This window comes from Pseudomonas sp. MWU12-2037, from assembly GCF_023242345.1.
Lineage (GTDB): Bacteria > Pseudomonadota > Gammaproteobacteria > Pseudomonadales > Pseudomonadaceae > Aquipseudomonas > Aquipseudomonas gingeri_D.
In genome coordinates, this window is the sequence record NZ_JALLIZ010000009.1 from 1 (window position 1) to 57,137 (window position 57,137).

At 61.4% G+C, this 57,137-nt stretch carries 51 protein-coding genes and 1 tRNA gene; 27 read left to right on the forward strand and 25 right to left on the reverse strand.

What is annotated here, in order from left to right; all coding sequences use genetic code 11:
* Positions 1–75: 75 nt before the first annotated feature.
* A complete protein-coding gene (gene tyrS, locus M5B42_RS17500) occupies positions 76–1,275 on the reverse strand; it encodes a tyrosine--tRNA ligase (RefSeq protein ID WP_103495745.1) in 1,200 nt (399 codons plus the stop codon).
* Between the two features lie 209 nt (positions 1,276–1,484).
* On the opposite strand from tyrS, the gene M5B42_RS17505 reads away from it, so the two are divergent.
* Together M5B42_RS17505 and M5B42_RS17510 are read left to right on the forward strand one after the other, a co-directional pair.
* The gene (locus tag M5B42_RS17505; RefSeq protein WP_248746561.1) at positions 1,485–2,897 is read left to right on the forward strand and encodes a peptidoglycan DD-metalloendopeptidase family protein; all 1,413 of its coding nucleotides are present in this window, start codon (positions 1,485–1,487) and stop codon (positions 2,895–2,897) included.
* A gap of 6 nt (positions 2,898–2,903) precedes the next feature.
* A complete protein-coding gene (locus tag M5B42_RS17510) occupies positions 2,904–3,992 on the forward strand; it encodes an anhydro-N-acetylmuramic acid kinase (protein ID WP_248746562.1) in 1,089 nt (362 codons plus the stop codon).
* A 55-nt stretch (positions 3,993–4,047) separates the two neighbouring features.
* On the opposite strand, the gene erpA is transcribed toward M5B42_RS17510, so the two are convergent.
* Both erpA and argC read right to left on the reverse strand, forming a co-directional pair.
* Positions 4,048–4,398 (reverse strand): iron-sulfur cluster insertion protein ErpA, encoded by a 351-nt coding sequence (erpA, locus tag M5B42_RS17515; RefSeq protein WP_007906865.1) that lies wholly within the window; start codon positions 4,396–4,398, stop codon positions 4,048–4,050.
* Positions 4,399–4,567: 169 nt separating this feature from the next.
* Entirely contained in the window at positions 4,568–5,602 is a 1,035-nt protein-coding gene (gene argC / locus M5B42_RS17520) for an N-acetyl-gamma-glutamyl-phosphate reductase (protein ID WP_103495742.1), read from the reverse strand.
* A 134-nt stretch (positions 5,603–5,736) separates the two neighbouring features.
* On the opposite strand from argC, the gene hemJ reads away from it, so the two are divergent.
* The 6 genes from hemJ to coq7 all read left to right on the forward strand — a co-directional run bounded on the left by hemJ (position 5,737) and on the right by coq7 (position 10,296).
* Entirely contained in the window at positions 5,737–6,165 is a 429-nt protein-coding gene (gene hemJ / locus M5B42_RS17525) for a protoporphyrinogen oxidase HemJ (protein WP_103495741.1), read from the forward strand.
* 35 nt (positions 6,166–6,200) lie between these two features.
* Entirely contained in the window at positions 6,201–7,172 is a 972-nt protein-coding gene (locus tag M5B42_RS17530; protein WP_103495740.1) for a nitronate monooxygenase family protein, read from the forward strand.
* 57 nt (positions 7,173–7,229) lie between these two features.
* Positions 7,230–8,180 (forward strand): DUF805 domain-containing protein, encoded by a 951-nt coding sequence (locus tag M5B42_RS17535; RefSeq protein WP_177103784.1) that lies wholly within the window; start codon positions 7,230–7,232, stop codon positions 8,178–8,180.
* A 60-nt stretch (positions 8,181–8,240) separates the two neighbouring features.
* Positions 8,241–9,029 (forward strand): SDR family oxidoreductase, encoded by a 789-nt coding sequence (locus tag M5B42_RS17540; RefSeq protein ID WP_103495738.1) that lies wholly within the window; start codon positions 8,241–8,243, stop codon positions 9,027–9,029.
* A 63-nt stretch (positions 9,030–9,092) separates the two neighbouring features.
* A complete protein-coding gene (locus M5B42_RS17545) occupies positions 9,093–9,431 on the forward strand; it encodes a histidine triad nucleotide-binding protein (protein ID WP_007947975.1) in 339 nt (112 codons plus the stop codon).
* A 217-nt stretch (positions 9,432–9,648) separates the two neighbouring features.
* Positions 9,649–10,296: a 2-polyprenyl-3-methyl-6-methoxy-1,4-benzoquinone monooxygenase gene (coq7, locus tag M5B42_RS17550; protein ID WP_248746563.1), complete on the forward strand. Its 648-nt coding sequence runs from the start codon at positions 9,649–9,651 to the stop codon at positions 10,294–10,296.
* A gap of 75 nt (positions 10,297–10,371) precedes the next feature.
* Here the strand turns inward: coq7 and speD are convergent, their stop codons facing one another.
* A complete protein-coding gene (speD, locus tag M5B42_RS17555; RefSeq protein ID WP_103495736.1) occupies positions 10,372–11,166 on the reverse strand; it encodes an adenosylmethionine decarboxylase in 795 nt (264 codons plus the stop codon).
* Positions 11,167–11,407: 241 nt separating this feature from the next.
* Positions 11,408–11,830 (reverse strand): OsmC family protein, encoded by a 423-nt coding sequence (locus M5B42_RS17560; RefSeq protein WP_103495735.1) that lies wholly within the window; start codon positions 11,828–11,830, stop codon positions 11,408–11,410.
* 221 nt (positions 11,831–12,051) lie between these two features.
* On the opposite strand from M5B42_RS17560, the gene crp reads away from it, so the two are divergent.
* Positions 12,052–12,702 (forward strand): cAMP-activated global transcriptional regulator CRP, encoded by a 651-nt coding sequence (gene crp, locus M5B42_RS17565; RefSeq protein ID WP_103495734.1) that lies wholly within the window; start codon positions 12,052–12,054, stop codon positions 12,700–12,702.
* Here crp and M5B42_RS17570 read toward each other — a convergent pair.
* The 14 genes from M5B42_RS17570 to M5B42_RS17635 all read right to left on the reverse strand — a co-directional run bounded on the left by M5B42_RS17570 (position 12,699) and on the right by M5B42_RS17635 (position 28,177).
* The gene (locus M5B42_RS17570) at positions 12,699–13,400 is read right to left on the reverse strand and encodes a lipoate--protein ligase family protein (protein WP_248746564.1); all 702 of its coding nucleotides are present in this window, start codon (positions 13,398–13,400) and stop codon (positions 12,699–12,701) included. The genes crp and M5B42_RS17570 overlap by 4 nt on opposite strands.
* A 27-nt stretch (positions 13,401–13,427) precedes the next feature.
* The gene (gene trpC, locus M5B42_RS17575; protein ID WP_248746565.1) at positions 13,428–14,267 is read right to left on the reverse strand and encodes an indole-3-glycerol phosphate synthase TrpC; all 840 of its coding nucleotides are present in this window, start codon (positions 14,265–14,267) and stop codon (positions 13,428–13,430) included.
* Positions 14,264–15,313, reverse strand: coding sequence for an anthranilate phosphoribosyltransferase (gene trpD / locus M5B42_RS17580; protein WP_103495731.1), 1,050 nt, complete (start codon positions 15,311–15,313; stop codon positions 14,264–14,266). The genes trpC and trpD overlap by 4 nt, the downstream gene beginning before the upstream one ends.
* Positions 15,314–15,322: 9 nt before the next feature.
* A complete protein-coding gene (locus M5B42_RS17585) occupies positions 15,323–15,916 on the reverse strand; it encodes an aminodeoxychorismate/anthranilate synthase component II (RefSeq protein WP_103495730.1) in 594 nt (197 codons plus the stop codon).
* A gap of 13 nt (positions 15,917–15,929) precedes the next feature.
* The gene (gene trpE, locus M5B42_RS17590; RefSeq protein ID WP_248746566.1) at positions 15,930–17,417 is read right to left on the reverse strand and encodes an anthranilate synthase component I; all 1,488 of its coding nucleotides are present in this window, start codon (positions 17,415–17,417) and stop codon (positions 15,930–15,932) included.
* A 73-nt stretch (positions 17,418–17,490) separates the two neighbouring features.
* On the reverse strand, positions 17,491–18,309 hold the full coding sequence (locus M5B42_RS17595; RefSeq protein ID WP_152741036.1) for a phosphoglycolate phosphatase: 819 nt from the start codon (positions 18,307–18,309) through the stop codon (positions 17,491–17,493).
* Positions 18,306–18,980: a ribulose-phosphate 3-epimerase gene (rpe, locus tag M5B42_RS17600; RefSeq protein WP_248746567.1), complete on the reverse strand. Its 675-nt coding sequence runs from the start codon at positions 18,978–18,980 to the stop codon at positions 18,306–18,308. The genes M5B42_RS17595 and rpe overlap by 4 nt, the downstream gene beginning before the upstream one ends.
* A 117-nt stretch (positions 18,981–19,097) precedes the next feature.
* Complete coding sequence (locus M5B42_RS17605; RefSeq protein ID WP_248746568.1) at positions 19,098–20,246, reverse strand: iron-containing alcohol dehydrogenase; 1,149 nt, start codon at positions 20,244–20,246, stop codon at positions 19,098–19,100.
* A gap of 110 nt (positions 20,247–20,356) precedes the next feature.
* Entirely contained in the window at positions 20,357–21,181 is an 825-nt protein-coding gene (locus tag M5B42_RS17610; RefSeq protein WP_100940514.1) for an ABC transporter permease, read from the reverse strand.
* 12 nt (positions 21,182–21,193) lie between these two features.
* Complete coding sequence (locus M5B42_RS17615) at positions 21,194–22,441, reverse strand: ABC transporter permease (RefSeq protein ID WP_103495724.1); 1,248 nt, start codon at positions 22,439–22,441, stop codon at positions 21,194–21,196.
* Between the two features lie 83 nt (positions 22,442–22,524).
* Entirely contained in the window at positions 22,525–23,565 is a 1,041-nt protein-coding gene (locus M5B42_RS17620; protein ID WP_248746569.1) for an ABC transporter substrate-binding protein, read from the reverse strand.
* Between the two features lie 69 nt (positions 23,566–23,634).
* The gene (locus tag M5B42_RS17625; RefSeq protein ID WP_103495722.1) at positions 23,635–24,759 is read right to left on the reverse strand and encodes an ABC transporter ATP-binding protein; all 1,125 of its coding nucleotides are present in this window, start codon (positions 24,757–24,759) and stop codon (positions 23,635–23,637) included.
* 354 nt (positions 24,760–25,113) lie between these two features.
* Positions 25,114–25,743 (reverse strand): response regulator transcription factor, encoded by a 630-nt coding sequence (locus M5B42_RS17630; RefSeq protein ID WP_100940518.1) that lies wholly within the window; start codon positions 25,741–25,743, stop codon positions 25,114–25,116.
* A gap of 40 nt (positions 25,744–25,783) precedes the next feature.
* Entirely contained in the window at positions 25,784–28,177 is a 2,394-nt protein-coding gene (locus tag M5B42_RS17635; RefSeq protein ID WP_248746570.1) for a sensor histidine kinase, read from the reverse strand.
* A gap of 72 nt (positions 28,178–28,249) precedes the next feature.
* Here M5B42_RS17635 and M5B42_RS17640 point away from each other — a divergent pair, with 72 nt between their 5' ends.
* Positions 28,250–29,239: an alpha/beta hydrolase family protein gene (locus tag M5B42_RS17640; RefSeq protein WP_152741042.1), complete on the forward strand. Its 990-nt coding sequence runs from the start codon at positions 28,250–28,252 to the stop codon at positions 29,237–29,239.
* A gap of 10 nt (positions 29,240–29,249) precedes the next feature.
* On the opposite strand, the gene M5B42_RS17645 is transcribed toward M5B42_RS17640, so the two are convergent.
* The 3 genes from M5B42_RS17645 to M5B42_RS17655 are packed head-to-tail and all read right to left on the reverse strand — an operon-like array spanning position 29,250 to position 31,716.
* Entirely contained in the window at positions 29,250–30,017 is a 768-nt protein-coding gene (locus M5B42_RS17645; protein ID WP_152741043.1) for a TerB family tellurite resistance protein, read from the reverse strand.
* 2 nt (positions 30,018–30,019) lie between these two features.
* Complete coding sequence (gene murU / locus M5B42_RS17650) at positions 30,020–30,694, reverse strand: N-acetylmuramate alpha-1-phosphate uridylyltransferase MurU (RefSeq protein ID WP_103495717.1); 675 nt, start codon at positions 30,692–30,694, stop codon at positions 30,020–30,022.
* Entirely contained in the window at positions 30,691–31,716 is a 1,026-nt protein-coding gene (locus tag M5B42_RS17655) for a phosphotransferase (RefSeq protein WP_248746571.1), read from the reverse strand. The genes murU and M5B42_RS17655 overlap by 4 nt, the downstream gene beginning before the upstream one ends.
* Positions 31,717–31,846: 130 nt before the next feature.
* On the opposite strand from M5B42_RS17655, the gene M5B42_RS17660 reads away from it, so the two are divergent.
* The 11 genes from M5B42_RS17660 to M5B42_RS17710 all read left to right on the forward strand — a co-directional run bounded on the left by M5B42_RS17660 (position 31,847) and on the right by M5B42_RS17710 (position 45,965).
* Positions 31,847–34,642 carry an LPS-assembly protein LptD gene (locus M5B42_RS17660; protein ID WP_248746572.1) on the forward strand — a complete coding sequence of 932 codons (2,796 nt, stop codon included), beginning with the start codon at positions 31,847–31,849 and terminating at the stop codon, positions 34,640–34,642.
* On the forward strand, positions 34,623–35,939 hold the full coding sequence (locus M5B42_RS17665) for a peptidylprolyl isomerase (protein ID WP_177103796.1): 1,317 nt from the start codon (positions 34,623–34,625) through the stop codon (positions 35,937–35,939). Before M5B42_RS17660 ends, M5B42_RS17665 begins: the two co-directional genes overlap by 20 nt.
* A complete protein-coding gene (gene pdxA, locus M5B42_RS17670; protein ID WP_248746573.1) occupies positions 35,936–36,925 on the forward strand; it encodes a 4-hydroxythreonine-4-phosphate dehydrogenase PdxA in 990 nt (329 codons plus the stop codon). Before M5B42_RS17665 ends, pdxA begins: the two co-directional genes overlap by 4 nt.
* Entirely contained in the window at positions 36,922–37,740 is an 819-nt protein-coding gene (rsmA, locus tag M5B42_RS17675; protein ID WP_152741047.1) for a 16S rRNA (adenine(1518)-N(6)/adenine(1519)-N(6))-dimethyltransferase RsmA, read from the forward strand. The genes pdxA and rsmA overlap by 4 nt, the downstream gene beginning before the upstream one ends.
* Before the next feature lie 107 nt (positions 37,741–37,847).
* Positions 37,848–38,228: a Co2+/Mg2+ efflux protein ApaG gene (gene apaG / locus M5B42_RS17680; protein WP_103495712.1), complete on the forward strand. Its 381-nt coding sequence runs from the start codon at positions 37,848–37,850 to the stop codon at positions 38,226–38,228.
* On the forward strand, positions 38,228–39,103 hold the full coding sequence (locus M5B42_RS17685; RefSeq protein ID WP_248746574.1) for a symmetrical bis(5'-nucleosyl)-tetraphosphatase: 876 nt from the start codon (positions 38,228–38,230) through the stop codon (positions 39,101–39,103). Before apaG ends, M5B42_RS17685 begins: the two co-directional genes overlap by 1 nt.
* A gap of 35 nt (positions 39,104–39,138) precedes the next feature.
* A complete protein-coding gene (gene glpE, locus M5B42_RS17690; RefSeq protein WP_103495710.1) occupies positions 39,139–39,468 on the forward strand; it encodes a thiosulfate sulfurtransferase GlpE in 330 nt (109 codons plus the stop codon).
* Positions 39,469–39,769: 301 nt separating this feature from the next.
* A complete protein-coding gene (locus tag M5B42_RS17695; protein ID WP_017128689.1) occupies positions 39,770–41,692 on the forward strand; it encodes a PrkA family serine protein kinase in 1,923 nt (640 codons plus the stop codon).
* Between the two features lie 140 nt (positions 41,693–41,832).
* Positions 41,833–43,104, forward strand: a complete 1,272-nt coding sequence (locus M5B42_RS17700; protein ID WP_103495709.1) for a YeaH/YhbH family protein — start codon at positions 41,833–41,835, stop codon at positions 43,102–43,104.
* A complete protein-coding gene (locus M5B42_RS17705) occupies positions 43,101–44,672 on the forward strand; it encodes a SpoVR family protein (protein WP_152741049.1) in 1,572 nt (523 codons plus the stop codon). Before M5B42_RS17700 ends, M5B42_RS17705 begins: the two co-directional genes overlap by 4 nt.
* A 63-nt stretch (positions 44,673–44,735) precedes the next feature.
* Positions 44,736–45,965 (forward strand): multifunctional CCA addition/repair protein, encoded by a 1,230-nt coding sequence (locus M5B42_RS17710; RefSeq protein WP_248746575.1) that lies wholly within the window; start codon positions 44,736–44,738, stop codon positions 45,963–45,965.
* Here the strand turns inward: M5B42_RS17710 and folK are convergent.
* Both folK and folB read right to left on the reverse strand, forming a co-directional pair.
* A complete protein-coding gene (gene folK / locus M5B42_RS17715; protein ID WP_103495706.1) occupies positions 45,962–46,486 on the reverse strand; it encodes a 2-amino-4-hydroxy-6-hydroxymethyldihydropteridine diphosphokinase in 525 nt (174 codons plus the stop codon). The genes M5B42_RS17710 and folK overlap by 4 nt on opposite strands.
* Positions 46,477–46,830, reverse strand: coding sequence for a dihydroneopterin aldolase (gene folB, locus M5B42_RS17720; RefSeq protein ID WP_100938508.1), 354 nt, complete (start codon positions 46,828–46,830; stop codon positions 46,477–46,479). The genes folK and folB overlap by 10 nt, the downstream gene beginning before the upstream one ends.
* A gap of 74 nt (positions 46,831–46,904) precedes the next feature.
* Between folB and plsY the strand changes: the two genes are divergently transcribed.
* Positions 46,905–47,474 (forward strand): glycerol-3-phosphate 1-O-acyltransferase PlsY, encoded by a 570-nt coding sequence (gene plsY / locus M5B42_RS17725; RefSeq protein WP_100938509.1) that lies wholly within the window; start codon positions 46,905–46,907, stop codon positions 47,472–47,474.
* A 46-nt stretch (positions 47,475–47,520) separates the two neighbouring features.
* Here plsY and tsaD read toward each other — a convergent pair whose 3' ends face one another.
* Positions 47,521–48,546, reverse strand: a complete 1,026-nt coding sequence (gene tsaD / locus M5B42_RS17730) for a tRNA (adenosine(37)-N6)-threonylcarbamoyltransferase complex transferase subunit TsaD (RefSeq protein ID WP_103495704.1) — start codon at positions 48,544–48,546, stop codon at positions 47,521–47,523.
* Positions 48,547–48,744: 198 nt separating this feature from the next.
* Here tsaD and rpsU point away from each other — a divergent pair, with 198 nt between their 5' ends.
* The 5 genes from rpsU (at position 48,745) to M5B42_RS17755 (ending at position 57,033) form a co-directional block, all read left to right on the forward strand.
* A complete protein-coding gene (gene rpsU / locus M5B42_RS17735) occupies positions 48,745–48,960 on the forward strand; it encodes a 30S ribosomal protein S21 (RefSeq protein WP_002551877.1) in 216 nt (71 codons plus the stop codon).
* A 241-nt stretch (positions 48,961–49,201) separates the two neighbouring features.
* The gene (dnaG, locus tag M5B42_RS17740) at positions 49,202–51,166 is read left to right on the forward strand and encodes a DNA primase (RefSeq protein WP_152741053.1); all 1,965 of its coding nucleotides are present in this window, start codon (positions 49,202–49,204) and stop codon (positions 51,164–51,166) included.
* A 67-nt stretch (positions 51,167–51,233) separates the two neighbouring features.
* Positions 51,234–53,081 carry an RNA polymerase sigma factor RpoD gene (gene rpoD, locus M5B42_RS17745; RefSeq protein WP_177103809.1) on the forward strand — a complete coding sequence of 616 codons (1,848 nt, stop codon included), beginning with the start codon at positions 51,234–51,236 and terminating at the stop codon, positions 53,079–53,081.
* 119 nt (positions 53,082–53,200) lie between these two features.
* On the forward strand, positions 53,201–56,941 hold the full coding sequence (locus tag M5B42_RS17750) for an EAL domain-containing protein (protein ID WP_248746576.1): 3,741 nt from the start codon (positions 53,201–53,203) through the stop codon (positions 56,939–56,941).
* A gap of 15 nt (positions 56,942–56,956) precedes the next feature.
* Positions 56,957–57,033 (forward strand) — tRNA-Ile (locus M5B42_RS17755).
* The last annotated feature ends 104 nt before the right edge of the window (positions 57,034–57,137 follow it).

Genomic DNA, 57,137 nt, shown 5'->3' on the forward strand with positions numbered 1-57,137 from the left:
AGGTCAAAAGCACCGCAAAAACGACTATGGGAGCCTGCGGCTCCCATAGTCTTGGTTTCTATCTATAAAGCAGCATTACTCGGCCTTGAGGGTAATCCGCGCAAACGCTTTCTTACCGGCCTGGCAAACATGGGTAGCACCGAGCTTGTATATAAAGGCGCGATCGACAACCTCACCATCTATACGCACGCCACCGGAACCCAGCAGATCACGAGCGACCGCCGAGTTCTTCACCAGACCGGCCTTATTGAGGACGGCAGCAATCGGCATGTCTTCAGTCGCACTGATTTCAACTTCAGGCAGATCATCCGGCAACTCGCCTTCCTTCATGCGATTACCTGCCGCACGATGAGCATTGGCCGCAGCCTCCTCACCATGGAAACGCGCGACGATCTCTTCAGCCAGCTTGATCTTGACATCACGCGGGTTGGCACCCGCCTCGACATCCTTGCGCAGCTGATTGATCTCATCCATCGAGCGGAAGCTCAACAACTCGAAGTAACGCCACATCAGCGCATCCGGGATCGATACCAGCTTGCCATACATGACACCCGGTGCTTCCTGGATCCCGACATAGTTACCCAAAGACTTGGACATCTTCTTCACGCCATCCAGCCCTTCGAGCAATGGCATGGTGAGAATGCACTGGGCCTCCTGACCATAGGCGCGTTGCAGCTCACGCCCCATCAGCAGGTTGAACTTCTGGTCGGTACCGCCCAACTCGACATCCGCGCGCAGCGCAACGGAGTCATAGCCCTGTACCAGCGGGTAGAGGAACTCATGGATGGCGATTGGCTGGTTGTTGGTATAGCGCTTGTCGAAGTCGTCGCGCTCGAGCATGCGCGCCACGGTGTACTGCGACGTCAGGCGAATGAAGTCCGCCGGCCCCATCTGATCCATCCAGGTGGAGTTGAACGCCACCTCGGTCTTGGCCGGATCAAGGATCTTGAATACCTGGGCCTTGTAGGTCTCGGCATTCTCGAGAACCTGTTCACGGGTCAACGGTGGACGCGTGGCGCTCTTGCCGCTCGGATCACCGATCAAGCCGGTGAAGTCGCCGATCAGAAAGATCACCTGATGCCCCAGATCCTGGAACTGGCGCAGCTTGTTAATAAGGACTGTGTGCCCCAGGTGCAGATCCGGTGCCGTCGGGTCGAAGCCGGCCTTGATACGCAGCGGCTGGCCACGCTTGAGCTTCTCGACCAATTCGGACTCGACCAACACCTCTTCCGCACCACGCTTGATCAGCGCGAGCTGCTCTTCAACCGACTTCATAACCAACCTGCAAGGCTCAGATTCAAAGGGGACCAACCATACAAGATCGCCGCCCAAATACAAGTTTTGCCCGGCATACGGGCACGAAACGCCCGTCCGCACATGACAGACTTGCTTCAGGGATGATTTGGTTATATTTTATACAGTTATTTCATCTTCATCATGTCATTCATCTTTTCCAATTCATCTTCTTCAAAGCCAAATTACCTATGACCACAGAGCCGACTAAAGCGCCCCCGCTTTATCCGAAGACCCACCTGCTGGCCGCAAGTGGGATCGCCGCCCTTCTCAGCCTGGCGCTACTGGTATTTCCTTCCAGTGACGTAGAAGCCAAGAAGACAACGCTGAACCTGGAGCTGGAAACCCCAGCCGATCAACTGACACAAGACAAAGACGCCGTCGAACTCGATCAAGCCACAAATGAAGGCAATCCATCGCCTTTCGCCCAGATCGACAACAGCGCCGAAGACACCCAGGAAACCGCCAAGACCGCCCCGGCCCCCGAGGAAAAGAAGCTCCCCGGCCATAGGGAGGTCACCGTAGCCCGCGGCGACACGCTTTCCACGCTGTTCGAAAAGGTCGGGCTGCCTGCTGCTTCAGTACATGAGGTCTTGGCCAGCGATAAACAAGCCAAGCTGTTTTCCCAGCTCAAGCATGGCCAGGTCCTGCAGTTCGAACTGACTCCCGACGGCCAGTTGACCAACCTGCACAGCCAGGTCAGCGACCTTGAGACCATCACCCTGACCAAGGGCGCGAAAGGCTTCACCTTCAAGCGCGTGATCACCCAGCCGGTGGTTCGTTCAGCCTACGTGCACGGCGTGATCAACAGCTCGCTGTCGCTCTCTGCCCAACGTGCCGGCATGCCCCACAGCCTGACCCGCGAAATGGCCCATGTATTCGGCTACGACATCGACTTCGCCCAGGACATCCGCCCCGGCGACGAATTCGAAGTGATCTATGAACAGAAAGTGCTCAACGGCAAGACCGTCGGCACCGGCAACATTCTGTCCGCACGCTTCACCAACCGCGGCAAGACCTTCACCGCCGTGCGTTACACCAACAAGCAAGGTGTCAGCAACTACTACACCGCTGACGGCAACAGCATGCGCAAGGCCTTTATCCGCACCCCCGTGGACTTCGCCCGCATCAGCTCGCGCTTTTCCATGGGCCGCAAGCACCCGATCCTGAACAAGATCCGCGCCCACAAAGGCGTCGACTACGCAGCCCCGCGCGGTACGCCGATCAAGGCCGCCGGCGACGGCAAGGTGATATTGGCTGGTCGTCGCGGCGGCTACGGCAACACCGTGATCATCCAGCACGGTAATACCTACCGGACCCTGTACGGTCATATGCAGGGTTTTGCCAAGGGCATCCAGACCGGCAGCAACGTCAAGCAGGGCCAGGTGATCGGCTATATCGGCACCACCGGCCTGTCGACCGGCCCGCATCTGCATTACGAGTTCCAGGTCAATGGCGTGCACGTCGACCCGCTGGGCCAGAAACTGCCCATGGCCGATCCGATCGCCAAGTCCGAACGCGCCCGCTTCCTGCAACAGAGCCAGCCGTTGATGGCGCGCATGAACCAGGAAAAACCCAGCAAAGTCGCCTCGGCCAAACGGTAAACCACAATGCTCTACATAGGTGTGATGTCCGGAACCAGTCTCGATGGGCTGGACATTGCCCTGGTAGCGCTCGACGGTTCCATCCGGCTGCTGGCCAGCCACTACATTCCCATGCCCGAGGCCTTGCGCGTCGAGTTGCTTGGCCTGTGCGCCAGCGGCCCAGACGAAATTGCCCGCTGCGCCATCGCCGAGCAGAACTGGGTGACCCTCGCCGCCCAGGGCATCCATACCCTGCTGGAGCAACAAGGGCTCGCGCCGGGCGCCATTCGCGCCATCGGCAGTCACGGCCAGACTATCCGCCACGAACCGGCACGCGGCTTTACCGTGCAGATCGGCAACCCGGCCTTATTGGCGGAGCTGACCGGTATTACCGTCGTCGGCGACTTCCGCCGCCGCGATGTGGCCGCCGGCGGTCAGGGCGCGCCACTGGTTCCCGCCTTCCATGAAGCACTTTTCGAAGAACGCGCAGGCCATCGCGCGGTACTGAATATCGGCGGTTTCAGCAATCTGAGCCTGATCGAGCCCGACAAGGCGGTCTCCGGTTTCGACTGCGGCCCTGGCAACGTGCTGCTCGACGCCTGGATTCAGGATCAACGCAACGAATCCTATGACCGTAACGGCCAATGGGCGGCCAGCGGCCAGGTGGAGCCCGCGCTGCTGCTGGCACTGCTCAGCGATCCGTTCTTCCAGACCAAGGGTCCGAAAAGCACCGGTCGCGAAGTATTCAACCTGCCCTGGCTGAAGCAGCACCTGAGTCACCTTCCGCCCCTCGCGGCCGAAGACATCCAGGCCACCTTGCTCGAACTCAGCGCACGGACCATCGTTGAGTCACTGACTGGCGCCCAGGAGAACACCGAAGAATTGCTGGTGTGTGGCGGCGGCGCCCATAACGCGGCACTTATGGCTCGACTCAGCCAATTGCTGCCGGCCACTCGGGTTGCCAGCACCGCCACCCACGGCGTGGACCCCGACTGGGTCGAAGCCATGGCCTTCGCCTGGCTGGCCCGGTGCTGCCTTGACGGCATCGCCGCCAATCGCCCCAGCGTCACCGGTGCCCGCGGCCTGCGGGTACTGGGCGCGATCTACCCGGCCTGACACACAGCAAAACGCCGCGAAATTCGCGGCGTTTAGGGTAAAGCACAAGCAATGATCAGATCGAGAACGACGACCCGCAACCACAGGTGGTGGTGGCATTCGGGTTCTTGATCACAAACCGCGAGCCTTCCAGGCCTTCCTGGTAATCCACCTCTGCGCCCGCCAGGTACTGGAAGCTCATTGGATCGACCACCAGGCTGACGCCTTCGCGCTCGACGATGGTGTCGTCATCGGCCACTTCTTCATCGAAGGTGAAACCGTACTGAAACCCAGAACAACCGCCGCCCGTAACGAATACGCGCAGCTTCAAGCGATCATTGCCCTCTTCATCGACCAGGCTCTTCACCTTGTGCGCGGCACCGTGGGTGAATTGCAAAGCCGTGGGGGTGAAGGATTCGACGCTCATGCTGACTATCTCCCGGCGTTACGCCGCCATAATGCGTGATGACGGGCATTATCCGCTTCTCCTAGAAAAGCGGTCAACTATTGTTATGGTATATCAATCAACCCGGGCGACCTCACAGAATGCAAGAAGGCCCGTTTAACGGGCCTTCCTGGCGAACGCGAGCGACGCCTTACGGCAGCATGCCGGCATGGGACAGGCCCAGACGCTCGTCCAGACCGAACAGGATGTTCAGGTTCTGCACCGCCTGGCCCGAAGCGCCCTTGACCAGGTTGTCGATCACCGACAACACCACCACCAGGTCGCCATCCTGCGGACGGTGCACGGCAATCCGGCAGACGTTGGCGCCACGCACGCTACGGGTTTCCGGATGGCTACCAGCTGGCATCACGTCGACGAACGGCTCGTTGGCATAACGCTCCTCGAACAGCGCCTGCAGATCCACCGAGCGGTCGACCACGGTCGCGTATAGCGTGGAGTGGATACCCCGGATCATCGGCGTGAGGTGCGGCACGAAGGTCAGGCCCACATCATGGCCGGCAGCGCGGCGCAGTCCCTGACGAATTTCCGGCAGGTGACGGTGCCCCTTGACCGCATAGGCCTTCATGCTTTCGGAGGTTTCCGAGTACAGCGAACCGACACTGGCACCGCGACCGGCACCGCTGACACCCGACTTGCAGTCAGCGATCAACCGCGTGGTATCCGCCAGTCCCGCCTCAAGCAGCGGCAGGAAACCCAACTGGGTCGCGGTCGGATAGCAACCCGGCACGGCAATCAGACGGGCTTGCTTGATCTTCTCTCGGTTCACTTCCGGCAGACCGTAGACCGCCTCTTCCAGCAACGCCGGGGCACCGTGGGGTTGGCCGTACCACTTGGCCCACTCTTCGGCGTCCTGCAGACGGAAGTCGGCGGACAGATCGATCACCTTGGTACCGGCGGACAACAGCTCACCGGCCAGGGCATGGGCCACACCATGGGGCGTGGCGAAGAACACCACGTCGCAGGCAGCAAGGGCATTGATGTCCGGAACGCTGAACGCCAGGCCGTCGTAGTGGCCACGCAGGTTCGGGTACATATCGGCCACGGCGAGGCCCGCCTCGGATCGCGAAGTGATGACTGCCACTTCTGCCTGCGGATGCTGTGCCAACAGACGCAGCAATTCGACACCGGTGTAACCCGTGCCGCCGACGATACCGACCTTGACCATGACCTACCCTCAACGAAACCACTGGAAAGCCCACGATAATAGGGGCCGCGCGCGCCTGCGACAACCGTCAAGGTGACGTGCGGACGCTCAAGCCTCTACTATTCGACCTACCGTGAACCTGGGAATAACTAAAAATGCTCTATCTGTGGGTCAAAGCCTTTCATATCGTCAGTGTCGTCTGCTGGTTTGCCGGCCTGTTCTATCTACCACGCCTGTTCGTCTACCACGCCCAGAGCGAGGACAGCGTCAGCAAGGAACGCTTCAGCGTCATGGAGCGCAAACTGTATCGCGGGATCATGGGCCCGGCGATGATCGCCACGCTGATCTTCGGCGGCTGGCTGATCGCTCTCAACCCGAGCCTCTTCAGCCAGGGCGGCTGGATCCACGCCAAACTGACCCTGGTGGTGGTGCTGATCGGCTACCACCATATGTGCGGCGCCCAGGTGAAACGTTTTGCCCGTGGCGAAAACACCCGTAGTCATGTCTTTTATCGCTGGTTCAATGAAGTGCCGGTTCTGCTATTGCTGGCTATTGTCATTCTGGTCGTTGTCCGACCGTTCTAGCTACACGTCACCCATCCCTGATCGGAGCACTCTCCATGTCGCTGCCCGCCCTGCTCGAACAACGCCTGCGCTTGCCCGTGGTGGCCGCGCCGATGTTCCTGATTTCCAACCCGCAACTGGTGCTCGCCTGCTGCCGCAATGGGGTGGTGGGCAGTTTCCCGGCCCTGAACCAGCGCGAAAGCAGCGGCTTCAAGGCCTGGCTGGAGGAAATCGAAGCGGGCCTGGCGACCCTGGATAATCCGGCGCCATACGCCGTCAACCTGATCGTGCACAACAGCAACCCACGGCTACAGGCGGATCTGCAGATCTGCATCGAACACAAGGTGCCGATCGTCATCACCAGCCTGGGCGCGGTCAAGGAACTGGTGGACGCCGTACACAGCTACGGTGGCCTGGTGTTCCACGATGTGACTACCCGCCGCCATGCCGAAAAAGCCGCCGAGGCCGGTGTCGACGGACTGATTGCCGTGGCGGCCGGTGCCGGTGGCCATGCCGGCACCTGGAGTCCGTTTGCCCTGATCGCCGAAATCCGCCAGTTCTTCGACAAAACCCTGCTGCTGGCCGGTTGTTTGAACCATGGTCACGAGATTCTCGCCGCGCAGTTGCTTGGCGCGGATCTGGCCTACTTCGGCACGCGATTTATCGGCACTACGGAAAGTCATGCATCCGACGCATATAAAGAGATGCTGCTCACATCCCAGGCAGTCGATATCGTGCACACTGCGGCGGTATCCGGGGTGCCCGCGAGCTTTATGCGCCAGAGCCTGGAAAACGCCGGCTTCGACCTCGCCGCGCTGCAAGGCAAGGGCGAAGTCAACTTCGGCTCCAAGCTCAAGCCCATCAGCGACGAGGCCAAGGCCTGGAAAACCGTCTGGTCGGCCGGCCAGGGGGTGGGGGGTATCGATGATTTGCCCAGTGTCGACCAGTTGGTCGCCCGGCTCGAGGCCGAGTACCGCAAGGCCCAGGCGCTGGCAGCAGAGTTGCCCCGGCACTGGCCACGCCCGTAATATCTGTGTTGCAGGCTTGGCCTGCAACGCCAATGACTTGTGACAAGGACGCCCTTCATGAGCGACAACCGCTTCAAAATCGTGTTCGACGGCGCCTTGCAGGCCGGCGTGGACAAAACCACCGCCCAGTTCAACCTGGCCGCGCTGTTCAAGACCGACGTCGCTTCGGTGGAACGTTTGTTCAGCGGCCAGCCGGTCGCCCTTAAGCGCGACCTTTCGGCCGCTGAGGCCGAGTCCTACCTGCAAGCCTTGCGCAAAACCGGTATCGAGGCGCGCCTGGAGGCCGAACCACCTACCGTTGAACTGAGCCTGGCGGATATCGATGACCTGCCGGCCAGCACACCGCCACCGGATACCACGACTTACCAATCCCCCTATGCCCCGCCACAAGCCCGGGTCGGCGACAACCTCCCGGCCTTCGGCCAACTCAAGGCCTTCACCACAAACGGGCGTATCGGTCGGCTGCGCTACCTGGCCTGGAGTGCCGTCCTGATGTTCGCAGCCCTCCCGATCGCCGGCGCCATCTTCGCCGTCGTCATGGGTACCGCGACAGCCTCGCCGAATACGGCGATCACCATCGGCGTTGTCTTCGGTGGCGCGGCCATCATCGCCTTAGTGGTCTTTTCCATCCAGATCGCCGTGCAGCGCCTGCACGATATCGGCTGGTCCGGCTGGCTCTGGCTGTTGACCCTGGTCCCCTTCGTGGGCAGCGTATTCCCTTTCGTGTTGATGCTCTGCCCCGGCAATAGCGGCGCCAACCAGTACGGCGCACCGCCACCGCCTAACAGTACCGCAGTCAAGGTCCTGGCCGTGTTCCCGTTCATTGGCGGGATCATCTTTGGCGTCGTTGCCGCGACCGGCGGCCTGGTCAACCTTGAGAAAGACTACAACAAGGAATCGGCCAGCTATTCCGAAAGCAGCGATGCCGCCGCCACCGATGAGGCCGATGATGCAGCAGCCGAATCCGCTCCGCCCGCTGTAGACTATGACAAAGATGAAAAAGAATAACGGTTTCTGAGCCTGCGACCCTCTGTCCCAAGGCTCGCCGCCGTTGTGATGGAGAACTGCATGACCCGTTACGCCCTGATCACCGGCGCCTCCAGCGGCATCGGCCTGGCACTGGCCGAAGCCCTCGCGCGCCGCGGCCGCAGCCTGATTCTGGTGGCCCGCCAGCGTGATCAGCTGGAAACCATTGCCCTCGAACTGACCCAACGCTTCGGCGTCGAGGTGCTGTTTCGTGCCTGCGACCTGAGCGAGCCGCTGCGCCTTTCCGGTTTTCTGCTGGAACTGGAAGAAGGTGAGCGGCAGATCGACCTGCTGGTCAACTGCGCCGGCCTTGGCACCTGCGGTCCGTTCCTGGCCCAGGATTGGGGGACGGAGCAGGATCTGATCGAGGTCAACATCCTCGCCCTGACCCGACTTTGTCATACCCTGGGTAATCTCATGGCAATACAGGGTGGCGGGCAGATCCTCAACGTCGCCTCCGTCGCGGCGTTTCATCCCGCGCCCTGGATGAGCAGCTATTACGCGAGCAAGGCTTATGTGCTGCACTTCTCCGAAGGTCTGCGCGAAGAGCTGAAGAAAACCGGGATCAAGGTGTCGGTACTCTGCCCGGGCCTGACCCGGACCGCGTTCTTTCGCACAGCACAGTTGGCCGTCGAAAAGCTTTCGAACAGCAAGCTGATGATGAGCCCCGAAGAAGTGGCGTTGTACGCCGTGCGCGCGCTGGACAAGAACCGCGCAGTGATCATTCCCGGCTGGCGTAACCGCTGGCTGGCCCGAGCTCCGCGCCTGATGCCGCGCTGGGCGATGCGCAAGCTCGCCGGTGTCGTGACCAAGGCCTATTGTCCGCGCTGAAACTTGAACTCACGGCCCTGTCCGTACAGACTCTGGCCCGACCCACTCAATGGAGAAACAGCTGTGGATACTCTGTTCACCAAGATCATCAACAGAGAAATACCCGCGAAGATCATTTACGAGGATGACCAGGTCCTGGCCTTCCACGATATCGCCCCACAGGCGCCGGTGCATTTCCTGGTCATTCCGAAAAAGCCGGTACGCACGCTCAATGACCTGACCGAAGAGGACAAGGCCCTCGCCGGGCATATCCTGTTCACCGCCCAGCGCCTGGCCCTGGAACTGGGCTGTGAGAAAGGCTTTCGTGTGGTGATGAACTGCAATGAAGAAGGTGGGCAGACCGTCTATCACATCCATATGCATGTGCTGGGTCAGCGCCAGATGCATTGGCCGCCGGGCTGATACCCCCCAAGGAACACACCGTTCTGTAGGAGCCTGGCTTGCCAGCGAAGGGGGCCTTGAGGGCGCAAAAGCTTCGCGGGCAAGCCCTGCTCCTACAGGGTTAGCGGTGTCTGCAAGATTGTGTATGGCTGTAACATTCCCCGCCCACTGACCCAACTCAAACCTTCCGCTCTCGATTGCGGTAAACTGCAGGCCGAGATTTTTCCCGGAGGTCAGCATGACTACCCAACGTCACTACTCGCCGATTGACCGTCTTCTGCTGCAAGCCGATACCGCCATGCGCACCCTGCTGCCGTTCAGCGGCCAGCCTTACCGTCCGTCGCCGGCCATCGTGCAGCCCGACGCGCCGCTGAGCGAAGACGACAGCCGTCACGTCGCCGGCCTGATGCGCATCAACCATACCGGGGAAGTCTGTGCCCAGGCGCTTTATCAAGGCCAGGCCCTGACCGCCAAGCTGCCCCACGTCCGCGCCGCCATGGAAAAGGCCGCTGAAGAAGAAGTCGATCACCTGGCCTGGTGCGAACAACGCATCCGCCAGCTGGGCAGTCATCCCAGTGTGCTCAACCCGCTGTTCTATGGCTTGTCCTTCGGCATCGGCGCCGCCGCCGGGCTGATCAGCGACAAAGTCAGCCTGGGTTTTGTCGCCGCCACCGAAGACCAGGTGTGCAAGCACCTGAACGAACACCTGGAACAGTTGCCGGCCGAGGACGAAAAGTCCCGGGCGATCCTCGAGCAGATGCGCATCGACGAAGAACATCACGCCGAATCCGCACTGAACGCTGGCGGTTTCCGCTTCCCGGCCCCGGTGAAGTTCGGCATGAGCCTGCTGGCCAAGGTCATGACCAAGAGCACCTACCGTATCTGACCCACCGCGACTCCGCCACGGAGCCGACAAAAAGAAGGGCGCCACAGGGGCGCTCTTCTTTTTTGGCCGAAAAACCTACGTCGGCATATTTCGCGCGTAGAAGATTTCCAGCATTTCGTGTTTCACCCGTTCAGTCACCTGGCTGCGCTGTTCCGCCGAGAGGTTGCTAGTGGCGTCACCGAACAGGTAGTTGTCCAGTTCAAAGTCCTTGAGCAGCATCTTGGTGTGGAACAGGTTTTCCTGGTACACGTTCACATCCGTCATCTGATAGCTCTTGCGACTGTCTTCCGAGAGATAGTTCTGGATCGAGTTGATCTCGTGGTCGATGAAGTGTTTCCTGCCTTCGACATCACGGGTGAAACCGCGCACGCGATAATCGACGGTGACGATATCCGAGTCGAACTGGTGAATCAGGTAATTGAGGGCTTTGAGCGGTGAGATGACGCCGCAGGTCGACACATCGATGTCCACACGGAATGTCGCGATACCGTCGACCGGATGGATTTCCGGGTAGGTATGCACCGTGATATGGCTCTTGTCGAGGTGAGCCAGGATAGTCTCGGGCAACGGCCCCGGGGATTCTTCGATCTGGCTGTCGGTTGGCGTCACCGGCTGCTCGGAGATCAGGATAGTGACACTGGCACCTTGAGGGTCGTAGTCCTGACGCGCGATGTTCAGGATATTGGCACCAATGATATCCACCACTTCCGTGAGGATCTGCGTCAGGCGTTCCGCGTCGTATTCCTGGTTGATGTACTCGACGTAGGCCTGCTGGTCCTGCGGGGTTTCCGCATAGCAGATGTCATAGATGTTGAAGCTCAAGGTCTTGGTCAGGTTGTTGAACCCGTGGAGCTTGAGTTTGCTTTTCACCGTTGGAAACTCTCTATGTCGATGCGGCACCGCCGCGTGATCAAGCATGCCCGTCAGTTGTGAACGACACAGCTGCGTAGGACGGTTAACACCTCTTCGCGATGGCGACTCTGGTTGCTGTTCGGATCCGCGGCCGCAGGCGTGCTGCTGGCCGGGCGCCCTGAAAAAAGTGGCGCGCTATGCAGACCTGAACGAGTGCTCGCCAGAGTCTGCATGGACTTTATGATAGTTGAATGTCGACTCAGCCGAGTTCGATGATCTCGTAGTCGTGAGTGATGGCAACGCCAGCAGCACCAAGCATGATCGAAGCCGAGCAGTATTTCTCCGCCGACAGCTCGATCGCCCGCTTGACCTGGGCTTCCTTCAGGCCACGGCCCTTGACCACGAAATGCAGGTGGATCTTGGTGAACACCTTGGGATCTTCAGTCGCGCGCTCGGCTTCGAGAAAGGCTTCGCAGCTTTCAACCGGCTGACGGGCTTTCTTCAGGATGCTGACCACATCGAAGTTGCTGCAACCGCCCAGGCCCAATAGCAGCATTTCCATGGGACGAACGCCCAGGTTGCGACCACCGCTTTCCGGCGGACCGTCCATGACCACCACATGCCCGCTACCGGACTCTCCGAGGAACATGGCTTCGCCAGCCCATTGGATGCGTGCCTTCATCACCTAGACTCCACTGCTGAAAAAAGGGAGCCAGCTTAGCACAGCCCCCCGCTCCGACAGGAAGCCGACAACGGGCGACGACCGGTTAGTCAGCCACCTAAATTCCCCATTTTCCACACAATGCCTCTGTTATGCTGGCGCCAAATCGCTGGCGTTCTGCCAGCGTTGCAGCTATGCCTAAAAAAACAAACCACACCGCGCAGTCTTTTCGGGATACCACCATGGTTGCTCTGGCTTCCGCTTCCTCCCCCAAGATCAAGAACCTCGACAAACTGCTGATGCATTGTCAGCGCCGCCGCTACCAGGCCAAGAGCAATATCATTTGTGCCGGTGATCGTTCGCAAACCCTGTCGTTCATCATCAAGGGCTCGGTCACGATCCTGATCGAAGATGACGACGGACGGGAAATGATCATCGCCTACCTCAATGCCGGCGATTTTTTCGGTGAACTGGGTTTGTTCGAGCAGGCCGGCCATGAACAGGAGCGCAGCGCCTGGGTGCGGGCCAAGGTCGAATGCGAAGTGGCGGAGATCAGCTACTGCAAGTTTCGCGAACTGGCCCAACAAGACCCGGATATTCTCTACGCCCTCAGCGGCCAGATTGCCCAACGCCTGCGCAATACCACGCGCAAGGTCGGTGACCTGGCGTTCTTCGACGTCACTGGTCGTGTTGCCCGTTGCCTGCTCGAACTGTGCAAGCAACCCGATGCCATGACCCACCCCGATGGCATGCAGATCAAGATCACCCGTCAGGAAATCGGCCGGATCGTCGGCTGCTCGCGGGAGATGGTCGGACGGGTGCTCAAGGATCTGGAAGAGCAGAACCTGGTGCACGTCAAAGGCAAGACCATGGTGGTATTCGGCACCCGTTAAGGCTGGAAGATATCCTGCAACATCTGTTGGTACAGCTCGCTGAGCCGCTCAAGGAATAGCGGCGCGGCATACACCTCATGCAAGGCGACATGGCTTTGCGCCCTGACCCGGGCATCCAGCTGACAGGCCTGGTTGAAGCGATTGACCGCCGCCACCATCGAATCGCGCTCGTTATCCATCAGCATCGCCCCATGCACCAACCCCACCGGCCGAGTGCCACCCTGGCTCTGGCGCCAGCGCTGGGCGGTGCCGACCATCTTGCGGCCATTGAGGTTGACGTTGAAGCGGCCGTCGCAAAACGCACCGTCGATTTCGCCCAGGGATGACACGCCCCCCAGCTCATCGAGGGCATCGCAGATCGGCTGGCACAGGCGCCGATAACCGGTTTCGATACGATTCTGGTCACCTTCGTGACGGGGCGGAGCATACACCAGGGCAATATTGACCGTGGCGCCGGACTGCGGCACCGGCTCGCCGCCGGTTTCACGCAGCAATACCGGCCAACCACTGTCCGCCAGGGCATCGCAAGCCGCGTCGAACCCTGGCAAACGATTCAAGCGCCGTGGCATCACCAGGGCACGATCGCTGGGTTGCCAGAACAACAGCCCCCAATCCTGCTCACCGGCACAGACCGAGGCCAGCAAATCCTGCTCGGCGCGCAGGCCGGCTTCGACGGTGAGGGCAACAGCCAGGGGCATCGAGGTCATCCTGATAGCAAGTCCCGGTCAGTCGAGGGTCGAACCGCTGATGGCCGGTGCGCCACGCTCCGGGAAAAACAGCCGCTGCAGTTCATCGCCCGGGCTGTCCGCGCGCATGAAGGCCTCGCCTACCAGGAACGAATAGACCTCGCTGATTTCCATCAGCTCGACATCCGCCCGGTTGAGAATACCGCTCTCGGTAATCACCAAACGATCCCGAGGGATGATCGGCAACAGGTCGAGGGTGGTTTCCAGGCTGACCTCAAAGGTGTGCAGGTTGCGGTTGTTGATCCCGATCAGCGGCGTGTCGAGGACCTTCAAGGCCCGCTCCAGTTCGGCTGCGTCATGGGATTCCACCAGCACATCGAGACCGACGCCCTTGGCTACCGCGGCCAGTTCGGCCATCAGCCCGTCGTCCAGCGCCGCGACGATCAGCAGGATGCAATCGGCGCCGAGGGCACGGGCTTCGACGATCTGATACGGGTCGACCATGAAATCCTTGCGGATCACCGGCAACTTGCACGCCACGCGCGCCTGTTGCAGGTAAAGGTCGGAACCCTGGAAATAGTCGACGTCGGTCAACACCGACAGGCAGGTCGCCCCGCCCTTTTCGTAGCTGCGGGCGATATCGGCCGGAATGAAGTTCTCGCGGATCACACCCTTGCTCGGCGAAGCCTTCTTGATTTCGGCAATCACCGCCGGCTGCTTCTGCTTCGCACGCCCGATCAGCGCCTGGGCGAAACCACGCGGCGCATCGGCGGCCCGTGCCAGCGTCTCAAGCTCGGCCAGACTCACACGGGCGCGGCGCTCAGCCACTTCCTCGGCCTTGCGGGCGAGGATCTTCTCCAGAACGGTTGGCACACTCATCCTTCATTCTCCTGCTTGAATACGGCGGTGAACGCGCCCAGCTCTTCGAGTTTTTCCCGGGCAAGGCCGGTGTGCAGTGCATCGTGAGCCAAGGCTACGCCTTCTTTGAGGCTGCTGGCATGGTCGGCGGCATACAGCGCGGCGCCGGCATTGAGCACGATCATTTCGGCGGCCTTCTGGCCGTTCTCGGTCTTGCGACGACCCAGGGCATCGCGGATCAGTTCCAGGGATGCCGCCGGACTCTCGACCACCAAGCCAAATAGACTCTGGCTTTTTATACCCAAGTCTTCCGGCTGAACCCAGTATTCAGTTATTGCACCATCTTTCAGCTCCGCCACAAAGGTCGGCGCGGCAAGGCTGAATTCGTCCAGGCCATCCTGGGAATGCACCACCAATACATGCTTGCTACCCAGGCGGTGCAGCACTTCGGCCAATGGCCGGCACAAGGCCTGGGTGAAGACACCGACCACCTGATGTTTCACGCCGGCCGGATTCGTAAGCGGGCCGAGCATGTTGAACAAGGTGCGCAGGCCGAGATCGCGGCGCGGACCGGCGGCGTACTTCATGGCGCTGTGATGGGTCTGGGCGAACATGAAGCCGATGCCGACATTGTCGATGCAACGCGCCACCTGGACCGGGGTCAGGTTGAGGTAGATACCGGCGGCTTCGAGCAGGTCGGCACTGCCGCTTTTACCCGAGACCGCGCGGTTGCCGTGCTTGGCCACAGTGCAACCGGCAGCGGCCACCACAAAGGCGGACGCGGTGGACACGTTGAAAATATTCGCCCCGTCACCGCCGGTGCCGACCACATCGACCACGCCGTCGAGGGTCTTGAGTTCGACCTTGTCGGCCAACTCGCGCATCACCGAGACCGCGCCGACGATCTCGTCGATGCTTTCGCTCTTCATGCGCATGGCCATCATAAAGGCGCCGATCTGCGCCTCGGTGCATTGCCCGGTCATGATTTCACGCATGACGTCGCGCATTTCTTCGGTGCTCAGGTCCAGATGGCCGACGATACGGCCCAGGGCTGTCTTGATATCCATGAAAACTCCTTAGCGCGTGCCGCCGGTCTGTTTGAGAAAGTTGGCGAACAGCTCGTGGCCCTGCTCGGAGAGAATCGACTCGGGGTGGAATTGCACCCCTTCAATGTTCAGTGTCTTGTGCCGCAGGCCCATGATCTCGTCGACCGAGCCGTCTTCCAGTTGGGTCCAGGCGGTCAGCTCCAGGCAGTCCGGCAAGGTTTCGCGCTTGACGATCAAGGAGTGATAGCGGGTAACGGTCAGCGGCAGGTTCAAACCGGCGAACACGCCCTTGCCTTCGTGGAACAGCGGGCTGGTCTTGCCGTGCATCACCTGGCGGGCCCGCACCACATCGCCGCCAAAGGCCTGGCCGATGGATTGGTGACCGAGGCAGACCCCGAGGATCGGCAGCTTTCCGGCGAAATACTTGATGGCCTCCAGGGAAATGCCCGCCTCGGTCGGCGTGCACGGGCCTGGAGAGACGACAATGCGTTCCGGCTTGAGGGCTTCGATTTCGGCCACGGTCAATTCGTCATTACGCACGACCTTGACGTCCGCGCCCAGCTCACCGAGGTATTGCACGACGTTGTAGGTAAACGAGTCGTAGTTATCGATCATCAGCAACATGACAAAAAGCTCCTCAGGCGTCGGACGCGGGGGTTTGTTCAGCGAGGGCGACAGCACGGAACATCGCGCGACGCTTGTTCAGCGTTTCTTCCCACTCCAGCGCCGGCACCGAGTCGGCGACGATGCCGCCACCGGCCTGCACATGCAGCTCGCCGTCCTTGATCACCGCGGTCCGAATGGCAATGGCGGTGTCCATATTGCCGTTCCAGGCGTAGTAACCGACCGCGCCGCCATACACACCGCGCTTGACCGGCTCCAGTTCATCGATGATTTCCATCGCGCGAATCTTCGGCGCACCGGACAGCGTGCCCGCCGGCAGGATCGCGCGCAGGGCGTCCATGGACGTCAGGCCGCTCTTCAGTTGCCCGGTGACGTTGGACACGATGTGCATCACATTGGAGTAACGCTCGATCACCATCTTCTCGGTCAGCTTCACCGAACCGATCTCGGACACCCGACCGGTGTCGTTGCGGCCCAGGTCGATCAGCATCAGGTGCTCGGCGATTTCCTTGGCGTCGGACAGCAGGTCGTCTTCCAGAGCCAGGTCGGCTTCCTCGGTAGCACCGCGTGGACGGGTACCGGCGATGGGGCGGACGGTGATCAGGTTGTCTTCGACCCGCACCAGCACCTCCGGCGAACTGCCGACCACATGGAAGTCACCGAAGTTGAAGAAGTACATGTACGGCGTCGGGTTGAAGCAGCGCAACGCCCGGTACAGGTCGATGGGCGCGGCCTTGAAATCGATGGACATGCGCTGCGACGGCACGACCTGCATGCAGTCACCGGCAAGGATGTATTCCTTGATGGTGTCGACTGCCCGCTCGTAGTCACCCTGGGTGAAACTCGAACGGAACACCGGGTCGGCGGCCGGTGGCCGGTCGAGTTCCAGGCCGCGACGCGGAATGATCGGCTGGCGCAGTTGTTCCAGCAATTCCTGCAGACGCGCCTGGCCTTGTTCGTAGGCGCTGTCCTGGGACGGATCGGCAAGGACGATGGCGTGCATCTTGCCCGCCAGGTTGTCGAAGACCACCACGGCGTCGGAAACCATCAACAGGATATCGGGTACGCCCAGCGGATCCGGGTTCGGACACTTGCCCAGACGCTTCTCCACATAACGCACGCAGTCATAACCGAAGTAGCCCACCAGCCCGCCGTTGAAACGCGGCAACCCGGCGATGGTCGGCACGTTATAGCGCGCCTTGAAGGTCTCGACGAAATCCAGAGGATCCTCGGCCTCGCAACGCTCGATCTCGACGCCGTCGTGGGTCACGCTGACCTGGTGGTCATGCACCCGCAGCACGGTGCGGCAAGGCAGGCCGATGATCGAATAACGGCCCCATTTCTCGCCGCCCTGCACCGACTCCAGCAGGTAGGAGTTGGGCTGGTCGGCCAGTTTCAGGTAGATCGACAACGGGGTATCGAAGTCGGCCAGGGTTTCGCAGGCAAGCGGGATGCGGTTGTAGCCGGCAGCGGCCAAACGCAGGAATTCTTCGCGGGTCATCATATGCCTCGTGGCTTGAGGGTCGAACAGTCAGGTATGCAAACGCGCCGCATGAGTCGCGGCCAGGATCAAGTCAGGCGCGCCAACGCCAGCGGGCCAGGGCCTTGATGACTTTCATCCAGAGTTTGCGAGTAACCACCACGATGGCGTTTCCAGGAGGGGATTGAACAGAGTCCACCGACATTAGCTCAGCGCCAGCTTCCAGGCAACCGGGAATCAGCGCCCGCAGATCGTCGATGACCAGCGCAGGCTCTTCCTCGGCGATCGGCCGGCCATGGTTGTAGCCATAGCTGAGGGCCACGCAGGTGACGCCGGCGGCCTTGGCGGCCTGCACATCACTGCGCGAGTCACCGATAAACAGGCACTGCGAGGCCGGGATACCAGTCATTTTCATCACATGGAACAGCGCCGCCGGGTCGGGCTTGCGCTGCGGCAAGGTGTCGCCGCCGATGATCAGGCGGAAAAACCGTCCCAGTTTCATTTCATCCAGCAAGGGCGCGACGAACTGCTCCGGCTTGTTGGTGATCAGGGCCATTTCCATGCCCTGCTTGTGCATCCAGCTCAGGGTTTCGTGCACGCCGGGATAGACCTGGGTCAGCTCATGACCACCGGAATAGGCCTCCATGAAGATCGCCAACGCCTGCTCGGCTTCGCCGTCGTCGACGCCCGAGTGATCGATATGACCGGCCAGCGCCCGACGTACCAGAACCAGCACGCCGTTGCCAACCCACTCGCGCACCGCGTGCAGCCCGGCCACCGGACGCCCGAGGGCGAGCAGCATTTTATCCACCGCCAGGGCCAGGTCGGGCACCGAATCCACCAGCGTCCCATCCAGATCGAACATCACCAGCTTGGGCAAACGGCCCGGAAAAAGCTGCTCGAATACGGTCATGATCGAGCCAGCGCCAGTTCGGCGCGCATTTTCTCGATGACTTCACGGTAGTTCGGGGCATTGAAGATCGCCGAGCCGGCAACAAAGGTGTCGGCACCGGCCGCGGCGATTTCGCGGATATTGTTGACGTTCACGCCGCCGTCGATTTCCAGGCGGATATCACGGCCAGAGGCATCGATCAGGGCCCGCGCTTCACGCAGCTTGTCGAGGGTGCCGGGAATGAACTTCTGCCCGCCAAAACCCGGGTTGACGCTCATCAGCAGGACCATGTCGACCTTGTCCATCACGTACTTGAGCACGTCCAGGGGCGTGGCCGGGTTGAACACCAGGCCGGCCTTGCAACCGCCTTCGCGGATCAGTTGCAGGGAACGGTCGACGTGCAGCGTGGCTTCCGGGTGGAAGGTGATGTAGGTCGCACCGGCTTCGATGAAGTCGCCGACGATGCGGTCCACCGGGCTGACCATCAGGTGTGCGTCGATGGGCGCGGTGATGCCGTACTTGCGCAGTGCCGCGCAGACCATCGGGCCAATGGTCAGGTTGGGCACATAGTGGTTGTCCATGACATCGAAGTGCACGAAGTCGGCTCCGGCAGCGAGCACGTTGTCCACTTCCTCACCCAGGCGGGCGAAATCGGCGGAGAGAATCGACGGAGCAATGACGAAGGGCTGCATGACGCACCTTTTTTGAGCAGAATCACGATGGCGGGCATTGTATACCGCCCGCTTTGCCCCGCCCACCGTGACCGCGACGATTGGCCATGCAAGCCTGGAATGCTTGAGCCAAAGCCCTCAGTAAGCGGAGCGGTAGATCTTTTCGATGTCCACCGCGCTCAGGCGACGGGGATTGTTGCGCATCAACCGCTCGGTAGCGGCCGCCTCCTCGGCCATGGCCGGGATCGCGTCCAGGGGTACGCCGAAGCTTGCGAGACCGGCGGGAATCTCCACCGCGGCGCACAGATCGGTCATGGCGGCGACGGCCTTGTCGGCCGCTTCGATCAGGCTCAGACCCGTGACATTGACGCCCATGGCGATGGCAATGTCCCGCATGCGCTCGACACAGGCGATCTTGTTCCAGCTCATGACATAGGGCAGCAACAGGGCATTGCTGACCCCGTGGGCGATATTGAAGCGTCCACCCAACGGATAGGCCAGGGCATGTACGGCACCGACGCCGGCATTACCGAAAGCCATCCCGGCCATCAGGCTGGCGGTAGCCATTTCCTCACGGGCCTGGAGGTTGGACGGGTTGGCGTAGGCCTTGGGCAGCGCCGTGGCAATCAGCTTGATCGCGCCAATGGCCAGGGCATCGGTAATCGGCGAGGCATTGAGTGACAGGTAGGCTTCAATCCCGTGGACCAAGGCATCGACGCCACTGGCGGCGGTGACGCTGCGCGGGCAGGTCAGGGTCATCTGCGGACTGACCAGTGCCACATCCGGCAGCAGGTAATCGCTGACGATGCCCTTTTTCAGCTGGGCCTGCTTGTCGGAGAGAATGGCGACATTGGTCACCTCGGAGCCGGTGCCGGCGGTGGTGGGGATGGCGATCAGCGGCGGGCCCTTGCGCGGCACCTGGTCAATGCCGAACAGATCCTCCAGGGCCCCGTGATAACCGGCGTAGGCGCCCACGCTTTTAGCGATGTCGATGGCGCTGCCACCGCCCAGGCCGATCAGGCCGTCGTGCCCGCCTTCGCGGTAGGCCCGCATGCAGTCCTCGACAATGGCGATTTCCGGGTCGGGCAGCACACGGTCGAAGATTGCATAGGTGCGCCCACCCAGGTGAGCCAGTGCCAGCTCGACGGTCCCTGACTTGACCAGTGCGGCATCGGTCACGATCAACGGATGGTCGACATTCAGCCGGGTCAGCTCATCGGCCAATTGCTCGATGGCGCCACGGCCGGTGATCAGTTTATGGGCGATCTTGAATGAGGAAATGCTCATGCTCGCAGCCTTCTTGTCGTGATGATCAGGGCACGGGCAAGCATAACCGGGATTGGCTTTGCTCTGTCATCCAGAATGATGAATGACAGAGTCGCCAGAGGATGCCTTTATCAGACTTGGGTGGTGCGCAATTTCTCGCTGCGTCCACGCAGCCATTCCAGGGTCAGCAGCAGGATCACCGAGAAGACAATCAGCAAGGTCGCCGCCGCGGCGATGGTCGGGCTGAGGTTCTCGCGAATGCCACTGAACATCTGCCGGGGCAGGGTCGCCTGTTCGGGGCCGGCAAGGAACAGGGTCACCACCACTTCGTCGAACGAGGTCGCAAAGGCAAACAGCGCCCCGGAAATCACCCCTGGCGCGATCAGCGGCAAGGTCACCCGGCGGAACGCCGTCAGTGGCGAGGCCCCCAGGCTGGCCGCAGCACGTACCAGGTTGTGATTGAAACCCTGCAAGGTCGCCGACACGGTGATGATCACAAAAGGCACGCCCAACACCGCATGCACCACGATCAACGAGAAGAAACTGTTACCCAGCCCCAGGGGAGCGAAGAACAGGTAGCTGGCCACACCGATGATCACCACCGGCACCACCATGGGCGAGATCACCAAGGCCATCACCAGCGGCTTGCCCGGGAAATCGCCCCGGGTCAGGCCGATCGCCGCCAGGGTCCCGAAGACCATCGCCAGCGCCGTGGCCGCCGGAGCGACGATGATGCTGTTGCGCAAGGCGCGCATCCACTCCGCCGAGGCGAAGAAGTCCTGGTACCAGTGCAGCGAGAAACCTTGCAGCGGATAGACGAGGAAACTGCCCGAGTTGAACGACAGCGGGATGATCACCAGCACCGGCAGGATCAGGAACAGCAGGATCAGCCCGCACAGGATGCGCAAACTGTAGAACCAGACCCGCTCGACGGGCGACATGTAGGGGCTCAGCATTTCTTATTCTCCTTAGCTCAGGCGCAGGCGGCTGGCGCCCACCAACCGGCTGTAAATCAGGTACAGGACCACGGTCGCCAGCAGCAGCAGGCCACCCAGGGCGGTCGCCATGCCCCAGTTGATGCTGGTGTTGGTGTAGAAGGCGACGAAGTAGCTGACCATCTGGTCGTTCGGGCTACCGAGCAGGGCCGGGGTGATGTAGTAACCAATCGCCAGGATGAATACCAGCAGGCAACCCGCGCCCACGCCGGCATAGGTCTGCGGGAAGTACACCCGCCAGAAGCTGGCGAACGGATGACAGCCCAGGGAGATTGCCGCGCGCATATAGGTCGGCGAGATGCCCTTCATCACGCTGTAGATCGGCAGGATCATGAACGGCAGCAGGATGTGCACCATGGAGATGTAGACGCCGGTGCGGTTGAACACCAACTCGAGCGGCTTGTCGATCACCCCCATGGCCATCAACGCGCTATTGATCAGGCCACCGGACTGCAACAGCACAATCCAGGCCGCGACCCGCACCAGGATCGAAGTCCAGAACGGCAGCAGCACGAGGATCATCAACAGGTTGCTCTGCCGCGACGGCAGGTTCGCCAGCAGATAGGCCAGCGGGTAGGCCAGCACCAGGCAGATGGCGGTGATCACCAGGCCCATCCAGAAGGTGCGGGCAAAGATATCGAGGTAGATCGCCTGGTCCGGGGTGGCCGGGGCCAGTTCGCCGAGGTCATCGATCCGATGGTCGACGGCCGCCAGCAGGTAATAAGGGGTGATGCTGCTGGTATTGCGCCGGATCGCCTGCCAGTACGCCGGATCACCCCAGCGTTCGTCGAGGGCTTCCAGGGCTTCTTTATAGGAGGCCGGTTCGGTCTTGAACGGCAGGGCGCGCGCGGTCTTGGTCAACAGGCTGCGATAGCCGGCCAGTTCCATGTTCAGGCGCTTGGACAAATCGCCCAGGGTCTGATTCTTGCGGGCGTCGCCGAGGTCTTCGCTCAAGGCCTTGTAGACCGGCTCGCCGGGAAGGCTCTTGCCGTCCCAGGCGGCGACGGCGACCACGGTGCGCGGCATGGCGCCGACCACTTCCGGGTTACCGACACTTTTATAGAGCAGCGCCACGATGGGCACCAGGAACACCAGCAACAGAAACAGCACCAGCGGTGCAATCAAGGCCTGGGCCTTCCAGCGGTTGACCCGCTCGGCACGCGCCAGGCGCTGCTTCAAGGTGGGACTGGTGACCTCGTTCAGAGGAACGGTGAGGGCCATGGCGAACTCCGGAATTCTTTTATTGTTACAGCGGGCGGTGTCGCGTTGCCGCGCACCGCCCGCTGTTCTTGGGACCTGCTGTGTTACTTGGCAGCCCAGGCGTTGAAGCGCTGTTCCAGCTGCTCACCGTTATCCGCCCAGAAGGCAACGTCGATCTGCACCTGGTTGGCGATGTTTTCCGGGGTGGTCGGCATGTCTTTCAGGATGGCTTTATCGAGCAACGGGACCGCCTGGATGTTGGCCGGGCCGTAGGCGATGTTTTCCGAGTAGACCTTCTGCTGCTGCGGCATCACCGAGAAGGCGATGAATTTCTTCGCCGCTTCAAGACGCTCGCCCTTCAGGCCTTTTGGAATCGCCCAGGCGTCGAAGTCATAGACGCCGCCGTTCCAGACCACTTTCAGGTTGCTTTCTTTCTGTACCGCGGCGATCCGACCGTTGTAGGCCGAGCTCATCACCACGTCGCCGGAGGCGAGGTACTGCGGCGGCTGCGCGCCGGCTTCCCACCACTGGATATTCGGCTTCAGCTCGTCGAGCTTCTTGAACGCACGGTCCTGGCCATCCTTGCCGGCCAGTACCTTGTAGACGTCTTTCGGCGCCACGCCATCAGCCATCAAGGCGAATTCCAGGGTGTACTTGGCGCCCTTGCGCAGGCCACGCTTGCCGGGGAATTTCTTGGTGTCCCAGAAATCAGCCCAGCTGGTCGGTGCACTGCTCACTTTGTCAGCGTTGTAGGCCAGTACCGTCGACCAGACGAAGAAGCCCACGCCGCAAGGCTGGATGGCGCCCTTGACGTAATCTTCGCCCTTGCCGAACAGCGCCGGGTCGAGGGGTTCGAACATGTCTTCGTCGCAACCGCGGGACAGTTCCGGCGACTCGACCTCTACCAGGTCCCAGGACACGCTCTTGGTATCGACCATGGCCTTGACCTTGGCCATTTCACCGTTGTACTCGCCGGCCACGATCTTGCCCTTGCCCGCCGCCTCCCACGGCGCATAGAACGCCTTGACCTGTGCGGCCTTGTTCGCGCCACCAAAGGACACCACGGTCAGGTCGGGCCCCGCCATGGCATTTGCCGCGCACATCAGCCCAAGGGTCAGGGCGCTGAATTTCAGGGATTTAAGCATTTATTCTTCTCTCCACAGTGCAGGTTGGTGAAGCACGGGGCGATGGATTCGCCTCTTGGGTTACCGCGATCAACTGGCGTCCAGTAACGGATCGAGCGCGCGAACGTGCTCCACTTGCCAGCCGATAGGTACGACGTCGCCGACCGCCAGGGCTGGGTCCAGCTCGGCAATGGGCTGTTTCACGAAAAAGTCGGTCTTGCCGCAGACTTCCAGGCGCACACGCACGTGGTCGCCCAGATAGATGAACTCGGCCACGCGGCCCGAGAAGCGGTTGACGCAAGACTCGCTGGAGCCGTTGAGGCTGATGCGTTCCGGACGGATCGACAGGGTCACCGGCTCGCCGGTCTTGCCGACGTTCACCGCCAGCGCCTCGACCTTCTCACCACGGCCGAGCTCGACCACGCAGCGATCACCGCTGTGACTGTGCAGGCGGCCGTTGAGGCGGTTGTTCTCGCCGATAAAGTTGGCGACGAAGGTGTTCTTCGGTTCTTCGTAGAGGGTGCGCGGCGGCGCGATCTGCTGGATCTCGCCCTGGTGGAACACCGCCACGCGGTCGGACATGGTCAGGGCTTCGCCCTGGTCGTGGGTCACGTAGACCACGGTCACGCCGAGGCGCTGGTGCAGGTGCTTGATTTCCATCTGCATGTGTTCGCGCAACTGTTTGTCCAGTGCACCGAGGGGTTCGTCCATCAGCACCAGTTGGGGCTCGAACACCAGGGCCCGGGCCAACGCCACCCGCTGCTGCTGGCCACCGGACAACTGCGCCGGGTAGCGCTGGGCGAACTTGTCGAGCTGGACCATGCCCAGCACCCGCTTGACCCGCTCGCTGACGTCGGTCTTGCTCAAACCGCGCACGGTCAACGGGAACGCCAGGTTCTCGGCGACGGTCATGTGCGGGAACAGGGCGTAGTTCTGGAACACCATGCCGATGTCGCGTTTGTGCGGTGGGACATTGTTGATGGAGCGGCCGGCCAGCAGGATCTCGCCGGCGGTCGGGGTTTCGAACCCGGCCAGCATCATCAGGCTGGTGGTCTTGCCAGAACCGGAAGGCCCGAGCAGGGTCAGGAATTCGCCCTTGCGAATGTCCAGGTTGAGGTCTTTGACGATCAGGTTCTCACCGTCGTAGCTTTTTTGTACGCCACGAAAGCTGACCAGTACATCGTTCGCCCCAGCGCTTGAATCAACCTCGCTCATACCCTCACCTTTTTGTTTTGGACTGCCGTGGGGCTAAGCCTAGTGAAGGCTGGTGGCAGCGCAAATCGGGGGGCGGGAGAGATTGTCCTCAGCCGTCTGGAAGAATTGGGGTAGGGATTGCCCTACAAGGATGGCGGGATTGGATAAGCCCGCAAGCCGCTGCCGACGGCGAGGCCCGGAACAGCGTCAGACGACCATCCAAGGCTGTCGCAAATGGATATGTGCATACCTGTTTTTGTAGGAGCGAGCTTGCTCGCGATGGTGACCCAGGCTCCGCGGGGCATCAGACTTCCCGCGTTATCGTTAACGTCCATCGCGAGCAAGCTCGCTCCTACAAGGTCAGGGAATTCCGTCTCAGAGCAGCTTGTGCTCCATCGCGTATTTCACCAGTTCGGCCAGGGAGGTGATGTTGAGCTTCTGCATCAACCGCGCCTTGTGGGTGCTGATGGTCTTGCTGCTCAAGGCCAGTTGCTGGGCGATGTCGTTGACATTGGCGCCCTGGGCCAGACGCTCGAAAACCGAGAACTCGCGCTCCGAGAGCAAGGCGTGCAGTGGTCGCGAGTCGGTCAGGCCGACTTCGAAGACCATGCGGTCGGCCAGGTCCGGGTCAATGTAGCGACCGCCGGCCGCGACCTTGCGGATCGCTGTCAGCAACAGAGCCGGATCGCTGTCCTTGGTCGCATAGCCGGCGGCACCGACCTTGAGGGCCCGAGCCGCCATCTGTGCCTCGTCGTGCATGGACAGCACCAGGATCGCCGGGGGATTGTTCAACGCGCGAATCCGCGGGATGGCCTCCAGGCCGTTGACACCCGGCATCGAGATATCCAGCAGGACCACTTCGCAGGGCGTATGGCGCAGGACTTCGAGCAGTTGTTCGCCATTGCTGGCCTCCCCCACCACGGACAGGTCCTTGGCCAGACCGATCAACTGCTTGATGCCCTCGCGGACAATGGTGTGGTCTTCGGCTACCAGTACGCGGATCAATGTTATCTCCCGGTTGAATCAGTTGAACCGCTATCAAGGCCTACACGTCCAACGGCACCCGTGCGCTGAGGGTCGTCCCCTCACCCACCACGCTTTCCAGGCGCAACGTGCCGCCGAGCATCAATACCCGCTCACGCATGCCGACCACTCCGAAGGAGGTCGGCCTGCCGCTGGCGGAGACGAATCCTACGCCATCATCACTGATGGTCAGGCATAAATCCTCGCCTTCAATGGCCAGTGTCAGTTCAACAGTATGCGCCTGGGCATGACGCATGACATTGGTCAGCGCTTCCTGGAGGATGCGGAACAGGCCGATGGCTTTTGCATCGCTGAGGGCCGGCAGATGCTCCGGCACTTGCACCAGGCAGGGAATCTGCGTCCGCGCCTCGAACCGCCGGGCCTGCCATTCGATGGCCGAGGCAATGCCGGCATCGAGAATCGGTGGGCGCAAGGCCGTCGCCACATCCCGGACCAGTTGGAACAGTTGAGCAATCAGCTTCTTCATGCTGTTGAGCCGATCATTCAGGCCAGGATCGAGCTGAGCATAGGCCAGTTCGCACATGGACGTTTCCAGCTTGAGCACCGTCAGCATCTGCCCCAGTTCGTCGTGAACCTCCCGGGCGATACGGGCCTTTTCCTCTTCACGGACGCTTTCCAGGTGGGCCGACAGCTCGCGCAGCTGTTCGCGGGACGCCGCCAGTTCCAGCTCGATGCGCTTGCTCTCGCTGATATCCCAGACGATACCGTCCCAGACCACGCTACCATCCTCCAGCCGACGGCTGATGGCCTTGATCTCGGCCCAGCGCTGGCGGCCTTCGCGGGTCATGATCCGGCCTTGCCAGGACCAGTCGCTGTCCGCCTCCAGCGCCCGATCCTGGGTCTGGTGGTAACCGGCCTTGTCCTCCGGATGCACCAGACTGCGCAAGCCGATCTCCTGCCGGCGCAGGGTCGCCGGGGCATAACCCACCAGGTTCTCGCTGCCTTCACTGATGTAGGGGAAATGCAGCTCGCCGGTCAGCGGCACACGCTCCAGGCGGAACACCAGACCCGGCACATTGGCGGCGATTGCCTTCAAACGCGCTTCGCTTTCCTGGGCTGAGGCCAGCGCACGACGGCGCTCGGTGACGTCGTTGAGGTAGACCACCAGGTATTCGCCCTCGCGAAAACGCAGGAAGCTCAACGACACATCGGCCGGCAGGATGCTGCCATCGGCGCGAACGCATTGGGTTTCCAGGCTTTGCGGGCCTTCCTCGCTAGCCCGGGCACGCTTCCACAGGTTCAGCCAGCGATCCATGTTCAGGTTCGGATCGAAGTCGATCAAGGGGCGGTCGAACACCCCGCCCGGCGGATAACCGAGCATCTCTTCCGCCGCCCGGTTGGCATAACGGACATGACTGTCCCAGTTGACCCAGAGAATCCCCACCGTGCTCTGGTCGATGGAAAACTGGGTCAGGCGCAGGGCTTCTTCACTCGCCTCACGTCGGGCGAGGGCTTCCCGGGCGGCGAGCAGCTCATGCTCCAGGCTGTGCTGCTGGCGACGCAGCCAGAAGATGATGGCCAGGCCCGCGAACAACAACACCGCCAGCAGCAGACAGAGGTTTTGCCAGAAACCCGGTGACTCAGTCAGGCGCGGGTACTTCGGTTGCAGCCAGCGGGCATGCAGTTGCTCCAGATCCCGCGCCGGGATCGCATGCAAAGCCTTCTCCACAACCCCCGCCAGTTCCGGCCAGTCGCGCCGTGTCGCCACTCGCAGTAGCTGCGGCAAGCCGATATCGCCGACCACCGCCAGCCCGGCAAACTCTTCTTCGTTGGACAGGCGACTGAGCTGCGCCTCATCGATCACCGCGTAGCGAGCCTGCTGGCTCGTCAACAATTGCAGGGCCTGGCGCTCCAGCGGCACACCCTGCAGATTGAGATTGGGGTAGGTGTTGCGCAGGTAATCGGCGACCGTACTGGGCATGCGCACGGCCACGCGGGTCTGGCTGTCGAGTTTTTCCAGCTCCACGGCGCCGGCGCCGTTGCGTTCGCCCACCACCAGTTGCGGTACACGCATATAAGGATCGGAGAACAGCCACAGGCGCAGCCCCGCCGGGGTCTGGGTCAGCCCCGGTGCGAGGTCGATCTCGCCTTCGCGCAAGGCTTTTTCCAGTTGCGTCTGATCGGGAAAGTTACGCCAGGTCAGTTCGACATCGAGGCTCTTGGCCACCCAGGCCATCAGTTCCACATTGGCCCCGGACAAGCGCTGCAGCCGACGGTCGTATTGCGCATACGGCGCCTGCAGGACCAGACCGACCCGCAACTCGTGGTGCTGGTCGAGCCACTCGCGCTGCTCGCCGGACAAGACAACCCCTTGCCCATGGGAAGCAGGCGCCGCCCAGGCAATCAAGGGAAAACACAAACAGCCGATAACCCACAGGCAGCAAAACCGTATCATTCGACGCTCACACACTGACAAATGCTGACCAACCCATTAGGCTGCCAGGATGACTCTGGCCTGGAAAATTCGATGCCTCTTCTCTACCGCCTGGCACTGCCCGCGCTGTGCCTGTCGCTGATACTACCTTGTGCCGCGCCCGTCATGGCCGCCGATCCGGCGCCGGCCGCGGCGCAGAAGCCCGCCGAAAAGCCGGTGGAGCGCCAACCCCTGCTCGAGCGTAGCCAGGAAGACGCGACCGCGCTGGAACACCAATTGCCCCAGCAGGAACAACAGCAACTGCAAGCCGGCGGCGACAGTTTCCTGGCCTTGTGGAAACCGGCCAACACGCCTTCGCCCCTGGGCGCGGTGATCCTGATTCCCGGTGCCGGCGAAACCGCTGACTGGCCCCAGGCAATCGGCCCGTTGCGGCGCAAGTTCCCGGATGCGCAGTGGAGCAGCCTGAGCCTGACCCTGCCGGACCTGCAAAGCGACGCGATCCAGCCACGGGTGGACGAAGCGCCCAAGGCACCGGCGGCGACCGCCAGTAACAGCAAGGACGCCAGCACCACGGCCAAGCCCATCGAACAGGCGGCCAGCGCCGAAGCCGAGGTGGTCGACCAGGCCGCCGTGCAAACCGCTGAAGATCAGTTGAAAGCCGACGCAGAGCGGATCTTCGCACGAATCGACGCGGCGATTGCCTATGCCAAGCAGCAAAATGCTCGCAGTGTGGTTCTCCTGGGCCATGGCACCGGCGCTTACTGGGCGGCCCGCTACATGAGCGAAAAGCCTTCGCCACAGATCCAGAAACTGCTCCTGGTGGCCGCGCAGACGCCGACCACTGCGCCACAGAACCTGGCTCAGATCACCCCTGGACTGAAACTGGCGACGGCGGATTTCTTCTACCAGGACCGGCCGCTGGATCGCAAAGCCGCACTGGAGCGGTTGCAGGCCAGCAAGCGGCAGAAAACCACAAGCTACAACCAGATCGCGCTGAAGGCCCTGCCGGGCAATGCCGGGCAGGAACAGTTATTCCGGCGCATCCGTGGCTGGTTGAACCCGCAGGATGTGGGCGGTCTCTGAAACGTAGCGCCTAACGGAAATCCCTGCGCTCGCGAATCAGCACATAGGCATTGTGCAAATCGCGGGTTTTTTCCGTGGCCTCGCGCACTTGTAGAGGCGTGGCACCACTGCCCGCGATCTTGTCAGGGTGGTGGCGACTGAGCAGGCGCCGATAAGCCCGCTTGATTTGCGCCGGCTCACTGTTGGCCGCCACGCCCAATAACACCAGCGCCTCCTCATAAGTCCCGGTCGTGTTCGACAGCACCTTGCGCCCCGGCTCGTAGTCATGGGCCAGGGCCTGGACCTGATGGCTGGTCCAACCCAGCCATTTGCCCCAGAGCATGATCAACTCACGCTCCGTCGTCCCGACCCGACCGTCGGCCCAGACCATTCGCCAGCACGCCCGCAAAACGCCTTCGGCGGCATGGGGCTGGGCCTTCAGGTGATTCAGGTAGCCGCGCAGTCGATCATTCCCCGACTTGCCCCGGTTGAACGCGGCAATCGCCCGGCGCCGCGCCGCATCAGCCATATCCAGTTGACGCATTTCCTCGCGCGCCTGCTGGATATGTCCGTCGACCACCTGCCCATCGCTCTTGGCCAGTCGCCCCAACAAGACAAACAGCAATTCATCGTTGCGTAACGCCGGCTTGCCCCCCAGGCGCTCGCGCAAATGGGCAAGGCTGTGCAATTGCAGGCGCCGATCCAGCGCCTGCCCGAGTAACGCGCCCAACATGGCCCCCGGAATACTGGCGATCGCAAAACCCGCCCCGGCTCCAATCAGAGTCCCTGGCCACAACATAATCAGTGTCTCTCTTTCAACAATTGCTCGACTTGCGCCAGGCGCTCCACGGTGCCGACATCCACCCAGTGTCCGTGCATGTGCTCTCCACTCACCAGCCCCCGCGCCATCGCCTCGCGCCACAACGGCGCGATCTTGAAGGCGCCGTCCGAGCAGGCGGCAAACAGTTGCGGGTGCAGGACTGAAATACCGCTGTAGGTCAGCTTCTCGCCCAGCGCCCCACCGTCATGCAGTTGGCCGTCGAGCAGGTTGAAGTCGCCCCCGGCCGGGTGGTGCGGCGGATTGTCGACCATGACCAGATGCGCCAGCCCGGCAATCGGCCGACGTAGCGAAGCAAAGTCATAGTCAGTCCAGATATCGCCATTGACCACCAGGAAGGGCTCATCACCCAACAGCGGCAACGCACGGAAGATACCACCACCGGTTTCCAGCGGCTCCCCCTCGGGCGAATAGGCGATGCTCAGGCCATAGCGGGAACCGTCGCCGAGGTAGTCTTCGATCTGCTGTCCCAACCAGGCGTGGTTGATCACCACCTCCTTGAACCCGGCGGCCGCCAGCGCCCGCAGGTGATAGTCAATCAGCGGCGTGCCGTTGGCACGGATCAGCGGCTTGGGGGTGTGCAAGGTCAACGGACGCATCCGCTCGCCTTTGCCGGCAGCCAGGATCATTGCCTTCATACCTCGGCCCCCACCGGCCGACGCAGGCTGGCCAGCAACTCGCCCAGTTCGGCCAGCTCCGGACGGCGCGCTACCACCGCTTCTATATAAGCGAAGAAGCGCGGTACATCGGCCAGGTAACGTGGCTTGCCGTCACGATGGCAGATGCGCGCAAAGATCCCGATCACTTTCAGATGACGTTGCACGCCCATCAGGTCGCTGGCCCGGAGGAATTCCTCGAAATCGGCCTGTACCGCGATACCGGCACCCGTCGCCTTCTGCCAATAATCCTGCAGCCAACCACGCACCCGGGCCTCGGGCCAACTGAGGAAGGCGTCCTTGAACAGGCAGGTGATGTCGTAGGTCACCGGCCCATAGACCGCATCCTGGAAATCCAGCACACCAGGGTTGGGCTCGCTGGCCATCAGGTTGCGCGGCATATAGTCACGGTGCACCAGCACTTTCGGCTGGGCCAGGGCGCTGTCGATCAGCCGGTCGCTGACCCGTTGCCACATCGCCAACTGCGCGGGTTCGAAAGCGCGGCCCAGCTCATGCCCGACGTACCACTCGGGAAACAGCTCCAGCTCACGGCGCAGCAAGGCCACGTCATAACTCGGCAGTTCGCTGTCCATCGGCAGTTGCTGGAAAGCCAGCAAGGCGTCGATGGCATCGGCGAACAACCCATCGGCGTTGTCGCTGTCGATCACGTCCAGATAGGTCTGGTTGCCCAGGTCATTGAGCAAAAGAAAACCGTTTTCCAGATCCTGCGCGTGAATTTTCGGCACGTTGATTCCGGATTTCGCCAGCAAATGGGCGATATCCACGAAGGGTTTGCAGTTTTCCCGGGGTGGCGGGGCATCCATGACGATCAAACTACGGCCCCCGCCCTCCCAGCGGAAGTAGCGTCGAAAACTCGCGTCACTGCTGGCCGCGGTCAACGTAGCCGGGGGGATGGTGCCCCAGCCTTCGCCCAGAAAGAGCGTTTCCAACTGCCGATCCAGCCAAACTTTCAGGTGTTGCAAGCGTACATCTTGGTCAGGCATTACATGGGTCTCCGACGACGCTAGCCGTCAAGCGGGTGTTGCTTTATTATCCAGCATCTTTTTCTGACCATCGATAGGCGTGTGACCCCCACCGCGGGCAGATGGCACGCAGGAAGCCCGGACTAATAAGATGGCATTGAAATCCCCCGCGTTTCGTAAAAAATTCCCGTTGCTGGTTACCGGCGGTTTGCTGGCTCTGCAACCTCTTGCCACCCCGTTCGCGGTCGCCGCGGAACAGTATGACTGTTCTGTCTCTGCTTCCGGTGCCTGGGACTGTGCGCCCAAAACCACTACGGCCCAGTTGCCACCTCGCCCCGTGCATGACGGCAATGCCGAGGCTTTGGGCACTGCCGCCACGGCGGACAGCGGTTCCAGCAGCGAGAAGGCTGCGGGCCCGGTACTGGTCACCGAGGCCAAGGGTCGTGGCCTGAAGTCGCGCAGTGCCGACTACAGTCACCTCGACTGGGTCCCGCGTGACAAGCTGACGCCTGCCCAGTTGGCCGAAACCGGTCCTTATTGCTCTGGTTCCTATATCGAACCGATTCGTCCTGGCATGAATGACACGACGAATAAAAGTGATGCGCCGACCTTCATCGGGGCCAAGGCCTCGCGCTATGAACAGGACAAGCAGGTCGCGACACTGGCCGGCGACGTGGTCATGCGCCAGGGCAGCATGCAGGTCGAGGCTGATGAAGCCAGCCTGTACCAAGCGGAAAACCGTGGCGAGCTGAACGGCAACGTTCGTGTTCGCGACCAGGGCGCCCTGCTGGTCGGTGACCATGCCGAGGTGCAGCTGGACACGGGTGAATCGCGGGTCGACAACGCCGAATACGTGATGCACAAGTCGCGGGTCCGCGGTAACGCGCTGTACGCCAAGCGCGCCGAGAACTCGATCATTCGCCTCAAGGACGGTACGTACACCACGTGCGAACCGAACAGCAACGCCTGGCAGCTCAAGGGTAATAACATCACCCTGAACCCGGCGACCGGTTTCGGTACGGCGACCAACGTGACCTTGCGGGTCAAGGACATTCCGGTTCTCTACACCCCGTACATCTACTTCCCGATCGACGACCGTCGTCAGTCCGGTTTCCTGCCGCCGAGCTTCTCCAGCGACAGCACCTCAGGCTTCAACCTGACCACGCCTTACTACTTCAACCTGGCACCGAACTACGATGCCACGTTGTATCCGCACTACATGAGCAAGCGCGGCCTGTTGACCGAGGGCGAGTTCCGCTACCTGACCAAGTCCACCGAAGGTCAGTTCGGCGGTGCATTCCTGAGTGACGAAAGTAACGACCGTTCCAAGCAGTCGGACGCGACCAAAGATCGCTACATGGTCAACTGGCAGCACAAGGGCGGCTTGGATTCACGTGTACTGACCACGGTCGACTACACCAAGATCAGCGATCCGTATTACTTCCAGGATCTGCAGAGCAACCAGGTCGGTGTCAGAAGCGTCGACTATGTGAACCAGCAGGCCACGGCAAGCTATCGCGGTGACGACTTCACCGCCCAGGTGAACGTGCAGGCCTATGAGCTGGCGAGCGTGGCGGTTATCACACCGTACAACCGCCTGCCACAGATCACCTTCAACGGCAGCCTGCCTTATCATCCGGAAGGCCTCAATTTCACCTACGAAACTGAAGCCGTTCGCTTCGAGCGGAGCCTGGAAGACGGTACCTTCTCTGACAAGAATGGCGTTACCTCTCCACGCCTGGACACCAACGTGACCGGCCTCGCCCGTGCCAACGGTGACCGACTGAACCTCAAGCCGGGGGTCAGCCTGCCGCTGAACTGGACTTATGGTTTTGTAACGCCGTCGCTCAAGTATCAGTACACCCAATACGATCTGGATCTGAGTTCGCAGGGCCAATCTCAAATCGCAGTGGCCCAGACCAGCCCAAATTACGTCGGCGGCACCTACAGTAGCTCGCAAAGCCGTGGCGTCCCTATCGCCAGCATCGACAGCGGCCTGTACTTCGACCGCAACACCGAACTGTTCGGCACCAACTATCGCCAGACCCTGGAACCGCGCCTGTTCTATCTCTATGTTCCAGAGAAAGACCAGAAAGACATTCCCGTGTTCGATACCGGCGAATACAGCTTCAACTATGCCTCGCTGTTCCGTGAAAACCGTTTCTCCGGCAACGACCGCGTCGGTGACGAGAACAAGCTGTCCCTGGGTGTCACCAGCCGCTGGATCGAAGACAACGGTTTCGAACGTCAGCGCGTGAGTGTCGGCCAGGCTTACTACTTCAAAGATCGAACCGTGCAATTGCCAGGTGTCGACTTCAATACCCGTGCCGACGCCAAGACCAATGTCTCGCCGTACGCCCTGGAATACGCCTACAACTTCAACCGCGACTGGCGCGCCACGGCCGACTACAACTGGGATCCGAAAAGTCACCAGCCACGTTCCGGCAGCGCGATGTTCCACTACCAGCCTGAAGACAACCCGAACAAGGTTATCAACGCCGGCTATCGCTATCGCAACGACCAGGTGATCTACAACCAGAACACTGGCCAATGGCAGTTCGGCGGCGACTACGGCACACCTGGCCAACCCGGCTACGTGAAGGACTACTACAAGATCGAGCAGCACGACTTCTCGGTCATCTGGCCGGTCGTTCCACAGTGGAACGTCATCAGCCGCTGGCAGTACGACTACAACCGCAACCGTACCCTGGAAGCCTTCGGTGGCTTCGAGTACGACAACTGCTGCTGGAAGCTGCGCCTGATCAACCGCTACTGGGTCCAGTATGACGAGTTCAGTCAACAGGCTCCGCAAAACGAACGAGGCGACCACGGTATCTTCCTTCAGTTTGTACTGAAGGGCCTGGGTGGCGTCATGGGCAACAAAGTCGAGAGCTTCCTCGACAAAGGCATCCAAGGTTATCGTGAACGTGAAGATCAAGCTTTCTGATTGTCTGCGCCCGCTGATGCTGGGCGCGCTGGTCCTGAGTGCGGCGGTTCACGCCGCTGTGCAGCCCCTCGACAACGTCGTGGCCATCGTCGACAACGATGTGATCATGCAGAGCCAACTGGACCAGCGTGTCCACGAGGTTCAGCAGACCATCGCCAAGCGCGGGGGCGGCGTGCCGCCCACCAGCGTCCTCGACCAACAGGTCCTGGATCGCTTGATCGTCGAAAACCTGCAATTGCAGATCGGCGAGCGCTCGGGCATTCGCATCAGCGATGATGAGTTGAACCAGGCCATCGGCACCATTGCCCAGCGCAACAACATGAGCATCGATCAATTCCGCGCGGCCCTGACCCACGACGGCCTCTCCTATGAGGACGCCCGTGACCAGGTTCGCCGGGAAATGATCATCAGCCGTGTGCGTCAGCGTCGTGTCGCCGAGCGGGTCCAGGTGTCGGAGCAGGAAGTGAAGAACTTCCTCGCCTCGGACCTGGGCAAGATGCAGCTCTCCGAAGAACTGCACCTGGCCAATATCCTCGTGTCGACCCCGGACAGCGCCAACTCGCAAGTCATCCAGGCCGCCGCGACCCAGGCCCAGGACCTCTACCGGCAACTCAAGCAAGGCGCTGACTTCAGTCAGTTGGCCATTGCCCACTCCGGCAGCGATAACGCCCTGGAAGGCGGCGACATGGGCTGGCGCAAGCCGGCTCAATTGCCACCACCGTTCGACCACATGCTCAGCAGCATGGCGGTTGGCGACATCAGCGAACCGACACGCACCCCAGGGGGCTTCATTATCCTGAAGGTCCTGGAGAAGCGCGGTGGCGAAACGCAGATGCGCGACGAAGTGCATGTTCGTCACATCCTGATCAAGCCCAACGCCATTCGCAGCGAAGCCGACACCCAAGCCCTGGCGCAGAAGCTCTACGAGCGGATCTCCAACGGCGAAGACTTCGCTACGCTGGCCAAGAGCTTCTCGGAAGACCCGGGCTCGGCGCTTAACGGCGGCGACCTGAACTGGGTCGACCCGAACGCACTGGTACCGGAATTCCGCGAAGTGATGGCCAAGACCCCGCAAGGTGTCCTGTCCAAGCCGTTCAAGACCCAATACGGCTGGCACGTACTGGAAGTCCTTGGCCGTCGCGCCACCGACAGCACCACCCAGGCACGCGAACAGCAAGCCATGACCGTGCTGCGAAACCGCAAATACGATGAAGAGCTGCAAACCTGGCTGCGTCAGATCCGCGACGAAGCCTACGTTGAAATCAAGCTCCCCGGCGCGGAACAGGCGCCAAAGTGAAACCCCGGCGTTTCGCGTTGACACCCGGAGAGCCGGCGGGCATTGGTCCAGACCTTTGCCTGCTGCTCGCCTCGCAACCCCAGCCTTACCCCCTGATTGCCATTACCAGCCGCGACCTGCTCTCCGAGCGGGCCGCGCAGCTGGGCGTGGCTGTCAATCTGCTACCTGTGGCGCCGGGCCAGTGGCCCGACCAACCGGCGGCGGCGGGTAGCCTGTATGTCTGGGACACCCCGCTGGCGAGCCCGGTCATCGCCGGGCAACTGGACCAGGCCAATGCCGCCTTTGTCCTGGAAACCCTGACCCGTGCCGGTCAAGGCTGCCTGGACGGCGATTTCGCCGGCATGATCACCGCCCCGGTGCACAAAGGCGTGATCAACGACTCCGGGATCGCCTTTTCCGGCCACACCGAATTCCTCGCCGACCTGACCCACACCCCCCAGGTGGTGATGCTGCTGGCAACCCGGGGGCTGCGCGTGGCCCTGGTGACCACCCACCTGCCCCTGCGGCAAGTCGCCGATGCGATTACCCCGGAGCGCCTGGAGCGGGTCACCCGTATCCTGCATGGCGACCTGCGGGAAAAGTTCGGCATTGCCAACCCTCGTATCCTGGTCTGCGGGCTCAACCCCCATGCCGGCGAAGGCGGGCACCTGGGTCACGAAGAAATCGACATCATCGAACCGACATTGGAGCGCTTGCGCGGCGAGGGCATGGACCTGCGTGGCCCGCTGCCTGCCGACACTCTGTTTAACCCCAAATATCTGGAGCACTGCGACGCGGTGCTGGCGATGTACCACGACCAGGGCCTGCCCGTGCTGAAATACAAAGGTTTCGGCGCCGCAGTCAACGTGACCCTGGGCTTGCCGATCATCCGCACGTCGGTCGACCACGGCACCGCCCTGGACCTGGCCGGCAGCGGCAACATCGACACCGGCAGCCTGCAAGTCGCCCTGGAAACCGCCTACCAGATGGCCGAGACCCGTTTATGACCGAGCAATACCAACACCGGGCGCGCAAGCGTTTCGGGCAAAACTTCCTGCACGACGCTGGCGTGATCGACCGCATCCTGCGCGCCATCCATGCCAAACCCGATGACCGCCTGCTGGAAATCGGCCCGGGCCAGGGCGCCCTGACCGAAGGCCTGCTCAACAGCGGTGCACAACTGGATGTCGTCGAGCTGGACAAGGATCTGGTACCGATCCTCAATGAGCAATTCGGCAGCCGAGCCAATTTCAACCTGCACCAGGGCGATGCGCTGAAGTTCGACTTCACCAGCCTGAACCCGGCACCCAACAGCCTGCGGGTGGTCGGCAACCTGCCCTACAACATCTCCACGCCGCTGATCTTCCACCTGCTGCACAACGCCAGCCTGATTCGCGACATGCACTTCATGCTGCAAAAGGAAGTGGTCGAGCGCCTGGCTGCCGGTCCTGGCGGCGGCGACTGGGGACGCCTGTCGATCATGGTCCAGTACCATTGCCGCGTGGAGCATCTGTTCAACGTCGGCCCGGGCGCCTTCAACCCGCCGCCCAAGGTCGACTCGGCCATCGTGCGCCTGGTACCCCACGCCGTCCTGCCCCACCCGGCCAAGGATCATCGCCTGCTGGAGCGCGTCGTGCGCGAAGCCTTCAACCAGCGTCGCAAAACCTTGCGCAATACCCTCAAGGCGCTGCTCAGCAACGCCGAGATCGAAGCCGCCGGCGTCGACGGCAGCCTGCGTCCGGAACAGCTCGACCTGGCCGCCTTCGTGCGCCTGGCCGACAAACTCAGTGAGCAAGCCGTCACCGCCCCCGACGTCGACTGACCCCATCGGTAGCAGGCCAGCGCGCATGTCTGGCCTACTACCCGGGACTTGACCTAGACTGGGCTTCGTCCAGCGTCTCTTGCGCTTCAGCTTCCAAGGCCTCTTGCATGTCCGATCCTCGTTACCAGGTCGACGTCAGCGTCGTCACCCGCTTCCTTGCAGAACAATCGCAACCCGAGCAGAACCGCTTTGCCTTCGCCTACACCATCACGGTGCGGAACAACGGCGAACTGCCCGCCAGGTTGATGTCGCGGCACTGGGTGATCACCGATGGCGACGGTCACGTGGAAGAAGTTCGCGGTGCCGGTGTCGTCGGTCAGCAACCGCTGATCGAGGTCGGCCAGAGCCATACCTACAGCAGCGGCACGGTGATGACTACGAAAGTCGGCAACATGCAGGGCACCTACGAGATGGTGGCCGAGGACGGTAAGCGCTTCAACGCCGTGATCGCCCCCTTCCGCCTTGCCGTACCCGGGGCCCTGCACTGATGGCGGTGTATGCCGTCGGTGACCTGCAAGGCTGTCTGGAACCGCTCAAGTGCCTGCTCGAACGCGTCAAGTTCGACCCTACCTGCGATAAGCTGTGGCTGGTGGGCGACCTGGTCAACCGGGGCCCGCATTCCCTGGAGACCCTGCGCTTTCTCTACGGTATGCGCGAATCGCTGGTCTGCGTGCTGGGCAATCATGACCTGCACCTGCTCGCCGCCGGGCACAATATCGAGCGCCTGAAAAAAAGCGACACGCTACGCGAGATCCTCGACGCCCCGGATCGGGCCGATCTGCTGGACTGGCTGCGCCGCCAGAAGCTGCTGCACCACGACGCCGAGCGCAACGTCGCCCTGGTCCACGCCGGCATCCCCCCCCAGTGGACGCTGAAGAAAGCGCTCAAATACGCCGCCGAAGTGGAAACCGCCTTGCGCGACGACAACCTGCTGACGCTTTTCCTCGACGGCATGTACGGCAATGAGCCGAACAAGTGGGACGGCGATCTGCAGGGCGTGGCCCGCCTGCGGGTGATCACCAACTATTTCACGCGGATGCGCTTCTGCACCGCCGACGGCAAGCTCGACCTCAAGGGCAAGGAAGGCGCCGACACCGCCCCCCGCGGCTACGCCCCCTGGTTCAGCTACAAGGAGCGCAAGACCCAGGGCCTGAAGATCATCTTCGGCCACTGGGCCGCCCTTGAAGGCCGATGCGACGAGCCCGGGATCTTCGCCCTCGACACCGGTTGTGTCTGGGGCGGGGCCATGACCCTGATGAACGTCGATACCGGCGAGCTTCTGACCTGCAAGTGCGATGCCCAGGGTGGCGTTGCTCCGCCACCGACCCTGGCCGAGCGCTTCCGGGCCTGGTTATATCGCTAGACTGTACGACCTACCTGCCCCAGATGGAGCCCATCATGACCGAATTCAAACGTATCCCGCCCGAACAAGCCCAGGCCCTGCGCGAGCAGGGCGCCGTGGTCGTCGACGTCCGCGACCCACAGACCTTTGCCCTGAACCACATCAGTGGCGCCCGGCACCTGGACAACCACAACATCGCCGATTTCATTCGCGCCGCCGACCTCGACGCGCCCACGGTGGTGTGCTGCTACCACGGCAATTCGAGCCAGAGCGCGGCCGCCTACCTGGTCAGCCAGGGCTTCAGCGATGTCTACAGCCTGGACGGTGGCTTTGAGCTGTGGCGCACGACCTATCCGTCAGAAATTGCTCAAGATATTTCCGAATAATTTTTTTCTGCCGCTGGAGCCCGCGGGATTCGCGGGCTAGAGCCTTTCCTGACGAACGGTCAGGCATAACTAATTGCTCATCTTGACTTGCCCCCGCCGATTCCGAACTATCCTTAAGCGCAGGCCATCCAAATCAGGGGAGAGCCGGTACACCGGCGTACGGGTCATCGGTAGTAATTTTCAAAGTGATCATCGCTTTGAAGGTGTTCTGGGGGGTAAACGGCAACGGCTTTCGCGGTTGCATGCCAGCACTGGACTGACTGATCCGGCACCGGCTCCACGTATCGAGCGAGGTGACGTCATGAGCATTTTCAGCCATTTCCAACAACGCTTCGAATCCACACGGCAAGAAGAACTCACGCTGCAGGAGTACCTTGAGCTGTGCAAAAAGGATCGCAGTGCTTACGCGTCGGCAGCTGAACGGCTGCTACTGGCAATCGGCGAACCCGAACTGCTGGATACGTCCACCAACTCACGGTTGTCGCGCATCTTCTCCAACAAGGTGATCCGGCGCTATCCGGCCTTTGAAGACTTCCACGGGATGGAAGAATGCATCGACCAGATCGTTTCGTATTTCCGCCACGCCGCCCAAGGCCTGGAAGAGAAGAAACAGATCCTTTACCTGCTCGGCCCCGTCGGCGGCGGTAAATCGTCCCTGGCCGAAAAGCTGAAACAGCTGATCGAGAAGGTCCCCTTCTACGCCATCAAGGGCTCGCCGGTTTTCGAATCGCCCCTGGGGTTGTTCAACGCCACTGAAGACGGCGCGATCCTCGAGGAAGACTTCGGGATTCCACGGCGTTACCTGAACACCATCATGTCGCCCTGGGCGACCAAGCGCCTGGCCGAATTCGGCGGCGACATCAGCCAGTTCCGGGTGGTCAAGCTCTACCCCTCGATCCTCAACCAGATCGGCGTGGCCAAGACCGAACCGGGCGACGAAAACAACCAGGACATCTCGGCCCTCGTGGGCAAGGTCGATATCCGCAAACTGGAAGAGTTTCCACAGAACGACGCCGACGCCTACAGCTACTCGGGCGCCCTGTGCCGGGCCAACCAGGGCCTGATGGAGTTCGTGGAAATGTTCAAGGCACCGATCAAGGTGCTCCATCCATTGCTCACCGCGACCCAGGAAGGCAACTACAACAGCACCGAAGGCCTGGGGGCCATTCCGTTCACCGGGATCCTGCTGGCCCACTCCAACGAATCGGAGTGGCACACCTTCCGTAACAACAAGAACAACGAAGCCTTCATCGACCGGATCTACATCGTCAAGGTCCCGTACTGCCTACGGGTCAGCGACGAAGTGAAGATCTACGACAAACTTCTGTTCAACAGCTCCCTGGCCAAGGCCCACTGCGCGCCCGACACCCTGAAGATGCTCGCCCAGTTCACCGTGCTCTCACGCCTCAAGGAGCCGGAAAACTCGAACATCTACTCGAAAATGCGCGTCTACGACGGCGAAAACCTCAAGGACACCGACCCGAAAGCCAAGTCGATCCAGGAGTACCGCGACAGCGCCGGTGTCGACGAAGGCATGAATGGCCTGTCGACCCGTTTCGCCTTCAAGATCCTCTCGAAAGTCTTCAACTTCGATCCCCACGAGATCGCCGCCAACCCGGTGCATTTGCTGTATGTGCTGGAGCAGCAGATCGAACAGGAACAGTTCCAGGCCGAAACCCGTGAGCGCTACCTGCGCTTCCTCAAGGAATACCTGGCACCGCGCTATATCGAGTTCATCGGCAAGGAGATCCAGACCGCGTACCTGGAGTCCTACAGCGAGTACGGCCAGAACATCTTCGACCGCTACGTGCTGTATGCGGACTTCTGGATTCAGGATCAGGAATACCGCGACCCGGAAACCGGCGAAATCCTCAACCGCGTGGCCCTGAACGAAGAACTGGAGAAAATCGAAAAACCGGCCGGCATCAGCAATCCGAAGGATTTCCGCAACGAGATCGTCAACTTCGTCCTGCGTGCCCGGGCCAACAACAACGGCAAGAATCCGACCTGGCTCAGCTACGAGAAGCTGCGGGTGGTGATCGAGAAGAAAATGTTCTCCAACACCGAGGATCTGCTGCCGGTCATCAGTTTCAACGCCAAAGCCAGCAAAGAGGATCAACAGAAGCACAACGACTTCGTCACCCGCATGGTCGAACGTGGCTACACCGACAAACAGGTACGACTGCTCTCCGAGTGGTACCTGCGGGTCAGAAAATCGCAGTAGTAACGGCAGCTGCAAGCGGCTCGCGACAAGCCGCAGGCACGTTTATCGACGTGCCTGCGGTGCAGGAGCTGACCGCTTGTCTTTAAGCTTCCAGCTTGGCGCTTGAAGCTTGTAACTTGAAGCTGTCCGGAGGGCTCCTCATGAGCTATGTGATCGACCGACGTCTCAATGGCAAGAACAAGAGCACGGTGAACCGTCAGCGCTTCCTGCGGCGTTACCGTGACCATATCAAAAAGGCTGTCGAGGAAGCCGTGAGCCGGCGCTCCATTACCGATATGGAGCATGGCGAGCAAATCAGCATCCCCGGCCGCGATATCGATGAACCCGTGCTGCACCATGGCCGTGGCGGCAAGCAGACCGTGGTGCATCCCGGCAACAAGGAATTCACCAGCGGCGAGCATATCCCCCGGCCACCCGGCGGCGGTGGCGGCCGTGGCCCGGGCAAGGCCGGCAACTCGGGCGAAGGGATGGACGAATTCTCCTTCCAGATCACCCAGGAAGAGTTTCTCGAGTTCATGTTCGAGGACCTGGAGCTGCCGAACCTGGTCAAACGCAACCTCACCGGCACCGACACCTTCAAGACCGTTCGCGCCGGGATCAGCAACGAGGGCAACCCCTCGCGCATCAACATCATCCGCACCCTGCGCTCGGCCCACGCGCGGCGGATCGCCCTGTCCGGCAGCAGCCGGGCCAAACTCAAGGAAGCCAAGGCCGAGCTGGAGCGTCTGAGACGCGAAGAGCCAGACAACTTCGGCGATATCCAGGAGATCGAGGCGGAAATCGAGAAACTCAGTGCGCGTATCCATCGCATTCCGTTCCTCGACACCTTCGACCTCAAGTACAACCTGCTGGTCAAGCAACCCAACCCCAGTTCCAAGGCCGTGATGTTCTGCCTGATGGACGTGTCCGGCTCCATGACCCAGGCGACCAAGGACATCGCCAAACGCTTCTTCATCCTGCTGTACCTGTTTCTCAAGCGGAACTACGACAAGATCGAAGTGGTGTTCATCCGCCATCACACCAGCGCCCGGGAAGTCGACGAGGAGGAGTTCTTCTACTCGCGGGAAACCGGCGGCACCATTGTTTCCAGTGCACTGAAGCTGATGCAGGAAATCATGGCCGAACGCTACCCGACCAATGAATGGAACATCTACGCCGCCCAGGCTTCCGACGGCGACAACTGGAACGATGACTCGCCCATCTGCCGCGACATCCTGATCAACCAGATCATGCCGTTCGTGCAGTACTACACTTACGTAGAGATCACCCCCCGCGAACATCAGGCCCTGTGGTACGAATACGAGCGCATCAGCGAGGCGTTCGGCGATACGTTTGCCCAGCAGCAGCTGGTGTCGGCCGGCGATATCTACCCGGTCTTCCGTGAACTCTTCCAGCGCAGGTTAGTGACATGACCGCCAGAGAGCCGAAACAACAGAAGCGCCAACCCCTCTCCACCGGTTCGGAGTGGACCTTTGAGCTGATCCAGGCCTACGACCGCGAAATCAGTCGTATCGCCAATCGTTATGCCCTGGATACCTACCCCAACCAGATCGAAGTCATTACCGCCGAACAGATGATGGACGCCTATGCCTCCGTCGGCATGCCCCTGGGTTATCATCATTGGTCCTACGGCAAACACTTTCTAAGCACGGAAAAGTCCTACAGCCGCGGCCAGATGGGCCTGGCCTACGAGATCGTGATCAACTCGGACCCGTGCATTGCCTACCTGATGGAAGAAAACACCATCTGCATGCAGGCACTGGTGGTGGCCCATGCCTGCTATGGCCACAACAGCTTCTTCAAGGGCAACTACCTGTTCCGCACCTGGACCGACGCCAGCTCGATCATCGACTACCTGGTCTTCGCCAAGCAGTACATCATGCAATGCGAGGAGCGCCATGGCATCGACGCGGTCGAAGACCTGCTCGACTCCTGCCACGCCCTGATGAATTACGGCGTCGACCGCTACAAACGCCCCTACCCGATTTCCGCCGAAGAGGAGCGGCGCCGGCAGAAGGACCGCGAAGAGCACCTGCAAAAGCAGATCAACGACCTGTGGCGCACCATTCCCAAGGGCGCGGACAAGTTCAGCGACAAGGACAATGCACGCTTCCCCGCCGAACCCCAGGAAAACATCCTCTATTTCATCGAAAAACACGCACCGCTGCTGGAACCCTGGCAGCGGGAAATCGTCCGAATAGTGCGCAAGATCGCCCAATACTTCTACCCGCAACGCCAGACCCAGGTGATGAACGAAGGCTGGGCGACGTTCTGGCACTACACCCTGATGAACGACCTCTACGACGAAGGCCTGGTCACCGACGGCTTCATGATGGAGTTCCTCACCTCCCACACCAGCGTGGTCTTCCAACCGGGCTTCGACAGCCCCTACTACAGCGGCATCAACCCCTATGCCCTGGGCTTTGCCATGTACCGCGACATTCGGCGGATGTGTGAATCCCCCACGGAAGAAGACCGTCGCTGGTTCCCGGACCTGGCCGGCAGCGACTGGCTCTCGAGCATCAAGTTCGCCATGAGCAGTTTCAAGGACGAGAGCTTTATCCTGCAGTACCTGTCACCCAAAGTGATTCGCGACCTCAAGCTGTTCAGCATCCTCGATGACGACCAGCGCGACGACCTGCTGGTGCCGGCCATCCATGACGAAGGCGGCTACCGGATCATCCGTGAAACCCTGGCCGCCCAGTACAACCTGGGCAACCGCGAACCCAACGTGCAGATCTGGAGCATCGACCGCCGCGGCGACCGCTCACTGACCCTGCGTCACCAGCAACACGACCGCAAACCCCTGGGCGACTCCACCGAGGAAGTGCTCAAGCACCTGCACCGCCTCTGGGGCTTCGATATCCACCTGGAGACTCTGCAAGGCGACCAGGTCATGAAAACCCATCACGTCCCACCCAAGGGCGATCACGGCGAAGGGGAGTACGGTCGACTGGACCTGGCCGTGATTCATCTCTGAGCAGCTCCTCACCTCCGTTGACGCGATTCACGGGTTATCCTGTCGTGCCAACGGAGGTTTTTCATGCAGATTTATAAAGTCGGCGGCGCGGTTCGCGATCGCCTGCTGGGTCAGCCGGTTACCGATATCGACTGGGTGGTGGTAGGTGCCAGCGCCGAAGAGATGCTTGCCAAGGGGTTTCGCCCGGTCGGTGCGGACTTTCCAGTTTTTCTTCATCCATCCAGTGGCGAGGAATACGCCCTGGCCCGAACCGAACGCAAAAGCGGACGCGGTTATGGCGGGTTCACGTTCCACGCCAGCCCCGATGTCACCCTGGAAGAGGACCTGATCCGCCGGGACCTGACCATCAACGCCATGGCTGAAGACGAGCACGGCAAGCTGACCGACCCCTATCACGGCCAGGCGGATCTCGCCGCCCGCCTTCTACGTCATGTTTCCCCCGCATTTGCCGAAGATCCTCTCCGGGTTCTGCGCGTTGCCCGCTTTGCCGCGCGCTATGCCGCCATGGGTTTCAAGGTGGTCCCCGAGACCCTGGCCCTGATGCGCCAACTGGCCGAATCGGGCGAACTGCAGGCCCTGACACCAGAGCGCAGCTGGAAAGAAATCTCCCGGGCCCTGATGGAAGACCAGCCCCAGGTGTTTATCCAGGTGCTGCGCGACTGCGGCGCGCTCGCCGTGCTGTTTCCGGAAGTCGACGCGCTGTTCGGGGTGCCGCAACCCGAGGCCCATCACCCGGAAATCGACAGCGGCGTACACACCCTGAGCGTCCTGGAGCAAGCCGCCCGCCATCAGCAACCATTGACCGTGCGCTGGGCCTGCCTGCTGCACGACCTCGGCAAGGGACTGACACCCGAAAGCGAGTGGCCCAAGCATATTGCCCACGAGTTCAAGGGACTGAAGCTGATCAAGGCGGTGAACGAGCGCTACAAGGCGCCGCGCGACTGCCAGGAACTGGCCTTGCTGGTGGGCGAATACCACACCCATGGCCATCGAGCCCTGGAGCTCAAGGCCTCGACCTTGCTGGAGTTGTTGCAGAGTTTCGATGTCTATCGACGCCCGCAACGTTTCGAGGAGTTTATCGCCTCGTGCGAGATGGATGCGCGGGGACGCCTGGGGCTGGAGGAGCGGACTTATCCACAGGCGGACTATTTACGCGGGGCTGCGACGGTCGCCAAGGCAGTCGCGGTTCAACCGCTGCTGGAGAAAGGCTTCAAGGGGCCGGAGTTGGGTGAAGCCCTCAAGCGCGAGCGCCTGAAAGCCCTCAAGGCCTACAAGGAGCAGGCCGCAGGCTAGGTGCGCAAAAGATCAGGGGGCGTCAGTTGCCCCCCACGCCATTCAAACGCCACGGGGGCCAGCACCTGATCGATCTGCGCCTCTTCCCACAACATTGCGAAAGACTTCCCCGCCTCTGGATGCAAACGGTCCGGCGCAATCAGCGCCAACGGCCACAACACAAAGGCATTCTTGAGAATTTCCGCCCGCGGCAGGATCAGCCCGTCGAAATTCCCGACCTGCTCACCATACAACAGCACATCGATATCCAACGGCAGGCCCTTGCGGTCCGGCGCATAACGGCCATTGTCGGCCTCGATGAACTTCAACCGGCGGTCCAGCTCCAGCAACGGCAGGTCGGTAAACGCCGACACCACCAGATTGAAGAACGGCCCGCTCTTGATGCCCACCGGCTGGCTTTCGAACACCGCCGAACAGCGGATATCCACCAGGAACGCGGCCAGCGCGTCCAACCCGGCACACAAGTGGGTTTCGCGCTCGATATTACTGCCGAGCCCGAGATAAACCTGAGTTAGCGACATCCGCGCTCAATCTCCACGCCCACGCCCCTGGCCGCCGCAACGGCCCCCGGCTTGGTCAGTTTGAGGTGCAACCAGGGAATCTGGAACTCGCTCATCAGCACCTGGGCCAGACGTTCAGCGAAGGTCTCCACCAGTTGGAACTGCGACTGCTCGGCAAACAGCTGGATGCGCGCAGAAACACTCGCATAATCGAGAGCCAGGCTCAGATCGTCGCCGGCCGCCGCCGGGCGGTTGTCCCAGGCAAAACTGAGATCAAGGCGCAGGCACTGACGGATGCCGCGCTCCCAGTCATAGGCACCGATCACGGTGTCGACTTCCAGGCCCTCGATAAACACTCTGTCCAAGCACTTCTCTCCGCAGCACGACAAGGGCGCAATGCGCCGTTAGAATCAGGGCGTCCCCGCCCGGAATAGTTAGCATGTTTTGGTTACTGGCGATCCTCGCCTACCTGCTCGGCTCTCTGTCCTTTGCCATTTTGCTCAGCCGCCTCACGGGAAATCCCGATCCGCGAATGAGTGGCTCGGGCAATGCCGGCGCGACCAACATGCTGCGCCTGGCCGGCAAGAAGCTGGCCATCCTGACCTTGCTCGGCGACCTCTGCAAAGGCCTGCTGCCGGTGCTGATCGCCGGCTACGCCGGGCTGTCGCTCCAACAGCAAGCCTGGGTCGGGCTCTGCGCCGTCCTCGGCCACCTGTTTCCGTTGTACTTCCGCTTTCGCGGCGGCAAAGGCGTCGCCACGGCCGCCGGCATGCTGCTGGGGCTGTATCCCCCCGCCGCCTTGCTGGCCCTGCTGACCTGGCTGCTGACCTTCTACCTCACCCGCACCAGCTCGCTGGCCGCCCTGATCGCCACGCCACTGACCCTGCCGCTGCTGGCCTGGCAGGAACCGGCCGCATTGCTGCCGATGAGCGTGGTGACCGGGCTGATCGTCTGGCGCCATCGCGGCAATCTACGCGACCTTTTCGCAGGGCGCGAACGACATTTCTGATCCTGATCGTGAAGGTGACTCACGCGCCACCTTGCACCGATCCCACTCAAATCGCCGACAACTGCTCCATCGGCCAGCGTGCCTGCACGCTGATCGCCAGGCTTTCCTTCTGTCCGGCCTGCAAGCGCTGGCACCCGGCAAACGCAATCATCGCGCCATTATCGGTGCAGAACTCGGGACGGGCATAGAACACGTCGCCCTTCATCTCACCGAGCATCTTTTCCAACGAAACACGCAGGGCCTTGTTGGCGCTGACGCCCCCGGCGATCACCAGACGCTTCATGCCCGCCTGCTTCAACGCACGCTTGCACTTGATGGTCAAAGTCTCCACCACCGCCTGCTGGAAGGCCAGCGAGATGTCGCAACGGGTTTGCTCGCCGTCGTCTCCAGTGCTCGCGCACTGCTGCCAGGTATTCAGGGCGAAGGTTTTCAAACCACTGAAACTGAAATCCAGCCCCGGGCGATCGCACATCGGCCGCGGGAAGACGAAGCGCCCCGCTACACCCTGCTCGGCCAGGCGGGCGATTTCCGGACCGCCCGGATAATTGAGCCCCATCATCTTCGCGGTCTTGTCGAAAGCTTCGCCGGCCGCGTCATCCAGGCTTTCCCCCAGCAACGCGTATTGGCCGATGCCATCGACCCGAACCAGCTGCGTGTGCCCGCCGGAGACCAACAAAGCGACGAACGGAAACTCCGGCGGTCGCTCCTCCAGCATCGGCGCCAGTAAATGGCCTTCCATGTGATGCACACCCAGGGCCGGTATATCCCAGGCAAAAGCCAGGGCCTGGGCGCACGAAGCCCCGACCAGCAAGGCCCCGACCAGGCCCGGGCCCGCCGTGTAGGCAATCGCGTCGATCTCGGTCGGCGCGCAGTCGGCCTCGGCCAGGACCTGGCGGATCAACGGCAGCATGCGCTTGACGTGATCGCGCGAGGCCAGCTCCGGCACCACGCCACCATAGGCGCGATGCAAGTCGATCTGACTGAACAACGCATCGGCGAGAAGCCCGCGCTCACTGTCATACAGCGCGACGCCGGTTTCGTCGCAGGAGGTTTCTAATCCCAGTACTAGCATGGGTTTGCGCCTTGTAGAGGCTAGATTCGAAGGCGCGCATAATAGTCGTCACTCCAGGCCCCTACCAGCGGTTTTCGATCAGAGGCTTTGCATTCCGCGTCATGAGGGGTTAACATCCGCAACCCTTAAAAACCGACGATCTCCAGTGCGCTTTTGCCTGAGGACGTTGACCCCGGTAATGAATGAAGGTAGCTCTGGATGCCAGCCGTCAAAGTTAAAGAGAACGAACCCTTCGACGTAGCTCTGCGTCGTTTCAAGCGCTCCTGCGAAAAAGCCGGTGTTCTGGCTGAAGTTCGTAGCCGCGAATTTTACGAGAAGCCGACTTCGGAGCGTAAGCGCAAGGCAGCAGCTGCTGTTAAGCGTCACGCCAAGAAAGTTCAGCGCGAACAGCGCCGCGCCGTTCGTCTGTACTAATACACAGACGTTCGTTGCAAGCTTCTGCCAAGCCCGGCCCTCAGCCGGGCTAATGGCATTTGCGGATATCGCTTGATGCTTCACCGTCGAAGCCGCCGATGCGACCCAGACGAACCTGCTTGACCCCGTCAGACCTGGCACTTGCCAGCGGTGCGCGTCTTTCTGACGAGCCTTCCAAGGCTACCGACGAGCACACCCTTTCCGTTCCAGCTATCGAGCACTCTGCGATGATGAGAACGCCATGGCCGGGCTAATTCCCCAAAGCTTTATTGACGACCTTCTCAACCGCACCGACATCGTCGACGTGGTGAGTTCCCGTGTGCAGCTGAAAAAAGCCGGCAAGAACTACACCGCCTGCTGCCCGTTCCACAAGGAAAAGACACCGTCCTTCAGCGTCAGCCCGGACAAGCAGTTCTACTACTGCTTTGGCTGCGGCGCTGGCGGCAACGCCCTCGGCTTCCTCATGGACCACGACAACCTGGATTTCCCCCAGGCGATCGAGGACCTGGCCAAAGCCGCCGGCATGGAAGTACCCCGCGAGGAAAGCGGACATGCGCGCAAACCGCGCCAGCCGACCGATTCGCCGCTCTACCCGCTCCTGACCGCGGCCGCCGACTTCTATCGCCAGGCCCTGAAAAGCCATCCGGCGCGCAAGGCGGCGGTGGACTACCTCAAGGGCCGCGGCCTGACCGGTGAAATCGCCCGGGATTTCGGCCTGGGCTTTGCCCCGCCGGGCTGGGACAACCTGTTCAAGCACCTGTCCAGCGACACCCTGCAGCAGAAAGCCATGATCGACGCCGGCCTGCTGATCGAGAACGCCGAAACCGGCAAGCGTTATGACCGTTTCCGCGACCGCGTGATGTTCCCCATCCGCGACAGCCGCGGCCGGATCATCGCCTTCGGCGGCCGGGTGCTGGGCGACGACAAGCCGAAATACCTGAACTCCCCGGAAACCCCGGTGTTTCACAAGGGCCAGGAACTCTACGGCCTGTTCGAGGCGCGCAAGAACAACCGCAACCTCGACGAAATCATCGTCGTCGAAGGCTACATGGACGTCATCGCCCTGGCCCAGCAAGGCCTGCGCAATGCCGTCGCGACCCTGGGCACCGCCACCAGCGAAGAACACCTCAAGCGCCTGTTCCGCGTGGTGCCCAACGTATTGTTCTGCTTCGACGGCGACCAGGCCGGCCGCAACGCCGCCTGGCGCGCACTGGAAGCGACCCTGAGCAGCCTGCAGGATGGCCGCCGCGCGCGCTTCCTGTTCCTGCCCGAAGGCGAAGACCCGGACACCCTGATTCGCGCCGAAGGCACCGACGCCTTCCGCGCCCGGATCAACCAGCACGCGCAGCCCCTGGCGGATTACTTCTTCCAGCAACTGACCGAAGAAGCCGATCCACGCTCGCTGGAGGGCAAGGCGCACATGGCCACCCTCGCCGCGCCGTTGATCGACAAGGTGCCGGGCGCCAACCTGCGCACCCTGATGCGCCAGCGCCTCACCCAGATCACCGGCCTGACCCACGAAACCGTCAGCCAACTGGTGCACAGCGCACCGGCCGACGCGCCGCCGGCTTATGACCCCGGTATCGACTATGACGCCATGCCCGACTATTCGGACTATCATGTTCCCCAGCAGGAGGCTTACGCGCCCCAGCAGGAGTGGACGCCGAAAAAGCCCGGTGCGGGCGGCAAGAAGTGGGACAAGAAGCCCTGGGACAAGAACGGCAAGCGCGGCGGCGACCGCGACGAGCCCCGCGGCCCGCGCATCCCGGCCGCCGTCGAGCCGCCGACGCTCACCGCCCTGCGCACCCTGGTCCATCACCCGCAACTGGCCGGCAAGGTCGAGACCGCCGGTCACCTCGCGGACGAAGAAAACACCCATGCACAGCTGCTCGTGGCCTTGCTCGAAGCCGTGCAAAAGAATCCTGGGCTAAGCTCATTTCAACTGATATCGCGTTGGCACGGCACTGACCAGGGTCGATTACTCACCCGTCTGGCGGAAAAGGAGTGGCTGATTGAAGGAGAGAACCTTGAACAACAGTTTTTCGACACCATAACCAGCTTGTCAGCCCGTCAAACCGAGCGAAAGCTGGAACAACTCATCAGGAAGTCGCGACAAGGCGATTTGAGCGCTGAAGACAAAATTCAGCTGCTTGAGCTGCTAAAACGCAATCTTCCTGCATCAAACCCGACCTCAACTGGCGCGTGAGGTCATAGCTCGGGTATAATCCTCGGCTTGTTTTTTGCCCGCCAAGACCTTCAGTGGATAGGGTGTTATGTCCGGAAAAGCGCAACAGCAGTCTCGCCTCAAAGAGTTGATCAGCCGTGGTCGTGAGCAGGGTTACCTGACTTACGCCGAGGTCAACGACCACCTGCCGGAGGATATTTCAGATCCGGAACAGGTGGAAGACATCATCCGCATGATCAACGACATGGGGATCAACGTATTCGAGAGTGCTCCGGATGCGGATGCCCTTTTGTTGGCCGAAGCCGATACCGACGAAGCCGCTGCCGAAGAAGCAGCGGCTGCGTTGGCGGCCGTGGAAACCGACATCGGTCGCACTACTGACCCGGTGCGCATGTACATGCGCGAAATGGGTACGGTAGAGCTGCTCACACGTGAAGGCGAAATCGAAATCGCCAAACGTATCGAGGAAGGCATCCGTGAAGTGATGGGCGCAATCGCGCACTTCCCTGGCACGGTTGATCACATCCTCAGCGAATACGATCGTGTTACCAGCGAAGGCGGTCGGCTGTCCGACGTCCTGAGCGGCTACATCGACCCGGACGACGGCATTGCGCCGCCGGCCGCCGAAGTACCGCCGCCTGTCGACGCCAAGGCCGTTAAAGCCGACGACGACACGGACGACGAAGAAGCCGAAGCCAGCGACGACGAAGAAGAAGCCGAAAGCGGTCCCGATCCGATCATTGCCGCACAGCGCTTCGGCGCCGTGGCCGAGCAAATGGAGATCACCCGCAAGGCCCTGAAAAAGCACGGTCGCAACAACAAGGCGGCGATTGCCGAACTGTTGGCCCTGGCCGAGCTGTTCATGCCGATCAAACTGGTGCCGAAGCAATTCGAAGGCCTGGTCGAGCGTGTTCGTGGTGCCCTGGATCGCCTGCGTCAGCAGGAACGCGCCATCATGCAGCTGTGCGTGCGTGATGCCCGCATGCCGCGTGCCGACTTCCTGCGCCAGTTCCCGGGCAACGAAGTCGACGAAAGCTGGACCGATGCACTGGCCAAGGGCAAGAGCAAATACGCCGAAGCCATTGGTCGCGTACAGGCCGATATCGTTCGCTGCCAGCAGAAGCTGACCGCGCTCGAGACCGAAACCGGCCTGACGATTGCCGAGATCAAGGACATCAACCGTCGCATGTCGATCGGCGAGGCCAAGGCCCGCCGCGCGAAGAAAGAGATGGTTGAAGCGAACTTGCGTCTGGTGATCTCCATCGCCAAGAAGTACACCAACCGCGGTTTGCAGTTCCTCGACCTGATCCAGGAAGGCAACATCGGCCTGATGAAGGCCGTGGACAAGTTCGAATACCGTCGCGGCTACAAATTCTCGACTTATGCCACCTGGTGGATCCGTCAGGCGATCACTCGCTCGATCGCCGACCAGGCCCGCACCATCCGTATTCCGGTGCACATGATCGAGACGATCAACAAGCTCAACCGCATTTCCCGGCAGATGTTGCAGGAAATGGGTCGCGAACCGACCCCGGAAGAGCTGGGCGAACGCATGGAAATGCCTGAGGACAAGATCCGCAAGGTATTGAAGATCGCTAAAGAGCCGATCTCCATGGAAACCCCGATCGGTGATGACGAAGACTCCCACCTGGGTGACTTCATCGAAGACTCGACCATGCAGTCGCCAATCGATGTCGCTACCGTTGAGAGCCTTAAAGAAGCGACACGCGAAGTACTCTCAGGCCTCACTGCCCGTGAAGCCAAGGTTCTGCGCATGCGTTTCGGCATCGACATGAATACCGACCACACCCTTGAGGAAGTCGGTAAGCAGTTCGACGTTACCCGTGAGCGGATTCGCCAGATCGAAGCCAAGGCGTTGCGCAAGCTGCGCCACCCGACGCGAAGCGAGCATTTGCGCTCCTTCCTCGACGAGTAAGACCAAAACCCCCGGCTCGCCGGGGGTTTTGCTTTCTGCAGTTTCCCTTCTCTCTGCCCGCCGTCCGTGCGCTGCCCGTCTACACTCGAATCATTCCTCCGAGCCATAACGAGACCGTTATGCCCAGACTGTCGGCCCTGCTTCTGTTTTTGCTGCTTACCTGGACCGCTACGGCTGGTGCGTTGAATCTTACCGATGATGAACGTGACTGGCTGAAAGCCCACCCGCAATTGCGCCTGGGCGTGGATGCCTCATGGCCGCCCTTTGAGTTCAGGGGCGAAAATGGCGCTTACCAGGGACTGACGAGCGATTACGTTCACCTGATCGAAAAGCGCCTGAACATCACGCTCAGCCCCATCGAGCCGGTGAATTGGACCGAGGTGCTGGAACAGGCGAAGGCCGGCCAGATCGACCTGCTGCCCGGCATCATGTCGACCCCGGAACGGCAAGCCTATCTGTCCTTTACCCGCCCTTACCTGGATTTTCCGATTGTCATCCTGGCCCATGAAGGCGGCGCCAACCCCCATGACATGAAAGAACTCTATGGCCTGAAAATCGCCGTGGTGGAGAACTACGCACCCCACGAGCTATTGCGCAGCCATCATCCGGACCTCAACCTCGTACCCATGCCCAATATCAGCTCGGCCCTGCAGGCCCTGGCCACCGATGAGGTCGATGCGGTCATCGGCGATCTCGCCTCCAGTGTCTGGAGCCTGAACCAGCTCAAGCTCGAAGGGCTCTACGTCAGCGGTGAAACGCCCTATCGCTACCAGTTGGCGATGGCCGTGCCCAAGGAACAGAAAGTCCTCGTGGGGATACTCGACAAGGTTATGGCCGACATGACCGTCGCCGAAAAGGAGACGATCCAGAACCGCTGGGTGGGCAACGTCCTGACCAGTCGCTCCATCTGGGCCGATCTACTGCTTTACGGCTTGCCCTGTGTCCTGCTGCTGATCGCCATACTGGCCGCGGTCATTCGCATCAACCGCCGCCTGAGCTCGGAAATATCCCAGCGCGTGGCCCTCGAGCAGGAACTACGCAGCAGCGAATACCATTACCGCGGCCTGGTGGAGAGCCTGTCGGCCATCGCCTGGGAAGCGCGCATGGACTTCACCTACACCTACGTCTCGCCCCACGCCGAAGCCTTGCTCGGTTATCCGCTGGCCCACTGGCTGATTCCCGGCTTCTGGCGCAGCATCACCCACCCTGCCGACCTGACCCGTGCCCAGACCTTCTGCGACAAGGAGATCATCGAGGGCCGCGACCACACGCTCGACTACCGGGTGATCAGCGCCGACGGTCGCACGCTCTGGGTCCGCGACCTGGTCAGCCTGATCGAACACGACAGTGAGCCGCTTATCCGTGGCCTGATGATCGACATCAGCGAAACCAAACGGACCGAAGAGGCGTTGCGCCTGTCCGAACAGAAATTCGCCTCGGTCTTCCAGCAATGCCCGGACATCCTGGTGATCGCCCGCCTGTCCGACGGCCACCTGCTGGAAGTCAACACCGCCTTCGAGGAGCAGATCGGCATGAGCGCCCGGGAGGTGATCGGGCATACCGCTACCGAGCTCAATATCTGGGGCATCGACGGTGTCGGCTCGGGACTGCTGGAGCGGTTAAGGGGCGGCAGTATCCGTAACCTGGAGATGCCTTTCAGGCGCAGCAATGGCCAAATGTTCACCGGACTGATCTCCGCCGAGCCCTTCGAACTCGACACCACGCCGGCCCTGGTGGTGGTGGTCAGGGACATCAGCCAGCTCAAGCAAACCCAACAACAACTGCAAACCTCCGAAGAAAAGTTCGCCAAGGCCTTCCACGCCTCCCCCGACGGTTTGCTGTTGAGCCGGCAAAGCGACGGCCTGCTGCTGGAAGTCAATGAAGGCTTCAGCCACCTCACCGGCTACAACAGTGCCACCTCGCTGGATCGTTCGACCCTGGAACTGGGCATCTGGGTCAACCTGAACGAACGCAAACACATGCTCGAACTGATGCGGCGCGATGGTTTCGTCCGTGATTTCAGCTGCCATATCCGCCGCAACGATGGGCAGATCCGCCTGTGCGAAGTCTCCAGTCGGCCGCTACCGATCGGCGGGGAAGACTGCATGCTGACCATCGCCCGGGACATCACCGAACGCCACGTCATGCAGGAAAAGCTGCAACAGGCCGCGACCGTCTTCGAAAGCACCGCTGAAGGCGTACTGATCACCGATATCCAGCAACACATCAGCGCGGTCAATCGGGCCTTCAGCGAAATCACCGGCTACAGCGAAACCGAAGCCCTGGGCCACACCCCGCGCCTGCTTGCCTCCGGCCAGCATGACAGCGCCTTCTATGCGGCCATGTGGCACCAGTTGACCGCCGAAGGTCATTGGCAGGGCGAGATCTGCAACCGGCGCAAGAACGGCGAGCTCTATCCTAGCTGGCTGACCATCAGTGCCGTGCGTAACCGCGAGAACGTCATCACCCACTTCGTCGCCGTGTTCGCCGACATCTCCAGCCTGAAACATGCCCAGGCGCGCCTGGACTACCAGGCCCACCACGACCCGCTGACCGGCCTGCCCAACCGCACCCTGTTCGAAAGCCGCCTGTTGGCCGCCCTGAACAGCCAGGCCGAAAACGGCGGCCAGGGGGCGGTGCTGTTTCTCGACCTCGACCGTTTCAAACATATCAACGACAGCCTCGGCCATCCGGTTGGCGACCTGTTGCTCAAGGGCATCGCCGTCAGGCTCAAGGAGCAACTGCGCGACGTCGACACCGTGGCCCGACTGGGCGGCGACGAGTTCATCATCCTGCTGCCGGGCCTGCACCAGGCCAGCGACGCCACGCACCTGGCCAACAAGCTGCTGGGTTGCTTCGGCGCGCCGTTCCAGGCGGGTGAACACGAGTTTTTCATCAGTGCCAGCATCGGCACCAGCCTCTATCCCAAGGACGGCAATGACGTCGCCACCCTGATCAAGAACGCCGATGCGGCGATGTACCGCTCCAAGGCCAAGGGCCGTAACCGGGTCGAAAGCTATACCCGCGACCTCACGGCCCAGGCCAGTGAACGCGTGGCTCTGGAGCACGAACTGCGCCGGGCCATCGAGCGCCAGGAACTGCAACTGCTCTACCAACCCAAGATCAGTCTCCACGGCGGTCAACTGGTGGGGGCCGAGGCCTTGATTCGCTGGCAGCATCCGACCCTGGGCGAGGTACCCCCGGAGCATTTCATTCCGCTGGCCGAAGAAAACGGCATGATCCTGCAGATTGGCGACTGGGTGCTGGAGCGCGCCTGCCGGCAGATGCAGCGCTGGAACAGGACCCATGGCGACTTCGGTCCGCTCTCGGTCAACCTCGCCGGCGCGCAGTTGCGCCAACCGAACCTGCTGGCGCGGATCGAACAGTTGCTCAGGGATTACCGGCTAGAGCCCGGCTGCCTGCAGTTGGAGATCACCGAGAACTTCATCATGAGCCAGGCCGAGGAGGCCCTGGAGGTCCTGCATCAACTCAAGCACCTGGGGGTGCAATTGGCCATTGATGACTTCGGCACCGGCTATTCGTCACTGAGCTACCTCAAGCGCCTGCCGCTGGATGTGTTGAAGATTGACCAGTCGTTCGTCCGTGGTTTGCCGGACGATCCCCATGATGCCGCTATTGTGCGCGCTATCATCGCCTTGGGTCGCAGCATGCAATTTACGGTGATTGCCGAGGGTGTGGAGAACCAGGCACAGCAGGATTTCCTGGCCGTCGAGGGCTGCGAACAGATCCAGGGTTACATCGTCAGCCTGCCGCTACAGGCCGAAGAATTCGCCGCGGCCTTCCTTCATATGAGGCTTTCGGAGTTTTCGGATAGCCCCCGCGAGAAACCATCGCTATAATTCGCGGCCTACTGAGGGCCTATAGCTCAGTTGGTTAGAGCAGAGGACTCATAATCCTTTGGTCCACGGTTCAAGTCCGTGTGGGCCCACCACCTTGAAAGCCGCGCAGTGCGCGGCTTTGTCGTTTTTGCTCCGAGTCAGATTCCCTCTCTGAAAATCGAAAAGGCAGCTTTCTGTCCACAAAACGTCCACATCT

Bases quoted from the DNA above. Each gene is read 5' to 3' on its own strand.
- M5B42_RS17710 (WP_248746575.1), top strand. From the start codon at position 44,736: ATGCAGATTTATAAAGTCGGCGGCGCGGTTCGCGATCGCCTGCTGGGT.
- dnaG (WP_152741053.1), top strand. From the start codon at position 49,202: ATGGCCGGGCTAATTCCCCAAAGCTTTATTGACGACCTTCTCAACCGC.
- M5B42_RS17535 (WP_177103784.1), top strand. From the start codon at position 7,230: ATGAGCGACAACCGCTTCAAAATCGTGTTCGACGGCGCCTTGCAGGCC.
- M5B42_RS17635 (WP_248746570.1), bottom strand. From the start codon at position 28,177: ATGATACGGTTTTGCTGCCTGTGGGTTATCGGCTGTTTGTGTTTTCCC.
- M5B42_RS17530 (WP_103495740.1), top strand. From the start codon at position 6,201: ATGTCGCTGCCCGCCCTGCTCGAACAACGCCTGCGCTTGCCCGTGGTG.
- M5B42_RS17700 (WP_103495709.1), top strand. From the start codon at position 41,833: ATGAGCTATGTGATCGACCGACGTCTCAATGGCAAGAACAAGAGCACG.
- M5B42_RS17560 (WP_103495735.1), bottom strand. From the start codon at position 11,830: ATGAAGGCACGCATCCAATGGGCTGGCGAAGCCATGTTCCTCGGAGAG.
- M5B42_RS17585 (WP_103495730.1), bottom strand. From the start codon at position 15,916: ATGTTGCTGATGATCGATAACTACGACTCGTTTACCTACAACGTCGTG.
- trpD (WP_103495731.1), bottom strand. From the start codon at position 15,313: ATGGATATCAAGACAGCCCTGGGCCGTATCGTCGGCCATCTGGACCTG.
- M5B42_RS17570 (WP_248746564.1), bottom strand. From the start codon at position 13,400: ATGCCCCTGGCTGTTGCCCTCACCGTCGAAGCCGGCCTGCGCGCCGAG.
- murU (WP_103495717.1), bottom strand. From the start codon at position 30,694: ATGAAGGCAATGATCCTGGCTGCCGGCAAAGGCGAGCGGATGCGTCCG.
- glpE (WP_103495710.1), top strand. From the start codon at position 39,139: ATGACCGAATTCAAACGTATCCCGCCCGAACAAGCCCAGGCCCTGCGC.
- crp (WP_103495734.1), top strand. From the start codon at position 12,052: ATGGTTGCTCTGGCTTCCGCTTCCTCCCCCAAGATCAAGAACCTCGAC.
- M5B42_RS17595 (WP_152741036.1), bottom strand. From the start codon at position 18,309: ATGACCGTATTCGAGCAGCTTTTTCCGGGCCGTTTGCCCAAGCTGGTG.
- M5B42_RS17620 (WP_248746569.1), bottom strand. From the start codon at position 23,565: ATGCTTAAATCCCTGAAATTCAGCGCCCTGACCCTTGGGCTGATGTGC.
- rsmA (WP_152741047.1), top strand. From the start codon at position 36,922: ATGACCGAGCAATACCAACACCGGGCGCGCAAGCGTTTCGGGCAAAAC.
- M5B42_RS17605 (WP_248746568.1), bottom strand. From the start codon at position 20,246: ATGAGCATTTCCTCATTCAAGATCGCCCATAAACTGATCACCGGCCGT.
- M5B42_RS17645 (WP_152741043.1), bottom strand. From the start codon at position 30,017: ATGTTGTGGCCAGGGACTCTGATTGGAGCCGGGGCGGGTTTTGCGATC.
- M5B42_RS17510 (WP_248746562.1), top strand. From the start codon at position 2,904: ATGCTCTACATAGGTGTGATGTCCGGAACCAGTCTCGATGGGCTGGAC.
- M5B42_RS17625 (WP_103495722.1), bottom strand. From the start codon at position 24,759: ATGAGCGAGGTTGATTCAAGCGCTGGGGCGAACGATGTACTGGTCAGC.
- rpe (WP_248746567.1), bottom strand. From the start codon at position 18,980: ATGCAGCCCTTCGTCATTGCTCCGTCGATTCTCTCCGCCGATTTCGCC.
- trpC (WP_248746565.1), bottom strand. From the start codon at position 14,267: ATGAGTGTGCCAACCGTTCTGGAGAAGATCCTCGCCCGCAAGGCCGAG.
- M5B42_RS17640 (WP_152741042.1), top strand. From the start codon at position 28,250: ATGCCTCTTCTCTACCGCCTGGCACTGCCCGCGCTGTGCCTGTCGCTG.
- M5B42_RS17695 (WP_017128689.1), top strand. From the start codon at position 39,770: ATGAGCATTTTCAGCCATTTCCAACAACGCTTCGAATCCACACGGCAA.
- M5B42_RS17540 (WP_103495738.1), top strand. From the start codon at position 8,241: ATGACCCGTTACGCCCTGATCACCGGCGCCTCCAGCGGCATCGGCCTG.
- plsY (WP_100938509.1), top strand. From the start codon at position 46,905: ATGTTTTGGTTACTGGCGATCCTCGCCTACCTGCTCGGCTCTCTGTCC.
- tyrS (WP_103495745.1), bottom strand. From the start codon at position 1,275: ATGAAGTCGGTTGAAGAGCAGCTCGCGCTGATCAAGCGTGGTGCGGAA.
- M5B42_RS17615 (WP_103495724.1), bottom strand. From the start codon at position 22,441: ATGGCCCTCACCGTTCCTCTGAACGAGGTCACCAGTCCCACCTTGAAG.
- apaG (WP_103495712.1), top strand. From the start codon at position 37,848: ATGTCCGATCCTCGTTACCAGGTCGACGTCAGCGTCGTCACCCGCTTC.
- M5B42_RS17705 (WP_152741049.1), top strand. From the start codon at position 43,101: ATGACCGCCAGAGAGCCGAAACAACAGAAGCGCCAACCCCTCTCCACC.
- tsaD (WP_103495704.1), bottom strand. From the start codon at position 48,546: ATGCTAGTACTGGGATTAGAAACCTCCTGCGACGAAACCGGCGTCGCG.
- erpA (WP_007906865.1), bottom strand. From the start codon at position 4,398: ATGAGCGTCGAATCCTTCACCCCCACGGCTTTGCAATTCACCCACGGT.
- folK (WP_103495706.1), bottom strand. From the start codon at position 46,486: ATGTCGCTAACTCAGGTTTATCTCGGGCTCGGCAGTAATATCGAGCGC.
- M5B42_RS17655 (WP_248746571.1), bottom strand. From the start codon at position 31,716: ATGCCTGACCAAGATGTACGCTTGCAACACCTGAAAGTTTGGCTGGAT.
- coq7 (WP_248746563.1), top strand. From the start codon at position 9,649: ATGACTACCCAACGTCACTACTCGCCGATTGACCGTCTTCTGCTGCAA.
- argC (WP_103495742.1), bottom strand. From the start codon at position 5,602: ATGGTCAAGGTCGGTATCGTCGGCGGCACGGGTTACACCGGTGTCGAA.
- hemJ (WP_103495741.1), top strand. From the start codon at position 5,737: ATGCTCTATCTGTGGGTCAAAGCCTTTCATATCGTCAGTGTCGTCTGC.
- M5B42_RS17660 (WP_248746572.1), top strand. From the start codon at position 31,847: ATGGCATTGAAATCCCCCGCGTTTCGTAAAAAATTCCCGTTGCTGGTT.
- M5B42_RS17750 (WP_248746576.1), top strand. From the start codon at position 53,201: ATGCCCAGACTGTCGGCCCTGCTTCTGTTTTTGCTGCTTACCTGGACC.
- rpsU (WP_002551877.1), top strand. From the start codon at position 48,745: ATGCCAGCCGTCAAAGTTAAAGAGAACGAACCCTTCGACGTAGCTCTG.
- M5B42_RS17685 (WP_248746574.1), top strand. From the start codon at position 38,228: ATGGCGGTGTATGCCGTCGGTGACCTGCAAGGCTGTCTGGAACCGCTC.
- trpE (WP_248746566.1), bottom strand. From the start codon at position 17,417: ATGACCCGCGAAGAATTCCTGCGTTTGGCCGCTGCCGGCTACAACCGC.
- M5B42_RS17505 (WP_248746561.1), top strand. From the start codon at position 1,485: ATGACCACAGAGCCGACTAAAGCGCCCCCGCTTTATCCGAAGACCCAC.
- rpoD (WP_177103809.1), top strand. From the start codon at position 51,234: ATGTCCGGAAAAGCGCAACAGCAGTCTCGCCTCAAAGAGTTGATCAGC.
- M5B42_RS17610 (WP_100940514.1), bottom strand. From the start codon at position 21,181: ATGCTGAGCCCCTACATGTCGCCCGTCGAGCGGGTCTGGTTCTACAGT.